We start from the raw sequence: 55,279 nt of genomic DNA on the forward strand, positions 1-55,279 counted from the left end.
TGCCCATGGCCCGCGGCGCGGTCCTCACCGGCCGCACCCTCGCCGACCTGGTGCAGACGGCACTGACCTTGGTGGTCCTCGCGGTCGTCGCCGTCCTCGTCGGCTGGCGCACGCACGAGAACTTCGGCAAGGTACTGGTCGGATTCGGCCTGCTGCTCCTGCTCGGCTACGCGTTCTCGTGGATCGGCGCGCTGATCGGCCTGTCCGTACGCACGCCCGAGGCGGCCACCTCCGGCGGCCTGATCTGGCTGTTCCCGCTGACATTCATCTCGAATGCGTTCGTGCCGTCGGAGAACATGCCTTCGTTCCTGCAGACGATCGCGAACTGGAACCCGTTCAGCGCCACCGTGCAGGCATGCCGCCAGCTCTTCGGCAACTTCCCGGCGGGATATCCGGTGCCGGACGCCTGGCCCATGCAGCACCCGGTGTGGGCATCGTTGCTGTGGTCCGTGCTGATTGTCGTGGTGTTCCGCACTCTGGCGGTGCGCAAGTACCGCTCGGCCACGGCCTGAGCGCGGGCGACGGCGAGCCGGCCCTCCGATAGTCCGGACATGACGAAGCCCCCGGTGCTCACGCGGAGCGCCGGGGGCTTCGCCGGAAGGCGGTGCGGTGCGGGACTCAGCCGCTGTACGGCTCGGCCTTGAGGATCTTCACCGAGGCGATCTTGCCGTTCGGCAGCTCGTACTCCGCGTCCTCGCCGACCTTGTGGCCCATCACGCCGGAGCCCAGCGGGGACTGCGGCGAGTAGGTCTCGATCTCGGCGCTCGCATACTCCCGCGAGGCCAGCAGGAAGCTCAGGGTGTCGTCCTCGTCGCCGTCGAAGGCGATCGTGACGACCATGCCCGGCGCGACCGCACCGTCCGCGGCCGGCGGCTCGCCGACCTGGGCGCTCTCCAGGAGCTGGGTCAGCTGGCGCACGCGGAGCTCCTGCTTGCCCTGCTCCTCCTTGGCCGCGTGGTACCCGCCGTTCTCGCGCAGGTCGCCCTCCTCGCGCGCGGCCGCGATCTTGGCGGCGATCTCCGTGCGCGCAGGACCAGTAAGGTGCGCAAGCTCGTCCTTGAGCTTGTTGTACGCCTCCTGGGTCAGCCAGGTGACGTTCTCGCTGGTCTGGGTCACAGGTGCTCCTCGTCGGTACTGGGAATACAAAGCATCGCCCTACCCAGAAGAATGTTCCCTCATGGGTGGGCGAAACCACGAGCCTAACAATTCAGGGCTCAAAGGGGGAGGACATAAGCCGTCAGACCTACGTCAACGCAGGTCAGCGACCGCGTATTCCGGTCGGCGCCGACGCGTCACCCGCTGCTGCAGCCCAGCAGCTCGGCCGTCGTGCCCCGGGCCGTCGTCCGCAGGGTGAGCACCTTGTCGACCTGCGAGGCGTGCTCGTCGAAGCGGAAGTCCGCCCGCCCGACCTCGGAGCCGTCGGCCGCCTGCGAGCGCAGAGTGCAGTAGCCGCGGGCGCCGGCGTCCTTGTGGACCTCCAGATGGACCCGCACCGAGTCGTCCGACGTCTGGAAGGCGATGACCTGCGCACTGATCTCGTTCTGGCCGACGTAGTGGTAGGCGAAGTAACCGATCAGGGCGAGCAGGGCCGCGCCCAGGACGGCACCGGCGATTTTGAGCTTGTGGTCGGCGCGCCCGTCCGGGGAGCGGCCGTAGCGGCCCTCGGGCAGCCGGGTGCTCGCCGTGCTCATGATCGTCCTCTCGGCCGGTGCGGGACGGGCGTCCCGCGGGGGGCTTCCGGAGCCGGACCCCGGAATTATTCGCCCCCCGATTCGGTCACTATAGAAGCCCCCGCCCGACCGACCGACCGCCACCCCGGACCGATCTCCCCGCGGGACGGCACCCCGTTGACTGCCCGCCGAGCCGGGCACCGACTTGACCTGAGGACTGAGCCTTGACTGACCAGCTGCGACTGATGGCCGTGCACGCGCACCCCGACGACGAGTCGAGCAAGGGCGCGGCCACCATGGCCAAGTACGTTTCCGAGGGGGTGGACGTGCTGGTGGTGACCTGCACGGGCGGAGAGCGCGGCTCCATCCTCAACCCCAAGCTCCAGGGCGACAAGTACATCGAGGAGAACATCCACGAGGTGCGCCGCAAGGAGATGGAGGAGGCCCGCGAGATCCTCGGGGTGAGCCAGGACTGGCTCGGCTTCGTCGACTCCGGCCTGCCCGAGGGCGACCCGCTGCCCCCGCTGCCCGAGGGCTGCTTCGCCCTGGAGGACCTCGACAAGGCGGCCGGCGAGCTGGTCCGCCGGATCCGCTCCTTCCGCCCCCAGGTGATCACCACCTACGACGAGAACGGCGGCTACCCGCACCCCGACCACATCATGACCCACAAGATCTCGATGGTGGCCTTCGAGGGCGCCGCGGACGCCGAGAAGTACCCGGAGGCGGAGTACGGCCCGGCCTACCAGCCGCTGAAGCTGTACTACAACCAGGGCTTCAACCGCCTGCGTACCGAGGCGCTGCACCAGGCCCTGCTCGACCGCGGCCTGGAGTCCCCCTACGGCGAGTGGCTCAAGCGCTGGGAGGACTCGGGCCACAAGGAGCGCACGCTCACCACGCACGTCCCCTGCGCCGACTTCTTCGAGATCCGCGACAAGGCGCTGATCGCCCACGCCACGCAGATCGACCCCGACGGCGGCTGGTTCCGGGTGCCGATGGAGATCCAGAAGGAGGTCTGGCCGACGGAGGAGTACGAGCTCGCGAAGTCGCTCGTCGACACCTCGCTCCCGGAGGACGACCTCTTTGCGGGCGTCCGGCAGCTGTGAGGGACAATGCCTGACATGAGTGCAAGCGTGAGCCTGGCAATGACGCACCTGGTAACCCTCGCCGAGTTCGACAAGAACAAGGTCACCCCCGGCGTCCTCGGCTTCGTCGTCTTCGCGGTGATGGCCCTCGCGGTGTGGGGCCTGATGAAGTCCATGAACCGCCACATGGGCAGGGTCGACTTCAAGGAGGCCCCGGACCCCGCCGCGCGGCCCGGTGCCGCCTCCGGCGACGCCAAGGCCGAGCGGGGCTGACACCCGGGCGGGCGGTGCCGCTCTCAGCTCTCGCCGTCCGGCACCGCCACCCCCATCACCTCCCGCGCGTGCCGCTCGGGCACCATGCCCAGGCGCCAGGCCTGCCAGCCCGCCTCCAGGCTCACGCCGCGCTCCAGGAGAAGCTGGTAGGCCTCGACGTAGTCGTTCAGCTTCCCGTCGCGCAGCGGATGGCCGCCGCGGGCGAGCTGGGCCAGTTCCTCCTGGGCCACCGCCGTGCCGACCTCCGTACCGCCGGGGGCCGCGTACGGCAGCAGGGTGCAGCGCAGGAACCTGGCCCAGTCCTCACCGCGACGGTCGCCGTAGGAGGCGAACAGGGCCAGCGCCTCGTCACACAGGGACAGCGCCTGCTGGGTGCGCGCGTTCCCGGCGTCCACGACGGCCAGCTCCAGACACGTCCACGCCTCGCCGTGCGCGACACCGATGCGCTGGAAGTCGGCGCGGGCGTCGACGAGGAGCTGGCGGGCGAAACCGGAGTTGCGCAGTGACCCGGTCTGCGCCGCCCGCTGGTCCCGGGTGACCCGGGCCGAGTGATGCCGGGCGCAGGCCAGCCCGTACACGTCCCGCATCCGGGAGAACATGGTGCGGGCGCGCTCCAGCTCGCGCACCGCCTGGTCGAGGCCGCCGGTCTCCTCCAGCGCCTGACCGAGGTAGTACAGCGTCCACGCCTCGCCGCGCGCGTCCTCGTTGTCCCGGTGCCGTGCCGCCGCCTGCCGCAGCTCCTCCACGGCCTCGGCCGTGTCGCCGGCCATCAGCCGGGCCCGGGCCAGCTGGGTGAGGGCCCAGGCCTCGCCGCGGGCGTCCTGGGTGCGGCGGTTGCGGTCCAGTGCCTGGCGCAGGTCCGCCTCGGCGCGCTCCACGTCGCCCCTGCGCAGCGCGAGCTGGCCCAGCTGGAAGTGGGCCCACGCCTCGCCGTGCACCGACCCGCCCTCCCGGTGCAGCACCAGCGACCGGGTCAGCAGCTCCAGCGCCTCCGCCAGGTGCGCCCGGTCCCGCTCCACCGCCGCCAGCGCGTGCATCGTCCAGGCGCGGTCGGTCGCCAGCTCGGGCGCCGACTGAAGGTCGAGAGCCTCGCGCAGCCGGGCCGCCGCCTCCGTCAGGTTGCCCTGGTGGTGCAGCGTGATGCCGAGGGAGTTCAGCGCGCGGGCCGCGCCCGCGTCGTGGTGGGCCTCCCGGTAGAGGTCGACGACCGAGGCCAGCGTGGTACGCGCCTTGTCCAGCTCGCCGAGCTGGCGAGCCGCGATACCGGTACGCCACTGCACCGACCGGACCAGCAGCCCCTGGTCGACGGCCTCGGTCAGCTCGCTGATCTCCCCCAGCCGGTACAGGTCGCCGCGCAGCAGGCAGTAGTCGCACAGGGCGCCGAGCAGGTTCAGCACGGTTCCCTGGTTCACGCCCTCCGCGTGCCGGAGGGCCGCCGTGATGAAGCTCGACTCGTCGTCCAACCAGCGCAGCGCCTCGTCCAGGGAGGTGAAGCCGTGCGGGCTGAAGCGGTCCGAGCGGGTCGACATGTTCCCGTCGACCAGGCGCAGCACCGAGTCGGCCAGCTCGGCGTAGTTCTCGATCAGCCGCTCCTGCGCCGCCGTCCGCTCGGCGGGGTTCTCCTCGTCCAGCAGACGCGCGTGAGCGAAGGCCCGCACCAGGTCGTGCAGCCGGTAGCGGTTGCCCCGCACGTGGTCGATCAGGCCCGCCCGGGCGAGGGCCGCCAGGTGCCGGTTCGCCTCCGCCTCGTCCGCGGCCAGCAGCGCGGCCGCCGCCGCGCCGCCCATCGAGGCGCGACCGGCCAGCGCGAGCCGCCTCAGCAGCCGGCGGGCCTGCTCCGACTGGTCGGTGTAGCGCAGCCACAGTGCCCGCTCCACCGGTTCCACCGGGCCGTACGCGCCCAGATCCGTGGCCAGTTGACGCGGTGAGCGCGGACCGAGACAGGAGCCCGCGATCCGCAGCGCCAGCGGCAGCCCGCCGCACAACCGCCCGATCCGGTCGGTGGACTCCGCGTCGTAGGGCCCCGAGCTGTCCTGTGCGGCGGCGGTCAGCAGCTCCTCCGCGCCGACCGCGTCCAATGCCTGGACGGGCAGCTGGTGCACCCAGGCCGGCAGGTCTGCGGGCAGCCGGAGCGGCTCGCGGGCGGTCACCAGGACGAGGCTGTCGGACCGCTCGGGGACCAGGGCGCGGACCTGCTCGGCGTCCGAGGCGTCGTCCAGCACGATCGTGACCGGCAGCCCCGTCAGATGCTGGTGGTACAGCTCGCCCAGCCGTTTGAGCTGCTGCTCAGGGGAGGAGCGTTCGCGGAACAGCAGTTGCTCGCGGGGCGCGCCGAGCCGGTTCAGCAGGTGCAGCAGGGCGTCGCGGGTGGGCAGCGGCGGCTCGTCCTGGCTGCCGCCGCGCAGGTCGACCACGACCGCGCCCCGGAACTGGTCCCTCAGATCGTGGGCCGCGCGCACCGCCAGCGTGCTGCGGCCGGAGCCCGGCGCTCCGTGCAGGACCACGACGGTCGGCCGGGTCTGGGTGGACGCGCGGGCCGCCTGCACCCACTGCCGGATCCGTGCCATCTCCTCCCGTCGCCCCGCGAACACGTCCTCCGAGTCGGGCAGTTGACCGAACGACTGCTCAAGGACACTGCGTCTGCGGGCCGCCGCGCTCTTGTCCGTGCCGCGCAGCCGGGGCGCCGCCTTCTTCGGCGTGGTGGACGCGCTCAGCACGCGCTGCTGGTCGAGGAACGGGCGGATGCCGCGCACCTCCAGCGCGGTCAGCCACTGCAACCGCAGCTGCTCCGGACCGCCGGGCTGGCCGGCCGCCCCGGCCCGGCGATGGGCGGCGGGCAGATGGGTGGCGGTCACCTTCACGACGGTGGCGGCGGCGCCCACCACTCCGACAGTGACGCCCGCGCCGACGGCGGTGCCGCCGTCGGTGCCCAGCGCCAGGTCGGCCACGATGGCGGCCAGTCCCGCGACTCCCGCGACGAGCAGGGAAGTTCCGCCGCCCTCACGGGCGTAGCGCTGGCCGAACGTGAGCTGCCCGGCCCCCGACTCGTCCAGCGCCCGCGTGTAGGCCTCGTACTCCTCCGCCGCGGTCTCGGCCATGGTGTCCAGCGCGCCGCGCGCCCGGGACAGCAGCACACTTCCGTCCACCCGGCCGCCCGAGCGGCGAACCTCCTCCTCCACGGCCCGATTCAGCAGCCGCTCGGCGTCCGCCCGATGGCCATCCCGCATGTCCCGTCCCCCTCCGGCGCCAACTCCCTGTCCTACGAGTGTCCTTCGGGTCGGCCGGGAGCGCGAGGGGGGCGGCGATCACTGATGGCCGCGATCGTGGGCCGACCGCCCGGAGAAGAAGTCGGGGCCACACGAGGAGTCGCGGGACGATCACCATCCGCGTCCGGCGGGGCCGGGTGAGGCAGGATGGAGGTATGCCGAACCGACTGGCCCACGAGACGTCCCCGTACCTGCTCCAGCACGCCGACAACCCGGTCGACTGGTGGCCGTGGTCGGCGGAGGCCTTCGAGGAGGCCCGGCGGCGCGATGTCCCCGTGCTGCTGAGCGTCGGGTACAGCAGCTGCCACTGGTGCCATGTCATGGCGCACGAATCCTTCGAGGACCCGGCCACCGCCGCCTTCCTCGACGAGCACTTCGTCAGCGTCAAGGTGGACCGCGAGGAGCGCCCCGACGTCGACGCCGTGTACATGGAGGCCGTGCAGGCCGCCACCGGGCAGGGCGGGTGGCCGATGACCGTGTTCCTCACGCCCGACGCCGAGCCGTTCTACTTCGGCACCTACTTCCCGCCGGAGTCCCGGCACGGCATGCCCTCCTTCGGGCAGGTCCTGGAAGGGGTGCGGCAGGCCTGGCAGACCCGGCGGGAGGAAGTCGCCGACGTCGCCGGGAAGATCGTGCGGGACCTCGCGCAGCGGGAGATCGACTACGGCGCCGCGCGACCCCCCGGCGAGGAGGACCTGGCGCAGGCGCTGCTCGCGCTGACCCGGGAGTACGACGCGAAGCGCGGCGGGTTCGGCGGGGCGCCGAAGTTCCCGCCGTCGATGGTGATCGAGTTCCTGCTGCGGCACCACGCCCGCACCGGCTCCGAGGGCGCCCTCCAGATGGCGGCGGACACCTGCGAGCGGATGGCCCGCGGGGGCATCCACGACCAGCTCGGCGGCGGCTTCGCCCGGTACTCCGTCGACCGCGACTGGGTGGTGCCGCACTTCGAGAAGATGCTGTACGACAACGCCCTGCTGTGCCGGGTCTACGCTCACCTGTGGCGGGCCACCGGCTCCGATTTCGCCCGCCGGGTCGCCCTCGCGACCGCCGACTTCATGGTGCGCGAACTGCGCACCGCGGAAGGCGGGTTCGCCTCGGCACTGGACGCCGACAGCGACGACGGCTCGGGCCGGCACGTCGAGGGTGCCTACTACGTCTGGACCCCCGCCCAGCTGCGTGAGGCCCTCGGCGCCGAGGACGCCGAACTCGCCGCCCGCTGTTTCGGCGTGACCGAGGAGGGCACCTTCGAACACGGCTCTTCCGTCCTGCAACTCCCCGTGCGGGAGGGCGTTTTCGACGCCGGCCGGGTCGAGTCCGTCCGGCGCCGGTTGCTGGCGAAGCGGGCCGGGCGCCCGGCGCCCGGCCGGGACGACAAGGTCGTCGCCGCCTGGAACGGGCTGGCGATCGCCGCCCTCGCCGAGACCGGTGCCTACTTCGACCGCCCGGACCTGGTCGAGGCCGCCGTCGGCGCCGCCGACCTCCTGGTCCGGCTGCACATGGACGAGCACGCGGGGCTGCGCCGTACCAGCAAGGACGGCCGGGCCGGAGCCAACGCCGGGGTGCTGGAGGACTACGCCGACGTCGCCGAGGGCTTCCTCGCCCTCGCCTCCGTGACCGGCGAGGGCGTCTGGCTGGAGTTCGCCGGGCTGCTCCTCGGGCATGTGCTCACCCGGTTCGCCGACCCGGAGTCGGGAGCCCTCTACGACACGGCCGCCGACGCCGCGAAGCTGATCCGCCGCCCCCAGGACCCCACCGACAACGCGACGCCCTCCGGCTGGACCGCCGCCGCGGGCGCCCTGCTCGGCTACGCGGCCCACACCGGGTCGCACACCCACCGCACCGCGGCCGAGAAGGCGCTGGGTGTCGTCCAGGCACTCGGTCCACGCGTCCCGCGCTTCATCGGCTGGGGGCTGGCCGTCGCCGAGGCCGCGCTCGACGGGCCGCGGGAGGTCGCCGTCGTTGGGCCGTCGCTCGACGACCCGGCCGCACGTCGGCTGCACCGTACGGCACTTCTCGGCACCGCCCCCGGCGCGGTCGTCGCGTACGGCACCCCGGAGAGCGAGGAGTTCCCGCTGCTCGCCGACCGCCCCCTCGTGGACGGCGAGCCGGCCGCCTACGTCTGCCGCGCCTTCACCTGCGACGCCCCGACGACCGACCCGGAGTGGCTGCGCGCGGCGCTCGGCGGGTGAGTCGCGCGGCGTCAGGCCCGGTCACCGGGGTCGAGGCCGCCGGCCAAGTGGTGGAGACGCTGCCGGGTGCGGATGCGCGGTCCCAAGCCCGCCGAACGGGCGAAAAGTGTCGCACTCGTGCACGACACCCCCAGTCCGAAGCGGCACCACCGCTAGGGTTCCCGTGGTCCGAAGCATCGGCGCGATCCGTCTTGAACAGGGCTTTCGCGTGCCAGTTGCGCTGCTCCACGTCCGGCCTCCGCTGACGCGGACCCGGCGCCTCGCCTCATCACACGGGCGCGCCCGTTCGCAGCGCATGGTCTGAGGCGCGGTCCGACGTGCGTCGCCCGACGAGGTGCCGCCGAACGAGGCCGTGGCACGAGGGAAAGGAGTCTCATGATCGGCAACGCACTGGACCGGGGGCGACCTGCGGGACCGCTCTTCGAGTGGGGGATCAGCAGGCTGTTGATGCTGATGCTGGTCTTCGGCCTGGTCCCCCTGCCGATCGTGGACGGGAACGACGACGAAGTCTCCATTTACCAGCACTGGCTGTCGAGCTTTCAGTTCGGGAGTTTTCCCGTTGGTGACGACACCTGGCAGTACCCCCCAGGCATGTCTTTGGCGGTTGTCGCACCCGTGCTGTTGTTCGTGCTCACCTACAAGATGGCTTTCTTCGTGGCCGCCTTCCTGGTCGACGCCGCCGTGTTCGCCGGGCTGGTGCGCACCGGTCGCCGGCCGGAGCGCAGCATGGTGGGCGCCTGGGTCTGGACGCTCGGCGTCCCGCTGCTCGGGTCGATGCCCTACGCGCGTCTGGACATGATGGTCACGGGTGTCTGCGTGGCAGCTCTCCTCTGGTTGCCGTCCCGCGCCGGAACCGGGAGTGCCCTGGTCGGTGTCGGGGCAACCATGAAGCTCTGGCCTGTGCTGGTACTGCTGGGCATCGGGTCGAAAGAGGCCGCGCGCTCGGCCTGGAAGCGTGCCCTGGCAGTCGCGGCCGGTATCTGCCTGACGCTCGGAGCCGTCATGCCCGGGGTGTGGTCCTTCGCCATCGGGCAGCGCAATCGCGGCCTTCAGATCGAGTCGTTCGGGGCGCTGCCCTTCCACGTGGCCCGCCACTTCGGCTGGCCCGGACAGGTACAGCTGGCCTATGGCGCGATGCAGTTCACAGGGCCGTACGTGGAATCCGTGGCACGCGCACTCCTGATCCTCAACGTCCTGGCACTGGCCTGGCTGCTGTGGTTGAGGCTGCGGCTTCCGGCGAGCTTCTTCACGGACGCCGCTCCCTCGTTCCTGGGACTCACCGCAGTCCTGCTCTGCATCTTCACCAGCCGGGTGTTCAGTCCTCAGTTCATGCTCTGGACGGTCGGGCTCGTCGCCGTCGGCACCAGCTGGCGCACCTCCGCGATGCGGGCCCCGGCCCGCCTGATCCTCGCAGCGTGTGGCTTCACCCTGGTCATCTATCCGTTCACCTACTGGAACCTCATCAACGGCACCTGGTCCGCCGTCGCCACCCTGGCAGTACGTGACGGGCTACTGCTGGCCGCCGCGGTGCTCCTCCTGCGCCGGCTCCACTCCGCGACCACCGCGGCCAGGACCCGGCCGGTTCGGACAGGGGCCTTGGTGCCACGGCCACACACCGCCGATGAGGTCGCGCCCACGGGCTGAACAAAACCCCTAGGATCGGCTCGTGAACTCGGCCAGCGCCCGCTGCACGATCGCCTCCAGCTGGTCGTGGTGGGCGCCCTTCCAGTAGGCGCGGCCGCAGTCGCCGCAGCGGGCGAAGACGTCGTACGTGCGGTGCGTGCCGTGCTCGAGCTGGTCGGCCACCTCGTCCTTCGTGGCGTCCCGCAGCAGGCCGTTGCAGGCGGTGCAGCGGGTCCAGGGGCGCAGCTCGGGGCGGAAGCGGTCGAGGACGTCGTGGAGTTGGTCATCGGGGCGGGTGCTGTAGACGTAGGCGCCCGCCCACAGTTCACGACGGCGCAGCAGGCCGCGGTCGCGGCTGAGCATGACCCGCTTCTCGGCGGCCGAGCGGGCGGCGAGTGCCGGGTCGCCGATGTCGGTGGACTCGTAGGCCGTGTCGACGCCCAGCAGGCGCAGTCGGCGGGCGAGGGTGCCCAGGTGCACGTCGAGGAGGAAGCGCAGGGGAGCGCCGGGGACGTGCTGGGGCCGGGCGACGGCGCGCACCTGGACCGTCTCGTCCTCCCGCGGCACGTGCGACACCGGCACCTCACGGCCGTCCACCACCAGCGCGCCGACCTCGGTGAGTGGCACGCCCAGGGACTCCACGACGTGGCCGAGCGTCGAGACGCCGTCCGTGACGACCGCGGTGGCGCCGCGGCGCCGGGCGTGCGGGACGAACAGGTGCAGGCCGGGGGCGAACCCGACGTGGATCTCGGGACCGTTCACCCGGTCAGGATGGCACGGACGCGGGGTCGCGGGCTCACGGATTTTTGGTGGGGAGGCCGTGTTCCAGGACGTCCATGGCCTGGTCCATGAGGTCGCTCAGCTCACCCTTGCATCCGTTCTCGGCCCAGTACAGGGAGACCTCCATCAGGCCGCCCATGAGGGACATGGCGAAGACCCGCACCTCCAGGCTGTCCTGGTCCAGGCCGGTGCGGGCCGCGATGGCCTGGCGGATGAGCAGGCCGGCTTCCGACATGCTCTCCATCATCCGGGCGCGGACCGCGGGAACCTCGACGCCCAGCCGGGCGCGCAGCCGGGACACCTCGGGCTCGTCGGTCATTCCCAGCGCAAGGGCCTTGTGCATCACATGCCGGAGGGAGTCCATCCACGGCTCGTCAACGGGCCGGGCCCGCAGCTCCTCCAGCATGATCTCGTCGTACTCGTCCGTGAGGACGATGTCCTCCTTGGTCGGGAAGTATCGGAAGACGGTCGACGGCGACACCTCGGCGCGGTCGGCGATCTGCTCGATCGTCGTGGCGTCGTACCCCTGCTCCTCGATCAGCGCGTACGTCGCCGTACGGATCGCCTGCCGGGTCTTGAGCTTCTTGCGTTCCCTCAGCCCCATCGGGGGGCGGTCGGCTGGGGTCGTGGTACGTGCGGCCGTCATGAAGGTCATTGTCCGGCATCGGGTCAGGGTCGGGCCATGGCCGGGTGCTCCTCCGGATCGGCCCGTACGGCGCCCTGGGCGGTGCCCGGCAGGAACGCGGCCGCCAGCAGCGCCGCCACCACCGAGGCGATCCCGCCCACCAGCAGCACCAGGCCCATGCCGTGCACGTACGCCGCGTTCGCGGAGGCCGCCAGGTGCGCCGAGCCCGTCCTCCCGGCGACCAGGTGGGCCGCGACCACGGACTGCCCGGCGGTGTGCGCTGTCTCGGCGGGCAGCCCGGTGACGTCGAGCCGGTGCCGGAAGGCGCTCGCCAGGAGGCTGCCGAGCAGGGCGATGCCGACCGCGCCGCCGACCTGGCGCAGCGTCATCAGCAGACCGGATCCGCTGCCCGCCCGGTCGGCGGGCAGGGCGGCCAGTGCTCCGTCCATGGCCGGGACGACGGAGAAACCGAAGCCGACACCGGCGATCGACAGCCACAGGGCGGTGAAGCCGTAGCCGGACTCCACGGTCGTACGGCTGCCCAGCAGCGCGGCGAAGGCGAGCACCACCAGTCCCGCGGCGACCACGGCCCGCGGTCCGAACCGGGCGACGACCGGCTGCGCGCCCTTCGCGGCGACCAGCAGCCCGCCCATCATGGGCAGCAGCCGCACACCGGTGCCGAGCGCGTCGTGGCCGAGCACGGCCTGGAGGTAGGGCGGCAGCACGAACATCAGGCCACTGAGCACGAACATCACCAGGGTCGCGGCGATCACGTTGAACAGGAAGCCGCGTCGGGCGAGCAGCGTCATGTCGAGCATGGGGCGGGCCTCGCGGCGCTCGCGCAGCACGAGCCCGGCCAGGAGGACGGCGGCCGCCGTGAACGCGGCGAGCACCAGCGGGTCGCCCCAGCCGCGGTCGGGCGCCTCGATGATCGCGTAGACGAGCGCGCCGAGACCGGTCGCGGTGAACGCCGTGGACAGCGCGCCGACCTTCGGGGAGGCCGGATCGCGGGTCTCGGGGAGCAGCAGGAGGCAGGCCGCGACGCCGAGGCCGGCCATGGGCACGTTGATGAGGAAGACCGAGCCCCACCAGAAGTGGTTCAGCAGCCAGCCGCCGATGATCGGGCCGAGCGGCAGGCCGAGCGCCGAGGCGGCCGAGATGACGCCGACGGCCTTGGCGCGCTCCTCGGGCCCGAACATCGAGGGCAGCACGGACAGCGCCAGCGGCATGACGAGTGCCGAGCCGACGCCCATGACCGCACGGGCGGCGATCACCCCGCCGACGTCGCCGGTCAGGGCGCCCACCACGGAACCGGCGAGGAAGACCGCGAGCCCGGCGATCAGCATCAGCCGCCGTCCGAACCGGTCGCCGAGGAGTCCGGCGGGGAGCATCAGCGCGGCGAAGACGACGACGTACGCGTCCGCCATCCACTGCTGCTGCCCGGTCGAGGCGCCGAGTTCCCTCGCCATGGTCGGCAGGGCGACGTTGAGGATCGTCATGTCGAAGCCGAGCACCAGCATGCTCGCGACCAGGGCCGCGAGGGCCCACCAGCGGCGGGGATCGCGCCGTACGTCTTCGGCGTGGGTGAGAGTAGCCATGAAATGAGAGTAGCTCTCAAAATCAATGCTCTGTCAATCGGTATCGACTGTCGAATACGTTCCGGGCCTCCTTCCGGCGGTGTCCGGGCTCCTCCGGGGTTTTCGGGCACACGGAAACGGCCACGGCTCGTGTGAGTCGTGGCCGGGTGGGGGAGGGGTGTGAGGCGTTACGCGTGCTGGTAGGCCACCAGCGAGATGCCCACGTAGTGCACCACGAAGGCGGCCAGCGTGAAGCTGTGGAAGACCTCGTGGAAGCCGAACCAGCGCGGTGACGGGTTCGGCCGCTTGATGCCGTAGACGACGCCGCCCGCGCTGTAGAGGAGCCCGCCGACGACGACCAGGACCAGGACGGCGATGCCACCGGTGCGCAGGAAGTCCGGCAGGAAGAAGACGGCCGCCCAGCCCATCGCGATGTAGCAGGGGGTGTAGAGCCAGCGCGGGGCGCCGACCCAGAAGACGCGGAAGGCGATGCCGGCGGCAGCCGCGCCCCATATGCCCCACAGCAGCCACTGCCCCTTGGTGCTGGGCAGGAGCAGCAGGGTGAGCGGTGTGTACGTGCCCGCGATGATCAGGAAGATGTTCGCGTGGTCGAGCCTGCGCAGCACGCCGCCCATGCGCGGCCCCCAGTTGCCCCGGTGGTACAGCGCGCTCACGCCGAAGAGCAGGCAGGCGGTGAGGACGTAGATCCCGCAGGCGATGCGTCCGCGGGTGGAGCCGGCCAGCGCGGTGAGTGCGAGCCCTGCGACGAGTACGGCCGGGAACATGCCGAGATGCAGCCAGCCGCGCAGCTTCGGCTTGACCTGGTGCGGCAGGGAGGGCGCGACGGGACCGCGGCCGGCGACCGGCGTGTCCAGGGGCGCGTCGGAGGCGGACGCAGTCATGCGCGCATCGTACCTACGACACCGTAAGTCGTGAATCAGCGCCGGACCGTGAGCACCGGCGAACGGGCCGAACGCAAAAAGACCTTCAGTCGAATCCAACGTGGACGCAAAGAATCGCGGGCATCGTGGCATTACTCACGTCGCTCACCTGTGACGCCCCCTGGACAGATGGGCACTCTCGTCGGATGATCAAATGAGTGCGGTCGGCACCGGATGAGCGGCTACGAAGCATCCGGGTCGCAGCCCCCACGGGGCGACAAGACAAAAACCCCTCATTTAGGAGCGATCGTGGCGCGCGACATCGCGGCTCCCCCCGTCATCCCCACCCACCACAAGGAACTGATCTCGTGGGTCAATGAGATCGCCGAACTGACGCAGCCGGACAGCGTGGTCTGGTGTGACGGATCCGAGGCCGAGTACGAGCGACTGTGCGAGGAGCTCGTCCAGAAGGGCACCTTCCGGAAACTCGACCCGATCAAGCGCCCCAACTCCTACTACGCGGCGTCGGACCCGTCCGACGTGGCCCGCGTGGAGGACCGGACGTTCATCTGTTCCGAGAAGGACGAGGACGCAGGTCCGACCAACCACTGGAAGGCGCCCGCCGAGATGCGGGAGATCTTCCAGGGGGCGGACGGCAAGGGAGGGATCTTCCGCGGCTCGATGAAGGGCCGGACGATGTACGTCGTCCCGTTCTGCATGGGCCCGCTGGGCTCGCCGCTGTCCGCGGTCGGCGTCGAGATCACCGACTCCGCCTATGTCGCGGTGTCCATGCGCACCATGACCCGCATGGGACAGCCGGTGCTGGACGAGCTCGGCGACGACGGCTTCTTCGTCAAGGCCGTCCACACCCTGGGCGCCCCGCTGGAGCCGGGCCAGGAGGACGTCCCGTGGCCGTGCAACTCCACCAAGTACATCTCGCACTTCCCCGAGACCCGCGAGATCTGGTCCTACGGCTCGGGCTACGGCGGCAACGCGCTGCTCGGCAAGAAGTGCTACGCCCTGCGCATCGCCTCCGTCATGGCGCGCGACGAGGGCTGGCTGGCCGAGCACATGCTGATCCTCAAGCTCACCCCGCCCACCGGTGAGGCCAAGTACGTCGCCGCCGCCTTCCCGAGCGCCTGCGGCAAGACCAACCTCGCCATGCTGGAGCCGACGATCTCCGGCTGGACCGTCGAGACCATCGGTGACGACATCGCGTGGATGCGGTTCGGCGAGGACGGCCGGCTGTACGCGATCAACCCCGAGGCCGGCTTCTTCGGCGTCGCGCCCGGCACGGGTGAGCACACCAACGCCAACGCCATGAAGACGCTGTGGGGCAACTCGGTCTTCACCAACGTCGCCCTCACCGACGACGGCGACGTGTGGTGGGAGGGCATGACGGAGGAGACCCCGGCGCACCTCACCGACTGGAAGGGCAACTCCTGGACCCCCGCGTCCGAGGCGCCCGCCGCCCACCCCAACGCCCGCTTCACCACGCCCGCCGCGCAGTGCCCGATCATCGCGCCGGAGTGGGAGGACCCCAAGGGTGTGCCGATCTCGGCGATCCTCTTCGGCGGCCGCCGCGCCTCCGCGGTGCCGCTGGTGACGGAGTCCTTCGACTGGAACCACGGCGTCTTCCTCGGCGCCAACGTCGCCTCCGAGAAGACGGCCGCCGCCGAGGGCAAGGTCGGCGAGCTGCGCCGCGACCCGTTCGCCATGCTGCCGTTCTGCGGCTACAACATGGGCGACTACATGGGCCACTGGATAGAGGTCGGCAAGGCCGCCGAGCAGCGTGACGGCGACCAGTCCAAGCTGCCGAAGATCTACTACGTCAACTGGTTCCGCAAGAACGACGAGGGCAAGTTCGTCTGGCCCGGCTTCGGCGAGAACAGCCGCGTCCTGAAGTGGATCGTGGAGCGCCTGGACGGCACGGCCGAGGGCGTCGAGACCCCGATCGGCGTCCTGCCGACCAAGGGGGGCCTGGACACCGACGGCCTGGACCTGTCGGACTCCGACCTGGACTTCCTGCTCACCGTCGACAAGGACGTGTGGCGCGAGGAGGCCGCTCTGGTCCCCGAACACCTGAACACCTTCGGTGACCACACGCCCAAGGAGCTGTGGGACCAGTACCGCGCGCTCGTCGAGCGCCTGGGCTGACAGGGGCCCCCAACCCCCCCCCCCCCCAACCCCGGGGCCGCGGGTCCGTCTGGCCCTCACCGGCGACGCCCCCCGCCCGGGGGGGGGGGCCCCCCCGGGGGGGGGGGGCCCCCCCGGGGGGGCCCCCCCGGCCTCTCCGGCGTGTGGGGCCGTGAACGCCTCCAGATGTGCCTGTTGTTCGGGCGACAAATCATGTGAAGCCGTGTGCAAAAGCCGCATTCGGGCGCAACTCCCCTATGGTGAGGCCATGCGTGGAATCCTGTTGGCCGGGGGCACCGGCTCGCGACTGTGGCCATTGACCCGATCGGTCTCGAAACAATTGCTTCCCGTATTCGACAAGCCGATGGTCTACTACCCGCTTTCCACACTCGTGATGGCCGGAATCCGGGAGATTCTGATCATCACTACCCCCGAAGACCAGCACCAGTTCCGTCGGTTGCTCGGGGACGGCGGAAAACTCGGCCTTCGGCTGGAGTACGTGGCACAGGAGCGCCCAGAGGGCATTGCCCAGGCCTTTCTGCTGGGCGCCGACTTCATCGGGGACGGCCCGGTCGCCCTCATTCTGGGCGACAACATCTTCCATGGCACCGGACTCGGCACACAGCTGGCAGGCCACGAGGGGCTGACGGGCGGCAAGGTGTTCGCCTACCAGGTGGCCAACCCCTCGGCGTACGGTGTGGTGGAGTTCGACGAGCGGGGCCGCGCTCTGTCCATCGAGGAGAAACCGACCCGGCCCAAGTCCCGGTACGCGGTGCCCGGACTCTACTTCTACGACAGTCACGTTGTGGAACTCGCCCGCGGTCTACGGCCCAGCGCCAGGGGCGAGTTGGAGATCACCGACCTCAACCGCGGCTATCTGGAAGCCGGCGCCCTGCACGTCACACGGCTCGACCGGGGCACGGCGTGGCTCGACACCGGCACCTTCACCTCCATGGTCCAGGCCGCGGAGTTCGTCCGGGTCATCGAGGACCGGCAGGGGCTCAAGGTCGGCTGCCTCGAGGAGGCGGTCTGGCGGGCCGGCCTGATCGACGACGACGGGCTCCGCGAGCTGGCCCGGCCGCTGCTCAAGAGCGGATACGGCCACTACCTGCTGGGGCTGCTGGACGACTTGCGGCCCGTCCTTGCGCCTCCGAGGGGCGACGGATCGCGTCCTGTGCGGCAAAAGGAGGCAATCAAGTGAAACCGCTGGGCATCGAAGGCGCCTGGGTGCACACGCCCACGGTGTTAACGGACAACCGGGGCCGATTCCACGAGTGGTTCAGAAGTGACAGGTTCCATGATGCCGTCGGGCAAGGCCTCCGGCTCGCACAGGCCAACTGCTCCCGTTCGGTGCGCGGCACGCTCCGCGGAATCCACTACGCGTCGGTCCCGCCGGGCCAGGCCAAGTATGTGACCTGTGTCAGTGGTGCTGTCCTGGACGTCGTGGTCGACATCCGCACCGGATCCCCGACATTCGGGAAATGGGAGGCGATTCGGCTCGACGACGTGACGCACAACTGCGTCTACCTCTCGGAAGGGCTGGGCCACGCCTTCATGGCGCTGGACGACAACTCCACCGTCGTCTATCTGTGTTCTCAGGAATATGCACCTCAGCGCGAGTACGGAATCCATCCCCTCGACCCTTCTCTGGACATCGACTGGCCCGAGGATGTCGAGGTGCGGCTTTCCGGCAAGGATGCCGCGGCGCCCACCCTGGACGAAGCGGAGCGGCAGGGTCTGCTGCCTTCCTTCGAGGCCTGCGCGGAATTGAGGCCGCACGGGTGATCCTCAGCATGTCACGGAATCAAGTCGTAATAATCCGGTCGCAACGAGTCAACACTTGTTCTGTCCGTGGCCAAGTGCGACGTGACGGGCATGGAGAAAGCACCTCCGCGCGTGCGTATGCCCTTGGGTCCTTTCAAGTTCTGGGGAAGCTCTCTTGAACCGAAGAACAATTCGACGTTCGCGTCTGAAGCGTGCCGCGCTGGTGTCGACGGGGGCGCTCGCTGTTGCGCTCAACGTTGTTCCGAACACGACGGCCATCGCCGACGCGATCCAGAGGTCCAACGCCAACAGGGTCACCGCGCGACTCGAACCGAGTGACGCTGTGAGCGAAGATGGCGGGCGCGGCCATGACCGAGGTCATGACCATGGTAAGCGCGGCCATCAGGGCAAGCGTGGCCCTCAGGGTCCGCAGGGCCCACAGGGCAAGCAGGGCCCGCAGGGCAAGCAAGGCCCACAGGGCAAGCAGGGCCCACAGGGCAAGCAGGGTCCGCAGGGCCCACAGGGTAAGCAGGGCGCGCAGGGTAACCAGGGCCCACAGGGTAGGCAAGGCCCACAGGGTCCGCAGGGTCGTCAGGGTGCGCAGGGCAACCAGGGTCCGCAGGGTCGTCAGGGTGCGCAGGGCAACCAGGGTCCGCAGGGTCGTCAGGGTGCGCAGGGCAACCAGGGTCCGCAGGGTCGTCAGGGTGCGCAGGGCAACCAGGGTCCGCAGGGTCGTCAGGGTGCGCAGGGCAACCAGGGTCCGCAGGGTCGTCAGGGCGCGCAGGGCTTCCAGGGCAACCAGGGAGCTCAGGGCGCACAGGGTACGGTCGGCACCACCTACGTCGTGAGTGAAACGGGTACGCGTTCGGTGACCGCGTCCTGCCACACCGGTGACTTCGCCACCGGCGGCGGTGCCCTGGCCGAGAACGGCGACCTCATCGAGACCTTCCCATTGGGCACCAACCCGCCCACCGGCTGGCAGGCCACCACCACCGCGAACAACACGGGCGACATCGTCGCGTACGTGGTCTGCGTCCACCCGACGTAACCCCCGGGCGATCGCCGGTGCCGTAGCGGCCGCCGGCTTCACCCGCGAATGAGTGACAGTGCCCCGGGGCCTCGGCTCCGGGGCGCCGTCCGCGTTGTGCCCGCGCACGCGACTCCGGAACCGGCAGGAGACCCCGGTGCCGAAGTCGCGGGCAGCAAGAAAATCGGAGAATGATGCGCATCCTCGTAACCGGCGGTGCCGGATTCATCGGTTCGGAGTACGTCCGGCGGCGGCTGGACCCGGATCCGACGGCGCGGATCACCGTCCTCGACAAACTCACCTACTCCGGCGTCGAGGCGAACCTGGCACCGGTGGCGGAACACCCGGGCTACGCCTTCGTTCGGGGCGACATCTGCGATCCGGACGTGGTCGACCAGGTGATGGCGGGCCACGACGCGGTGGTGCACTTCGCTGCCGAGTCGCACGTGGACCGGTCGATCGACGGGGCCGGTCCGTTCGTCCGCACCAATGTGATGGGCACCCAAGTGCTCCTCGACGCGGCCCACCGGCACGGCGTCGGCCGATTCGTCCATGTGTCCACCGACGAGGTGTACGGCTCGGTCAGCGAAGGCTCGTGGACCGAGGGGTGGCCACTGGCACCGAACTCCCCTTACTCCGCCTCGAAGGCTGGCTCCGACCTGCTGGCTCTCGCCTACCACCGCACCCACGGTCTGGACGTGGTCGTCACCCGGTGCACGAACAACTACGGGCCCCGCCAGTTCCCCGAGAAGGTCATCCCGCTCTTCATCACCAACCTGCTTGACGGGAAAACGGTCCCCCTGTACGGCGACGGCAGCAACGTCCGCGACTGGCTGCACGTCTCCGACCACTGCCGGGGCATCGACCTGGTCCTGCGCGGCGGCCGGGCCGGAGAGGTCTACAACATTGGCGGCGGAACCGAGTTGACCAACCACAAGCTCACCGGGCTGCTGCTGGACGCGGTCGGCGCGGGCTGGGACCGGGTCGAGTACGTGGCCGACCGCAAGGGCCATGACCTGCGCTACTCGCTGGACGACGGCAAGATCCGCGAGCAACTGGGCTACACCCCGCAGGTGTCCTTCACGGACGGCCTGGCCGCCACGGTCGACTGGTACCGCACGCATCGCTCCTGGTGGGAGCCGCTGAAGGAGAGGGCCGCGCTGCGATGAGCACGACCTGGCTGGTGACCGGTGCACACGGGCTCCTCGGCCAGGACGTGCTGGCCGAACTCGCCGCCGATCCGGACACCGTGGTGACGGGACTGAGGCGGGAGCAGCTCGACATCACCGACCCGACCGCCGTACGCGCAGCCGTCACAGGTCACCGAGTCGTCGTCAACTGCGCTGCCTGGACGGACGTCGACGGCGCCGAGCGGTCCGAGACCGCGGCAACAGCCGTGAACGGCACGGGCGTCCGCCACCTCGCACACGCCTGCGCGGACAGCGGCGCAATCCTGCTGCACATCTCCACGGATTACGTGTTTCCGGGCGACGCCCGTCGGCCGTACCCCGAAGAGGCGCCGACGGGGCCGGTGAACGCGTACGGGCGAAGCAAACTGGCGGGGGAACGGGCAGTCGTCGAACTCCTCCCGCACACCGGCTACATCGTGCGCACCGCCTGGCTCTACGGCGCGCATGGCCCGAACTTCGTGGCCACCATGCTCGAACTCGCCGCCCGGCGCGAGACGCTGGACGTGGTGGCCGACCAGCACGGCCAGCCGACCTGGTCCCGGGCGCTCGCCCGGCAGCTGGCCGCCCTCGGCCGCGCCGCATTGACCGGACGGGCACCGGCCGGCATCTATCACGGCACGGCGGCCGGCCGCACCACGTGGTGCGGCCTGGCGCGGGAGATCTTCCGGCTCGGCGGGCTCGACCCCGAGCGGATCCGCCCGGTCGGCTCGGACAAGTTCCCACGGCCGGCCGCCCGCCCGGCTTTCGGTGTCCTCGGTCACGGCAACTGGCTGCGGGCCGGCCTCGTCCCCCTCGCTCCGTGGGACGACCAGTTGTCGGCGGCGCTGAAGGAGCCCGAGTTCGCCGCCCGGGCCGCGGCGGCGCGTACGAGCACCCGACGCACGTAGCAGGCGCCCGGCGGAACCTCAGGGTCCGCCGGGCGCCTGCGGAGTCGCCGGGCAATCATCGGCTCGCGGCGTCCCGCAACTCTTCCGGCACTTGGGAGAGGAGCTTGTGATCGACCGCGACCGCACGACGGAACGCGTCCCCGGCCTCGCCCTTGCGGCCCTTCGCCGCCAGGAGCTGACCCAGTTGCAGATGGACCGCGGCTGCCTTCGGATCGACGGCAGCGGCACGCCCGAGCAGCTCAATGGCCCGGTCGGGGTCACTCGATCTCAGCATGTACGCCTCGCTGTAGAGAGCGGACATGAAGTGCGGATCGATTTCGAGAGCCTTCTCGAAGTTTGTGCGGGCATCCGCCATCCTGCCGTACTGCTGATCGATGACCCCGAGGCCGTACCAGGCGTTCTTGTTCCTGGGGTCCATTTCCAGGACGCGCCGGTAGTCCTGGGCAGCCCCAAGGGGATCCCGGCTGACCTGGCGCTGAAGGGCGGACCGCAGAAGCGAGTCTGCCGACTTGGCGTTCCCGGCCACTGAACCGGCCCTGGATTCCGACGGCCCTGCCGACGGGGAGTGAATCGCCCAGACGGCCACCCCGGTGGCAACCGTCGTGGCCGCGGCGAGTCCTGCCCACAATCTCGTACGTTTCACTGTGTCACTTTTCGTGGAGGGTGGCGGACGGATGGAGTTGGCCTGTCATAGGTGGTCGGCACCGACGTTACGAGGCCGTCCCGATCGTGGAGCGATTCGGCAGGCGCCCGGGCCGTTCAGACCACTCGGATGCACGAGCCGTGAGAATGGTTTCGGCCCAGCCTCTTTGCGTGGCTTTCAGCGGCTGGATTGGATGGGACCCGTGAAGTCAACGGTCTGTTTGAACATGATCGTCAAGGACGAAGCTGCGGTGATCCGGCGTTGTCTCGAATCCGTACGGCCCTTGATCGACACTTGGGTCATCGTGGACACCGGCTCCACCGACGGCACGCAGGACATCATCCGCGACGCCTACAGCGACCTGCCCGGCGAACTGCATGAACGGCCCTGGAAGGGGTTCGACGGCAGCCGTACCGAGGCGATCGAACTCGCCCGCGCCGCTGCGGACTACCTGCTCTTCATGGACGCCGACGACGTGATGGACGTGGCGCCCGGCCCTCGAATGCCGGAGCTGACGCGCGACGCCTACTGGGTCGGCGTCAGCAGCGGGCGCATCAGATACCGGCGCCGCGCCCTGGTCTCGACCAAGTTGCCGTGGCGCTACGTCGGCGTCCTGCACGAGTACCTCGACTGCGGTTCGCAGTACACCCAGGGGAATCTGGAAGGCGCCACCATCGTCATCGTGGGCGGAGGGGGACGCAGCAGGGGTAAAAGCCCGCGGGAGAAGTACCTGGGAGACGCAGAGATCCTCCAGCAGGGCCTGATCAAGGAGCCTGACAACGAGCGTTATGTGTTCTACCTGGCCCAGACCTGGCGCAGCGCCGGTGAGCTCGAGAAGGCGATCGAAGCCTATGACCGCCGGGCGGGCATGGGCGGCTGGGACGAGGAGGTCTTCTGCTCCCGTCTGTACGCGGCGTTGTTCGCCGAAGAGCTGGGGCGGCCGCCGGCCGAGGTGATGGACCGCTACCTCGGTGCGCACGAGAGCCGCCCCAAACGCGCCGAAGCGCTCGGCGAACTCGCGCGCTGGTGCCGCCTCAACGGGCAGCGCTGGCCACTCGCCCACCTGTTCGCGCGAGAGGCGGCACGCCTCCCGTATCCGAGCGACGACCACCTGTTCGTCGCGTCCGACTGGTACGAGTGGCGCGCACTCGACGAACTCGCGGTGTCCGCCTACTGGGTCGGGGAGTACCAGGAAGCGGAGGAATGCTGTGAACGCCTGCTGGCAGGCGGCAAGCTGCCCCCCGAGCACCGCGAGCGTGTGATCGAGAATCTCGACTTCGCACGACGCCACCTGCGCTCAAGGGAATTCGTCGGGGTCTGAGGCGGCAGGAGTCGGGCCCCAGGATGTCAGAGGCGCCCGGTGGAACCTCATGGTCCACCGGGCGCCTGTTGTTCCGCGGGTCCTAGACCAGCAGCAGTCCGCCGCACCGGGCGGCGCCTTCCTTCATCGCGATCAGGTTGGCGACCACGTAGGAGATGTTGTTCTTCGAGTGCCACTCGGTCGGGAAGTAGGTGACCAGGCGGGAGGACTGGAACCGGGCCTCGAGTTCGGGCACCATCGAGCGGTACTGGTCGTCGGTGTAGTACCAGAAGGAGTTCTCGTTGTAGTGGGCGACGTGCGACGGGTCCTGGTACGCGCCGCGGCCGTCGGAGCTGGGCGTCAGGCTGAGGAGCATGCCGCCGGGTGCCAGCACCCGGTACAGCTCGTTGATCAACGGCACCTTCGAGGGCACGTGCGGGAGGAAGTCGACCGCCCGCACCAGGCCGACGGAGCCGTCGGCCAGGTCCAGCTTCCCCGGCAGGGACGCGACGATGTCCACGTTCTTCCCCGGGGCCGGGCCCACGCCCATATAGCCGGGCGGCCTGCGGCCGCCCGTTTGGAAGTCCAGCGCCAGCAGCCCGCGCCGCTGGGTCCATGCGAGGGCGTTGGCCTCGATGTACTTGTCGTACAAGTTGACCGTCTCACTCTGGATGTGTGCGTTGATCTCCGGATCGCGCTGGGTGTTCGCCGGGTGCACCCGCTGGAGGTACAGGCAGCGCTTGATGTGGTGGAAGTCGCCGACGTGGAACAACCGGCACATCAGGTCCTGGTCGTCCAGGACCGCTCGGGCGGCGTCGTACCCGCCGGCCTTCTCGTAGCTCTTCCTGCGGAACGCCCGCACGTGGTTGGGCGCGTACCAGATGTAGGCGATGTTGTGCGGCGTCGGCGCCAGGGAAATGGCCTGCAAGTACTTGCGGCCGTCGACCTTCACCTCCTGGTACTCCCAGCCGAACCTCGCGTCGAAGCGATCGTCGTCCCGCTTGCCGTTCTCGGTGATCTGCGCGGTGTCGCTGTAGACGAAGACGGCCTCGGGGTGGGCGTCGAACGCCTTGCCGAGCTCGGCCAGACACGCCTTCGCCAGCAGGTCGTCGTGGTCGAGTTCCACGAGGATCTCGCCCCGCGCCAGTTCACAGGCCCGGCGCTTCGTCGCTCCGACCCCCTGGACGTCGTCCGCGATCTCCACGCGGACCCGGTCGTCGGGGCGCTCGGGTCGCCACCGGGCACCGTTGTTGAGCAGGACGATCCACTCCCAGTCCGGACAGGTCTGCGCCTGCAGCGACGCGAGACACTCATCGAGGAAACGGGGCCGGTGGCTGGGGGTGAAGACGGAGAACCTGGGTGTCGCGGTCGACGTCATCTGGTCTTCCCTGCGTGGCTCGATGTCGGTGCGGGGCGTACGGAGTTGCGGAGGCGTTCCGGTGCCTGGGGAGGCAGCGTGGGATCGGCTGCGACGGCACGGCCGAATTGCATTCCGGCCTCGCCGTCGCAGCCCTTGGAAACCGCTGCCGTACCGGCGGGCGCTGCCCACAATCGCCTGCGTTTCACGTTGTCACATCTCGTGGAATGGAAAGGACGGACGGATGTGGTTGATCTCAACCGGCCGTATTTCCCCCGACGTTACGAGGCCGTATTGACAACGTCGCCATTTGGCAGGCATGTGGGGCGTGCAGACCACTCGAATGTACGCAAGAAGGACGGCGGGACGCGAGCTTTCTCAGGGTGTGGCTCTTCGAGACGTCTTCGCGCAGGGTCATGTCGCGTAGGCGGTGCAAGGGCTTCCACGCCCCAGTGCTCGCGAGTGCGTTCATCGAGTTGGGCCACTGACTTGACGTACTGTCAGGTCACTCGGAGCGTAGACCCGTTCGACGGTGAACGTTCGAACCCTGGCCTGGATGGCACTTGCGCCGATGTGGGTAATTATGCGGTGAAATCCAGCATTTGCGAGGAACTGCCCCGTAATCTTCGAGCGTCAGTCAGGGTGCGGCGAAGAAGGTGTGACCATGCCATTCAATCCGGGGGAGCAGGTCAACTTCGGCGGTGAGGTCGCCGTCGTGCTGGAGGACCACGGTGACGGTGGCTACCTGATCTCCAGTGGCGCGGCGCAGCTACCGATCGTGGTTCCCGCCGACACCCTTGAGGGCGCGCAGCGCAAGCCCGCCGCCAAGCGGCTGTTCACCCCCACCCCACCGCACCTGCTCTCCGTGGACGACTTCCTCGACGACCCGGACGAGGTGCGCAAGATCGCGCTCAGCGCCGGATACCACGCCGAACCGCACTACTACAAAGGTCTGCGCAGCGACCACCGGTTCCTCTGGCCCGGCCTGCGCGAGGAGTTCTCGCGGCTGCTCGGCACTCCGGTCACCGAATGGCTCAGCCACAACGCCAATGGCGTCTTCCAGCAGACCGCGCACGACGACCCGCTGGTCTGGCACCACGACGCGCAAAGCTACGCCGCCGCGATCTACCTCAACCCGAACCCGCCTGCCGGTGCCGGCACCAGTTTCTGGCGCGACAAGACCCACGGCTGCCGGCGTGCGCCCACCCACCCGATGGAAGCGGCGCGCCTCGGCAGCCCCGAGGCCGTCGAGGCCGCACGCTCGGTCGTCTACGACCCGTACAACCTCGAGCACGAGGACAACTGGGAGCTGGTCGAGTCGATCTCCGGCCAGTACAACCGGCTGGTGATCTGGGACGCGAAACTCATGCACTCAGCCACGTCGTACGAGCACTTCGCCGGGGAGCACGGCACCCACCGCCTGGTGCAGCTCTTCTTCTTCGACATCAACATCTGAGCTTGACGTCTGACCGCAATCTGGGCTCGGGCGTTGCCGGATGGCGAGGCGTCACGTTACTGACTTTGGAAGCGTGATGTCGTTGGGGGCTGTCGGGGTGTGACCGTCGCGGTATGCCGTTTGTATGAGGTATCCGCAGGGTGGTGGGCTGACGCCTGAACGACAGACGTTTCGTGAGCGGATCCGGATGGAGGCTGCCGAACGGTTCGGCGCCGGTGCCTCCAACGCGGAGGTCGCCAAGGACTTACGGGTGAGCGTGCGTTCGGTTCAGCGGTGGCGCCGGGCCTGGCAGGACGTCGGCACGGACGGTCTTCGGTCGGTGGGGCCGGTGTCGCTGCCCAGGCTGAGCGAGAAGCTTTTTGCGGTACTGGAGCAGGAGTTGGCCAAGGGCCCGGTCGCGCACGGCTGGCCGGACCAGACCTGGACACTGGCCCGGATCAAGACCTTGATCGGGCGGCGGTTCCACAAGTCGTTCACGCTCTCGGGTATCTCCCAGATGCTGGGTCGTCACGGCTGGAGTCACCAGGTCCCGGCCCGGCGAGCAGTCGAGCGGGATGACGTGGCCGTGGCCGGGTGGGTGAAGGAGACCTTCCCGCACGTGGAAGCAGCGCGGCGGCGCACGATGCCTACCTCGTCTTCGAGGACGAGGCCGGCTTTTCGATGACGCCGCCGACCGCCCGCACCTGGTCCCGTCGTGGCGACACCCCGGTCATCACGGTGAGGGGACGTTCCCAGCGCCGGATCTCGATCGCGGCCCTGGCCTGCTACAAACCCGGCGCGCGCTCGCGGCTCATCTACCGGCCCATGGTCCACCCGGACCACAAGGCGGGCGGGCGACGCAGCTTCGCGTGGACGGACTACCGCAACCTGCTCATCAGGGCCCACCAGCAGCTCGGCAAGCCGATCGTCCTGGTCTGGGACATTCTCAATGTCCACCGCGACCGTCGCTTACGCGCGTTCATCGACGCCCAGGACTGGGTCACTGTCTACTACCTGCCTCCGTACGCGCTGCAGCTCAACCCGGTCGAGGGCATCTGGTCCCTGCTCCGCAGGCGCTGCCAGGCCGACACCGCCTTCACCGGCCCCGCCCACCTGATGCGCGCCCTCCGGCGGGGACTGCGCCAGGTCCAGTACCAGCCCGACCTCATCGACGGATGCCTTACCGGCACCGGACTCACCCTGACGCCACCACACCCACAACGTCAGTAATGCCGACCCCGGCCCATACCTTGCGGCTGGTGTCCGAGATGGGAGAACCGGGCCGGGGGAGAGTGGCCGGGGTGCGCGGCTTACGTGGCGGGCGCGCTGCCGACTGTGGCGGGCGCCGTACTCCCGCCGTCGCGGCCGCGAGCGCGCGAGGGGACCGCACCGCCGGCCGTGGCCGAGGGCGAGCAACTGCTTCGAAGACGAGTGGGACGCCATCCTTGCGGCCGCCCTTCCGGCGACCGCCAAGACACCCTTTGGCGAGCGGCCCCCGGCGCTCAGCGACGGCGCGCGACCACGAGGTACTGGTAGGCGCTGAGGCGACGGTGTGTCTCAACCCGCTCCGCCCCGAGACCGACGGCGACGTCCACCAGTGGCTCAAGGCTGGCGGGCAGCGGCACCTCGTGGCACGCCACGCTCACTGGCTCGAAGCCGGTGGCGGTCAGCATCTGGTCGAACTCGTGCCGCGTGAAGAAGTGAATGTGGGTGCGATCGAGCAGCCCCTGATCCTCGTAGTGCCAGCGGTCCTGGACCAGTAGCGGCGCAAGCACCGTCCAGTGCTTGACGTTGGGGATTGAGCAGATGATCACGCCCTGGGGGGCGAGGTGGCGGCGAACGACTGACAGCAGTCGGGCCGGATCACGCAGATGCTCGAGCACATCGCCGAAGAGGGCGGCATCGAGATTGTCAGGTAGGTCCGAGACGGTATCGAGATCGGCGACGATCAGCTCGTCGAGACGCCCCGCCGCGATCTCAGCCGCCTGCGGGAAGAGCTCAACCCCGGCGACCCACGCCCCCAACTCCGTCTTAAGCGCGGCGCCGAGGGAACCAGTTCCGCAGCCGACATCGAGAATTCGACGCGCTGTCTGGGGCACGAGCGCTCGGAGGTCTGGCCGGTCCCCCTCGTAGTACACGCCCAACTCCTCGACGCGATGGGCCCGTGTGCCCGCGGCCTGCTCTGCCCCCGCGATCCACTTCGCGCGAAACGCGCGGTCAGCAGCCAAGAATGCGGCCGGATCTCCGTAGCCGCCCTTGGTGTGGTGAATCACCTCGAGATCGTCGACAACGACGCGCATCCCAGCACGGCGCGCCTGGAAACAGATGTCAGCGTCGTAGCCGTGAAACCCGGTAAACGCCTGTTCGTCAAAGCGTAGCTGCTGCACGGCGCGCGGCGAGAGCACCATGATCAAGCCATCGACCATGTCGACATCGCAGCCGCCATCCTGGAAGTCGATCAGGCCCCTCGTCTCGACCACATGCCCCGCGGGGTGATAGTCCCACCACGACAGGCTCCTCACCCCTCGCCCCCCGACCACCCCGATCACGCCGACATCAGGCTCGTCGAGCCGCGCTCGGATCTTCTTGACGAAACCGTCATCCACGATCTCGGTGTCCTCATGCAGCAGCACGAGTGCTTCCAGGTCCTTCCGGCCCCGCGCTTCGTCGAGCACCTTGTTGTACGCCTCGAAGATCGATGTCTCCGAGGAGCACTCGATCATGACGCTATCCGGTTCGCAGATGCGCTGCAGTCCGGGCAATGCGAATCGCTGAAACTTCTCGGCCGAGCCGACGCACGCGCCAAAACAGATCATGTATTAGGTGATCGTCCTGGAGCCGTCACGCTTGAGCCTGGATCTGCCATTTGAGGGACTCATTAACGAATGTGTCGTCATGCCACATTCGTTAATGACGTTGTAGGTGTGGTGTCGGCAGGGTGAGTCCGGTGCCGGTAAGGCATCCGTCGATGAGGTCGGGCTGGTGCTGGACCTGGCGCAGTCCCTGCCGGAGGGCGCAGTTCCTGCTCCAGTACCGCAAACAGCTTCTCGCTCAGCCTGGGCAGGGACACCGGCCCCACCGACCGAAGACCGTCCGTGCTGACGTCCTGCCGCGACGATCACACCCCGTCAGCTCCCAACGACTTCACGCTTCCAAAGTCAGTAGTGGCGGAGTAGGTGTGGTGTCGGCTTGACGGCGTTGGTGAAACGAGACGCGGCCTCGGATGATCAAGGCGTTTGAAGGCCGTTGATCACAACCGAAGCCGCGTCCGTGTGCCATCCTCCTTGATCTCCGCCGCCCCTCGTCGCCACGACCGCCACGCGCCATGGCCGGCCTGTACAACAAGGCCCTCGCCGAACTCGCCGGCTGGCGCAACCACGCCGCTGCAGTCGATCACTACCGGTCACATCCCGACCACGCACTCGACCTGATCAAGCTCACACCGTGAGAAAGGTCGGGCCCTGGGGGAGACGGTGTTCACCGTGACTGGTGCCGTGGACCCCCTGCCGCAGCCTGTCGGTTCGCCGCGGCTGTGCTGTTACCCCGCGGCGGAGAAGGCCGGCTCCGGTGTCATGGCGCCCGGTCTGCGTGTCGCTGCGGGTGCACGCGGACCGGGGCCGATCAGGAAGCCCTCGGTGGAGGGCTAATGGGCCGCGCCGCTGAACTTCTGCGGTTCACTCTGCGCGGCAGCGGCATGGGCGTCCATCCGCTCGGCCGCCAGGATCGCCGCCACGGTGTCCGCCCGGGAGGCGGCGACGACGAGCGCGCGGCCGGCGAGCGCGTGCGCCCGCTGGTGCAGCGCCGACGGCTCGCGGACGGCGGCCACCGACGCGCGGGCCGGAGCATGGCCTCCCCCCAGCCGGGCCACCTGCTCGGCGAGCCGCTCGGCCGCGGTGTCCAGATCCGTGGAGGGGGTCAGTGTGCGCAGCTCGTCCGTGACGGCGAGCAGCGCCGCCAGATGGCCCGCGAGCTGGATGTCCAGCTCCTCCTCGCGGGAGCGGTGGGGGAAGTCCGAGGTGGTGCCGGCCATCGGGCCGTGGACGGACCTGCCGGGGGGCCCGGTGCGGATCGGTTCGTACATGGGATGGCCTCCTGTGCTCTGACAGAAGACATCCTAGCTTAGAACGCGTCTAAAGTTGAGGCCGTTCGCGGAACCGGTCCGTAGGGGTACCGAACGTGAGCGTCAGGATTGGCTGTAGCCGTCCAGGAAGGTGCCGATCCGGCCCACCGCGTCCCGCAGGTCGCCGACCGAGGGCAGCGTGACGACCCGGAAGTGATCCGGCTCGGGCCAGTTGAAGCCCGTGCCCTGGACGACCATGATCTTCTCGCGGCGCAGCAGGTCCAGGACCATCCGCCGGTCGTCCTTGATCTTGAAGACCGCGGGGTCCAGGCGTGGGAAGAGGTACAGCGCGCCCTTCGGGCGTACGCATGTCACGCCCGGGATCTGCGTGAGCAGCTCGTAGGCGACGTCCATCTGCTCCTTCAGCCGCCCACCCGGCAGGACCAGCTCGTTGATGCTCTGCCGCCCGCTGAGCGCGGCCACCACGCCGTGCTGGCCCGGCATGTTCGCGCACAGGCGCATGTTCGCCAGGATCGTCAGGCCCTCGAGGTAGGACTCGGCGTGCGCGCGGGGGCCGGAGACGGACATCCAGCCCACCCGGTAGCCGGCCACCCGGTACGCCTTGGACATGCCGTTGAACGTCAGGGTCAGCAGGTCCGGCGCGACCGACGCGGTCGGGGTGTGCGTGGCGCCGTCGTAGAGGATCTTGTCGTAGATCTCGTCGGAGCAGACCAGCAGGTTGTGCCGGCGGGCGATGTCGGTCAGCCCCTTGAGCACGGCCGGGTCGTAGACCGCGCCGGTGGGGTTGTTGGGGTTGATGATGACGATCGCTTTGGTGCGGTCGGTGACCTTGCGCTCCACGTCGGCGAGGTCGGGCATCCAGTCGGACTGCTCGTCGCAGCGGTAGTGGACGGCGGTGCCGCCGGACAGGGAGACCGCGGCCGTCCACAGGGGGTAGTCCGGCGCCGGCACGAGGACCTCGTCGCCGTCGTCCAGCAGTCCCTGCATGGCCATCACGATCAGCTCGGAGACGCCGTTGCCGATGAAGACGTGCTCGACGTCCGTCTCGATCCCGAGGGTCTGGTTGTGCATGACGACCGCGCGCCGGGCGGCCAGCAGCCCCTTGGCGTCGCCGTAGCCGTGGGCCGTCGAGACGTTGCGGAGGATGTCCTCCAGGATCTCCGGCGGGCACTCGAAGCCGAACGCCGCCGGGTTGCCCGTGTTCAGCTTCAGGATGCGGTGACCGGCCGCCTCCAGCCGCATCGCCTCCTCGAGTACGGGGCCCCGGATCTCGTAGCAGACGTTGGCGAGCTTCGTGGACTGGATCACCTGCATGTCCGCGAGCTTACGGCCACGTGGCACCGATTGTGGGGAGTTTTCCATCACGTGAGACGGAGGATTTGATCACTTTTGGCATTACTGGCGCTGCTCGTCGGATCTCGTTGCGTTTCGGCCGGTATGCGGGCGTGGTCGTCTCAGTCGCGGTGGTGCAGCAGTGCGAAGCCGTCCTGCAGTTCCACCAGCTCGTATCCTCTCTGGCGGTCGGCCGTCAGGTGCTGCTGTTCGGCTTCGGCGCTCAGCGGGGCGCCCAGCCACCCTCGTGCCTCGGCCGGAGCCCAGGTGTCCACCATGATCCACTGAGGGTTGGGGCGGTTGCCTTCGGCGCCGTAGATGCTGACGCTCGTGCGGTTGGTCAGCTGGGGCACCAGATGGTCGGACGCCTGGACCGTGGCGCCGTCGGGGATGAAGTTCATCAGACGACGGGCGACGGCGACACGGGGATCGGTCCGCCAGGTGTCCGGCTGGAACAGCTGGAACAACGCGAAGCTCGGAAGGATCGCGAGGGTGATCGCGGCGGAGCCGGCGAGGTAACGCCGCAGACTGGGCCCGCTCGTCCCGCGCCGCACCAGGGCGTCGATGAACGCCGCGAACACGATCGGCATCAGGATGAGCGAGTAGTGGAAGCCGGTCCCCCAGTGCAGGCCGTTGTTGGACGCGAAGCGCCACACCAGGGTCGGCACGGCGACCCACAGCAGGGGGGACCGCAGCGCCAGGAACAGGGTGGGAGCCAGCACCAGGAGGAGGGTCGTCACCTTGGTCAGCGGGGTGACGAGACCGATCGTGCCCCGGTGGAGGAGGTCCAGCAGACCGCCCGCACCGCTTCCGGCCGTGGCGTCGGAGGAGCCCTGCAACAGGGACCAGTAGGCGAAGGCCCCGTTCGGGCTGAACGCCGGCAGAATCACGAAGAGCGCGAGTGCCGCCCCGGCGAGACCGATCGCGGCCGCGAACAGTCCGAGCCTGCGGTTGCCGCGCCGGGCGATGACGAGACCGATGGCGAGAACCGTGAGCCCGAGGTCTTCCTTCACGAGCAGGAGGGGCAGGGCCCAGCACCCCGCGGCGACGAGCCGGTCGTTGCCCAGGGCGGTGAGCGAGAGGGTCAGGAGCGGTACGGCGAAGGCGACTTCGTGGAAGTCGTAGCCGACCGCGCTGGCGATTCCCCAGGACAGTCCGTAGCAGGCGCCGATCACGGCGGCGGCCGGAATGCCAAGGGTTCGACGTACCCAGAGGGCCAGCGGGACCACGCTCACGGCGATCAGAGCGGCCTGCACGACGAGAAGCGTTTCCGCTCCCTGCCACACCCAGTACAAAGGCGCCATCAGCGCAAGGATGGGAGAGAAGTGATCCCCCAGGACGGGAAAGCCCTGGCCCTTCACTTCGGAGACCGGCAAGTGCCCTTCCGCGTAGGAGCGGACGACCTGATCAAAGATTCCCAGGTCATAGCTGCTGGTGATCATCCGATGGTGGAGGTGCAGCGACAGCGTCGCGTACATCACGAAAAGCGTTCCCGCCATGGCCCAGATCCACCAGATGCCGGCGAAGCGGCCTGAGTACGGTGATTCGGCCGCCTCCCATTTCTTGGACGACGACTGTGTGGGGACCGCTGCGCTTTTGGTGGACTGTGCTTGCATTGAGAGCCCTTCGGGGAACCGGAATTGGCAGCCATCAAGATGCCAGCCGTATGCGGTATTCGACTGTGACGCGGCGTCAATCAAACTCCCGTGTGGTCAGAATCCGCCGAATGGCCGCACGAGAGGGCGGTGCGGTGCCCTCGCCGGCCCCGCCGACGCTCAGCGCGCTCCATCTTCCGCCGACCGCCCCCGACTTCTTGTGGCCGACCCCTCGTGCCATCACAATGCACATGACAAGACAGCGGGACCGGAAGATCTCCGGTCCCTCACGTCTGAAGAGGGGACCCCCACAGATGAACAAGCCTCTCCTTGCCGCGCTCGCGACCCTGGTGATCACCGGGGCGGGCATGGCACCCGCGGCCGCCGCCACCCCGACCAGCGGCGCGGCGTCCGCCCCTGCGAAGGGGACGGCCGACGCGAGTCCCGCGCTGGCGGCCGTCGACTTCGCCGGCACCGTCGCGCTGAGCAACTGCTCCGGTTCGGTCGTCCGTCTCCCCGGCTCCGCGGACGGCGACCCGGCGCTCGTGCTCAGCAACGGCCACTGCCTGGAGACCGGCTTCCCGTCGCCCGGCCAGGTCATCGTGGGCCAGACATCCAGCCGCACCTTCGGCCTGCTCAACTCGGCCGGCACCCAGGTCGGGACGCTCCGGGCGAACAAGGTCGTCTACTCGACCATGACCGACACGGACGTCACGATCTACCAGCTCACCAGCACCTACGCGCAGATCAAGAGCTCCTACGGCATCAACGCGCTGCCCCTGAGCGACACCCACCCCGTCGCCGGCACCGCCATCAAGGTGGTCTCCGGCTACTGGAAGCGGATCTACAGCTGCAACATCGACGGCTTCGTCTACCGCCTGAAGGAGGGGAACTGGACCTGGAAGGACTCCGTCCGCTACACCTCCGCCTGCGACACGATCGGCGGCACGTCCGGCTCGCCCGTCATCGACACCGCCACCGGCAAGGTCGTCGCCGTCAACAACACCGGCAACGAGAGCGGCGGCCGCTGCACCGTGAACAACCCGTGCGAGGTCGACGCGAGCGGCACCATCACCGTCCGGCAGGGCATCAACTACGCCGAGCAGACCTACCAGATCCCCGCCTGCTTCGGCGCCGGCAACAAGCTCGACCTGACCAGGAGCGGCTGCACCCTGCCCAAGCCCTGACCGGCAAACCACAGGGCGGGGCGGGCGGGAATTTGACGACAGGGCCTAGGTCCGGCGGACCGCCCGCCCCGCCAGTACGTCGGTGCGCCGTCCGTCCTCGATCACGAACCGGCCGTCGATCAGGACGTAGGGGATCCCCGTCGGCAGCGCGCGCGGCCGCTCGAAGGTCGAGCCCGGCGCGACCGTGGCCGGGTCGAACAGGACCAGGTCGGCCCGGTACCCCTCGCGGACCACACCCCGGTCCGGCAGCCGCAGCCGGGCCGCCGGGCGCCCGGTGAGGTGCGCGACGCACTCCTCCAGCGACAGCACGCCCAACTCCCGTACGTACCGGCCGAGGTACCGCGGGAAGGTGCCGTAGGCCCGCGGATGCGGCTTGGTGCCCCGCAGGATGCCGTCGGATCCGCCCGTGTGGGCGCGGTGGCGCATGATCGCCCGGACGTTCTCCTCGTGGCCGACGTGCTGGAGGACCGTCGTGCCCAGCCGGTCCTCCACCAGCAGCCGCCGGGCGGTGGTCCAGGGCTCCTCGCCGCGCAGGGCCGCCGCCTCCCGGACCGTCAGGCCGACGTACTGCGCGAGCGCGGGGACGGTGACCCCGGAGATCTCGATCGTCTCCCACTCCACCGGGACCCCGTGGCAGCCGTCCGAGCCGGTCACCTCCAGGTGGTGGCGGATCCGCTCCGCGGTGTCCTCGTCGGCCAGCCGCCCGAGGACCGCCTCCGGGCCGCCCTCGCCCGCCCAGCTCGGCAGCAGGGCCACCAGGGTGGTGCAGCCGGGGGTGTAGGGGTAGGTGTCCAGGGTGATGTCGGCGCCGGCGGCGAGTGCCTCGTCGAGGAGGGCCAGCAGTTCGCCGGCGCGGCCCTTGTTCGGGCCGAAGTTCATGGTGGCGTGCGCCAGATGCAGCGGGCAGCCCGCCTCGCGCGCGAGCCGCACCGTCTCCGCGTACGCCTCGAGCGCTCCGGCGCCGTAACTGCGGTGGTGCGGACAGTAGTAGCCGCCGTGCGCCGCCACCACCCGGCACAGCTCCGTCAGTTCGGCGTCCCCCGCGTACATCCCGGGGGTGTAGGTGAGCCCGGCGGACATGCCGACCGCGCCCTGTTCCATGCCCTCGGCGACCAACCGCCGCATCCGGTCCAGCTCTTCGGGCGTGGCCGCGCGGTCCTCCCAGCCGACGGCGAGCGCGCGGACCGTGCCTTGCGGGACCAGATAGGCGGCGTTGACGGCGATGCCCTCGCCGTCGAAGCCGTGGTCGAGACGGTCCAGGTACTCGCCCACCGAACGCCAGGTGAAGTCGATGTCGTCGCCGTCGCCGTTCCAGCCGCTGATCGCCCGGCGCACCTCGGCGAGGGTGCGGTCGTCGACCGGCGCGTACGACAGCCCGTCCTGTCCGACGACCTCCAGCGTGACGCCCTGCGCCGCCTTCGCGCTGTGGTCGGGGTCGCGCAGCAGGGCGAGGTCGCTGTGGGCGTGCATGTCGATGAAGCCCGGGGCCAGCACCAGGCCCTCCGCGTCCAGCTCCCGCCGTGCCCGCGGGCGCTGGCAGCCGGCCGCCGCGGCCTCCTTGACGACGGAGACGATCCTGCCGTCCTTGACGGCCACGTCGGCGCGGTAGGAGGAGGCGCCGGTGCCGTCGGCCACGTCCGCGTCCCGGATGACGAGACCGGCGTAGTCGGCGAGCTCCACGGGGTCCATGGCGGCGCCTCCCGAAGCCCCTAGAAGAACGTACGGACGTATGCGACGACGGTACCGTCCGCCTCGGCCACCGGAATGAGCGGCCACTTGTCGAAGGACGTGCACGGGTGGGAGAGCCCCAGGCCGACCCAGTCGCCGACCTCCAGTTCCGCCCCGGAGGCGGTGCTCAGCCAGGCGTGCTGGTCGGACAGGCCGGTGACCTCGATCCCCGTCGCCGGGCGTTCGGCGCCGTCCCGGCGCACCACCTGGGCGAAGGGCAGGTCGAGGTCGTAGGCCGCGTCCCGCTTGCCCGCGTTGGCGAAGGCCTGTTCGGGGCTGGGGCGGGAGACCACCTGCGCCCAGAGGCGGAAGGCGGGCTCCAGGGCGCCCTCCTCGGGGACGCGGTTGAAGGGCGTGATCTTGCGGTAGTGCCCGTCGTCGTGCGAGACGTACGCGCCCGAACGCAGCAACTTCAGTACAGGCAGGGAGAGTTCGGGGATGTCGGCGAACATCTCGGCCACCGTGTCGAACCAGGCGCTGCCGCCCGCGCTCACCACGATCTCCTCTGCCCGTGCGAACTTCCCGGCCTTGTCGAGGTCCACGGCCAGGCCGACGAGCCGGATCAGCCACGCCCGCACCCGCTCGGGGTCGGCCTGCGGCACCTCGGCCTCGTAACCGGCGACCCCGACGAGACGCAGGGTGTCCGTGGCCGCCACCGCGTCGGCGACCGCCGCGCACTCGGCCTCCGTGCGCACACCGGTGCGCGCGCCCTCCCCGGCTCCCAGCTCGACGACCACGTCCACCGGGCGGGCGGCACCCTCCAGCGCCGCGTCCATCAGCTCCACCCCGTGCACGGAGTCGACGTAGCAGATGAAGCGGAAGGAGGGGTCGGCGGCCAGTTCCGCGGCGATCCAGCGCAGGGCCGCCGGGTCCACCAGCTCGTTGGCCAGGAAGACCCGGCTGATGCCGAACGCCCGGGCCACGCGCACCTGGTGCGGCACCGCGAGCGTGATGCCCCAGGCGCCGTGCTCCAGCTGGCGGTGGAAGAGCTGCGGGGCCATGGAGGTCTTGCCGTGCGGGGCGAAGGCGAGGCCGTGGCGGGCCGCGTAGGTCTCCATCAGCTTCAGGTTGTGCTCCAGGCGCTCGGCGGAGAGGGCGAGCACGGGCGTCGTGAAGCCGTCGGTGAAGAGGTTGCGGCGCTGGGCGGTCAGCTCGCCGACGGTCAGGCCGTCCGCGTCCGGCGGGAGGCCCTTGAAACGGTGGTCGACGCGTTCCTCGGCCAGCCGGGCGAGCGCTTCCGTGCTCATCGAGCCCCCTTCAGAATCGTTGCAATATGTGCAACGGTCATTGCGTGCAGTGCTTATCGGTGTCTAGCATCTCGCCGAAGTCGGGTCAATGTCCGCGGTCCGCCGGGTCTATGCCGGCGCCACGGAACCCGAAGGGAGTCACCATCGTCAACGCCGCCCACGGAACGCCCGGCGCACCCGCCGTCGTGGACGCTGTCACGCCCGGCGAGTCGATGGTCACGTTCCCGCCCTCCCGTCCGGGCCGCCCGGCCGACATGCCCTTCTTCGAGCGGGCCGCCGGCGGCGCCGAGTCCGATGTGGCCTGCGCCCTCGCCGGGCACCCTGACGCCGCGCTCACCGTCCCCGGCGACCTCGCCACGCCTCCCGCCCGGCGCCACGCCGACCGGCCGGCCGCCCTGGGTGAGGCTGCGTGGGCAAGACTGCGACTCGCCCCCGGCCGGACGGGCACCGCGCAAGGTGCCGAGGAGGCCGAGCAGGAGGTCCGTACGCCATGAGCCAGACCGTCGACCGGGCGCTGAGCATCCTGCCGCTGCTCGCCGAGGGCCCCGCCGACCTCGGGCGGGTCGCCGACCGCCTCGGCGTCCACAAGTCCACCGCGATGCGGCTGCTGCGCACCCTCCACCAGCACGGGCTCGTCCACCGCCAGTCCGACCAGCGCTACCGGCTCGGCGCCCGGCTCTTCGCCCTCGCCCAGGAGGCGATGGAGAGCCTCGACGTGCGCGAGATCGCCCATCCCCACCTGCTGAGCCTCGGCGAGCAGTGCGGGCACACCGTGCACCTGGCCGTCCACGAGGACGACGAGGTGCTCTACATCGACAAGGTGGACAGCCGCTACCCGGTGCGCATGTACTCCCGGATCGGCAAGCCCGTCGCCATCACCGTCGCGGCCGTGGCCAAGCTGCTGCTCGCCGACCTGACCGAGGCCGAGCGGCGCGCGATCGCCCAGAGGCTCGACTACCCCATGTACACGGCCCGTTCGACACCGAACGCCGCCGCTTTCCTGAAGGAGCTGGCGACGGTGCGCGAACAGGGCTGGGCCGCCGACCTCGGCGGTCACGAGGAGTCCATCAACTGCGTCGCCGCGCCCATCCGCGGCGCGGACGGCCGAGTGGTCGCCGCGATGTCGGTCTCCGCGCCGAACGTCGTCGTCACCGCCGACGATCTCCTCGCCCTGCTCCCGCTGGTGCGCCGTACCGCGGACGCCATCAGCGACGAGTTCTCCGGCAGAAACCCAGTGAAGGACCCCGTATGAGCGACACGACGGCCAAGATCGCCCTCACCCCCGCGACCCACACCACCCCGCCCGCGAAGTTCTCCCACGGGGTGCGGAAGGGCAACATCCTCCAGGTCGCCGGCCAGGTCGGCTTCCTGCCCGCCGAGGAGGGCGTGCCCCCCACGCCGGCCGGCCCGACCCTGCGCGAGCAGACCCTCCAGACCCTCGCCAACGTCAAGGCGATCCTGGAGGAGGGCGGCGCGACCTGGGACGACGTGATGATGATTCGCGTCTACCTCACGGACGTGGCCCACTTCGCGGAGATGAACGACCTCTACAACACGTACTTCGAGGAGCAGGGCCTCACCCAGCCGCCCGCCGCCCGCACCACCGTCTACGTCGGCCTGCCCGCGGGCCTGCTGATCGAGATCGACGCGCTCGCCGTGCTCGACTGACGCGTCTTGGCCATCTTCGTATAACGAAGTCGGGGCTGGCTGTGTCCGGCACAGGTTCGTCGACCATACTGCCCGCTGTGGAGCAGCGCATAGGTTCGAGCAGCCAGCCCCTGAAGGCCGAGCCCGTGAAGGGTGCCGGGTTCGACCCGGCCTACATCCCCGGGCTCACCGCACCCGCGACGGCGGAACCGGAGGACGCCCGGCCGCGGCAGGCCGAGCAGCCGCCGGCATCCGAGCCGTCGGCCGTGGAGGCGGTCGCGGACGATGCCGGACCCGCCGGGAAGGCGGAGCGGCAGGAGGCGGAGCGGCAGGAGGAGGAGCGGCCGGAGGAGGAGCGGCCGGAGGAACGACAGGAAGAGGCCGTCGACGGTCCCGTCTTCGAGGCCGCCGACCGCCGGGCCCGCATCGTCGCCGACCACAAGGGCGTACGCCTCTGCCTGGACGACCAGGAGTGCGAGTTCCGCTGGGACGAGATCGGCGCCGTCGAGACGGAGACCCCCCGTTTCGGCAAGCGGTTCACCATCACCGTCCACACCCCGGACCGGCGCTGGTACCCCATCGAGATCGAGGCCCCTGCCAGGGCACGCTTCGATGAATGGGAGACGCGACTGGACGCTGTCCTGGACGCGTACTTCGAGGACGGCACCGCCGATAAGGACGGCACCGCAGACAAGGACGCGGCGGCCGAGCCGCCCACCGACGACGCCTGACCCCGACGACTCCTGTCCGGACCGAGCGGCTGCCGCCGCGCCCACTCGGAGGGCGCCGCGGCAGCCGCGAAGGGTTTCCGGGGCGTTACGGCAGTGCGTGCACGTGCGGGCCCACCGTGTTCGACCAGGCGTTGCCCGCCGTCGCGTCCCAGTTGGTGGACCAGGTCATGGCGCCGCGCAGGGCCGGGTAGGTCTTCGAGGGCTTGAAGGAGCCGCAGTTGGTGCCCTTGGCCAGGCAGTCCAGGGCGTTGTTCACCACCGACGGCGAGACATAGCCGCTGCCTGCGCCCCTCGTGGAGGCGGGGACGCCCAGGCCGACCTGGGACGGGGCGAGGCCGCTCTCCAACTGGATGCAGGCGAGGGCGGTGAGGAAGTCGACCGAGCCCTGGCTGTAGACCTTGCCGTCGCAGCCCAGCATGGAACCGCTGTTGTAGTACTGGGTGTTGACGACCGTGAGGATGTCCTTGACGTTCAGCGCGGTCTGGAAGTAGCCGGCCGACGTGGACTGCATGTCGATGGTCTGCGGGGCCATCGTGAGGATCAGCGACGGGCCCGCCTTGCCGGACAGGGAGCGCAGGGCCTGGGTCATGTAGGTGGCGTTCAGGCCGTTCTCCAGGTCGATGTCGACGCCGTCGAAGCCGTACGTCTGCATCAGCGAGTAGACGGAGTTGGCGAAGTTGGTCGCGGAGGTCGAGTCGCTCACCGAGACGGTGCCCGTCTCACCGCCGACCGAGATGACGACCTTCTTGCCGGCGGCCTGCTTGGCCTTGATGTCCGACTTGAACTGGTCGACCGTGTAGCCGTTCAGGCCGGCCGAGTCGAGAGTGAAGTTCACCGCGCCCCGGGTGGCCGTCGCGTCGGCGAAGGCGACGGCGATGATGTCGTACTGCGACGGCACGTCCGAGATCCTCTGGACCGTGGCGCCGTTGTTGAAGTTCTGCCAGTAGCCGGTCACCGCGTGCTTCGGGAGGCCGGTGCCGCCCCCGCCCCCGCCGGAGGACGCCGTCGTACCCGTCACGGTCGCCGACCTCGCCGACTCGCCCGCCGCGTTCGTCGCCGTGACCTGGAAGGAGTACGAGGTGGCGGCCGCGAGGCCGGTCACCGTCGCCGTCGTGCCGCTCACCGCGGTCACCTTCGAGCCGTCGCGGTAGACGTTGTAGCCGGTGGCGCCCGAGACCGTGTTCCAGGACAGCGACACCGACGAGGACGTCGTGCCCGTCACTCCCAGGCCGCCCGGCGCGGACGGCACCGTCGGGGCCGGGTCACCGCCGCCGCCCCCGTCGGGGCCGAAGACGGAGACGTCGTCGGCGTAGTACGCCGCCTGCCCGTACCAGCCGTGCAGGTACACCGTCACCGAGGTCGTCGAGGAGCCGGTGGTGAAGGTGGTCGAGAGCTGCTTCCAGCTCGCCGAGTCCGGCGTCCAGGTGGAGACGTCCGTGGTGCCCGTGCCGGTCGCGCCCAGGTAGGTGTACCCGCCTTGCACCCATGCGCTCAGCGTGTACGTCGAGTTGGGCTTGACCGCGACCGTCTGGGTGCACTGGGCGTTGTCCAGCCCGGCCGGTGTGGCCTTCAGCGCGGCGGAGCCGCCGTGCACGGGGGAGGAGACGGTCGTACCGCTGCCGGCCGAGCAGGACCAGTTGTTCAGGCCCGACTCGAAGCCGGCGTTCTTGGCGTTGTTGACGTCAGCCGCCGACGCCTGGCCGGCCCCGGCGAAGGAGAGGGCGAGGGCGGCGGTGACGGCTCCCGACCACAGGCGCAGCCGTCGTGCTCTGGGTCTGGGCATGCCTGGTACGCGGTCCACTGGGGCCTCCGGTGGGGGAGAGGGGGGTGAAGGGGAGGGCAGGACAAACGGTGGCCATCGCTTGGTCGTACAAGTTGGTCCAGACCATTTGGCTTGTCAAGAGGTCCAGACCAAAGTCGCTTCCGGTTCAACAGCTTTGTCCGGCACTCCCGTTACGACTGCGCCTCCTCCTGCCACCGCTCCAGCAGCAGGCCCAGCGAGCACCCCGCCAGCAGCACCCCGGTCGACATCCACATCGCCGGGGACGACAGTCCCGCTCGCTCCCAGTGCAGCGACACCGTCAGCAGTTGCGCCGCCGCCGGCACCGCGCACGCCGCCACCGCGTGCCGCGCGGGGATCTCCCGCCACGGCGCCGGATGCACCCGCGCCGCGGTCCAGGTCGCCAGCACGACGCACACCAGGTTCGGCAGGTGGACCAGTGCCAGCGCGGCGCCGAACGAGCCCACGCCCCGCGGGCTGACCAGATTCCCGTACAGCAACGTCATCTGCACGTACTCGGTGACGACGAGCACCACCACGCCCACCGCCCAGGCCCGGACCAGCGGCATCACCGGAGCCGTGCCTCCGTCCCCACCACTAGTGCACCCGCACCGAGTCGACGATCCCGCGCAGGTCCGCGGAGGACAGCGCGCCCCGCGCCGCGTCGATCCGGATCGCGAAGGTCCGGTCGGTGGAGTCCAGGCCCGTCAGGATCACGCCCCGGATCGGCGTGCCCTTGGGCGGGTCGCCGTCCTCGCCGGTCGAGTCGAAGGTGAAGTCGATCCGCTTGGCCCGGTCCGTGCCGGTCAGCTTCACGTCCTTCTCGCCCTCCACCTTCGCTCCCATCCGGATCCCGGCCTCGGCGGCGATGGCGGCCTGCTCGGCGGAGTCGGCCCGGGTGAAGTCCAGTTGCACGGTGATGATCGAGACCGTCCGCCCCGACTCCTCGCGTACGGCCGCCGCCGCGTTGTACTTGCTGCGCTCGGCCGCGCTCTGCTCGACGTAGCCCCCGGAGCCCGCGGGATACGACACGGAGACGCCCTTCGTGCTCAGCGTGCCCCAGCCGTTCGGCACGGAGGCGGAGCCCGCGTCGCCCTTGCCGCAGCCCGTGAGGGCGGCCGCGGCAGCGATCAGGCCCGCGATCAGCAGTCGTGTCCTCATCGGCGTACCAGCCCTCCTGTCGGCGAGATCACGGGAAACGTCCGAGGACGCCTTCGGCTTCAGCCGGGGGACGAATTGGACTCCTGCGGAGCGGGGCAGGGAAGGGGGTTTCGTCCAAAAGGTGAAAGACCGCCCAGATGGTCGGGTAGGCTGAGCGCCGTGCGCTGCGAGAGCCAAGCACGCACAACTCCTTTGTCTTGAATGGGCAACCGGGCAGGTTCCGTCCCGGCTGGTGCTGAGAGCGTCAGACTCGTTCGCTCGCTGAGCGAATGAGCTGCTTGAGCCAGGAATCCCCCTGCTTCAGCTGAGGGAGGGTTCAATTGGCACAGTAGCTGTAGGGGACGTAGGACCGGCGGTCTCCGTTCGGAGCGCCGAGGAACCGGGCGTCCGTGAGGGTCTCCGCCTTCTGCTCGGTGCTGACCGACAGGCCGAGGCTGAGCCCGAGGTTCAATTCGAAGCCGTACTCGGCGGCGTTCACCTGGCCCGTGTACGTCATCCTGCTGGACGTGCCCCTGTCGAAGACCAGTTGGCCGAAGGGGTCGTCGGCGCCCGGCCGCCGGGTCGGCGCGTGGTCGTCGAACATGTACTGGAAGGGCGTCACCAGTTGCTCGTTGGTGCTGCTCAGCCACTGCTCGGCGACGGCTCTCTCCTGGTCTCCGGCGGGACCGGGGTCGAAGCTCAGGGAGGTGGTGACGACCTCGATGCCGGTGGAGCTGTCGGTGCCCTTCCCGCTCACCCCGCCGCTGCGCTCGTCCTTGCCCGACTTGCCGTTGCCCCCGCCGATTCTGGCGCTGTCCTTCTGGCCGCCCTGCTCGACGGTCCGGGTCATGTTGACGCCGACCAGCTTGCCGGTGGACTTGTCGTAGGTGACGGTGATGGTTCCGGTCTGGGTGGTGGAGGCCGAGGCGTCGCCCTTGATCGGGCCCGCCTCGTAACTCGCCTTGGTGCCGTACTCGATCGACGAGGAGTACGTGTACGACTTGGTGTTCTTGTAGGCGTTGTCGGTCCAGGTGATCTCGGGGGAGTACTTGAAGTTGCCGCCGAGCGCGGCGCTGAGCTTCTTGTCGTCGCCCGCCGAGATCTTCAGGCCGGCCGCCGCGGAGGCCTCCAGGCCCACCTTGCCGTAGGTGATCTTCCGGTTGTCGCCCAGCGCCTTCTTCACCCGGTTCTCCGTGTCCTCCTCGTCCTTGAGGGGACCGGTGCCGAAGAGGTAGAGGATGCTGTCGCCGAGGCTCGCGTCCGCACCGCCCGGCGACTGGCGCCGCATCTGGTACATCTGGAGCTTCTCGACGTCGTCGCGGAACCGGCGCGCCTCCTCGGGGCTCTCGAACACCCAGGTGTCGCCGTTGGTCACCTTGACCCCGGCGCCCAGCTCCACCTTGTCGGTGCCGACCTTCCCCATCTTCAGCCCGGGCTTGAAGTCCTTCTTGGCGCCGACGGACGCCGCGTCCGTGAAGGTGAGGTAGACCAGCTCGTCCTGGTCGTCGACCTTGCCGTCGTGGTTGACGTCCGTGTGTGCCCTGACGTGCTGCTCCTGGAAGCCGTACTCCTTGCCGATCTCCCAGAACAGGATCTTCGCCTTGGAGCCCGCCTTGTCGCTGACCGTCGAGACCTGGCACAGCGCCGGCTCGAAGTCGGCGTCGGTCAGGGCCCGGTCGTCCCCCTGCGAGCTTCCGCCGCCGCAGTCCGAGCCGCCGGTGACCTTGCAGATCTCGGCGGCGATCCCGTTGTACACGGCCTGGCCGATGCTGGTGGCGCCGATGCCGAGCACGACGGCGACGACGACCACGACCATGCCGAGGTACTCGGTGGCGGTCGCGCCCGAGTCGTCGTACCCGTACGTTCTCCGGCATGTCCGTCTGCCGCCCCCGCGAGCCATGCGGCACCCCTCCTCGCACACTGGCAAGCGCCATTCCGGTCGGCGAGCGTAGGTGCGGGCGGCTTCGGGCGGCGTGGGCCCGCGGGCCCAAACCCGGGCCCACAGTCAACGAGTTGCGGCCGGTCCATGCATGTGGGTCGGGTCGGGATGCTCAGCCTGCCCCGGTTTGAAATGACTTGTTCGAGGAGAGTTGCCGGCCAGGTACAGAATCGCTGTTCTCCGGTCACAGGGGCGTGGATACAGTGCTGAGGTAGTCACGCAGTGAAGTCAACTCGGTGTGCCGGACGACCGCCGGCGGGCCGACAGGCGTCTAACGGGGAGCTGCGCGTGTCCACTGCCATTGCTGTGACGAGTGCCGACATGGCGCTGCCCGCGCAGGACGAACGGACCGTGCCCGCCGTCGTCCTGAAGGACCTGGACCAGCAGCCGCTGGAGCAGACGCTTGACGCCATGAGGGCCCTGATCGACCACCACGGCCACGTCGTCGTGGTGTGCTCGGACGCCGTCCCCGGCGGTGTGGAACGGCGGCTGCACACCGTCCGCTCGCTGCTGGAGAGCGACCGCATCGCCCTGTTCCGGCCCGATCTGCCGCCGCTCGGACTCGCCGTCCTCGCCCGCCAGTTGCGCCAGCTTGCCTCCTGCGACCTCAGCCCCGGCGTGCTCGCCTCGGCCGGCCGGCTGCTCACCCACTACATCCACGCCGGCGCCGTCCTGGGCTCGGTCGCCCGCCTCGACCGCGTTCCCGTCGGTCTGAAGGCGCACGCCAAGTCCTGGGTTCCGGGCAGCCAGTTCGGCGTGATCGCCCACCCGGAACCGCAGCTCGTCCGGATCGGTCCCGAAGCGACCCTGACCGGGCCGGACTTCGGCAGCTGGATGCTGCTCGCCAAGGGCCAGCTCCAATCCGACTGGGTCGGCTCCACCCTCGCCCCCGCCTGGAACGCGCTGGGGCTGCGGGAGGCCGACCTGCCGACCGAGTCCGCCACCTGGTGGGGCACCGGCAAGCTGATCGAGTTCTGCACCTACCTGCCCGACCTTTCGGTGCTCTACCAACTGGTCACCTCGGTACGCCAGGGTGTGTGCCACTGGTGCGGCATCGACGTCATCGGAGACCGCTGCGTCTTCTGCTCGGCCACCCCACCCGTCCCCGAGAGCCGGACACCCACCGGATGAGTCCCTGAACCACCGGCACCACCGTCATTCGATTCCGCTCGACTTCGCCGACCGATATCCCAATGAGGTTGCACGGTTCATGAACTCCCGTCAGCGCCGCGGCGTGATACTCCTGATCCTGTCCGTCATCTGCGCCCTCGCCGCGTTCGCGGGCGTGCTCTCCGTCATCAGCGACGTCAAGTCCAAGGTCGGCCCCGAGGTCGCCGCCTACCAGATGCGCACCGACGTGGCGCCGTACACGACGTTGAGCACGGGCCAGTTCGAGAAGGTCAAGATGCCCAAGCGGTGGCTGTCGCCGAACGCCGTCACCGACCTCGGGCAGATCCAGGGCAAGATCGCGGTCACCACACTGCGCAAGGGCTCCCTGCTCCAGAGCGACATGATCGTGAACCAGCCCGCCCTGCAACCCGGGCAGCAGGAGGTCGCCATCATGATCGACGCGGCGACCGGCGTGGCCGGCAAGATCACACCGGGCTCCACGGTCAACGTCTACGCCACCTTCGGCGGACAGCGCCAGGGCGACCCCGCCCAGTCCAAGATCATCGTGACCAACGCCAAGGTCCTCGACGTCGGCAGGATCACCGCGCTCCAGCCGAACGCCGACAACCGGGCCCAGCAGCCCACCGACGCCGTCCCCATCACCTTCGCGCTGTCCACCATCGACGCCCAGCGCATCACCTACGCCGAGTCGTTCGCCCAGCGGGTCCGGCTCGCGCTGGTCGCTCCCGGCAGCGACACCAGCGTCCCGGCCAAGGACCGGACCTACGAACTCGCGAACGACAAGTGAGAGGCCGGCAGGCATGACCACCAGGATCCTCCCGGCCGTCGGCGACGCCGACGCGGCCCGGTCCATCACCACCCTGCTCAGCCAGCTCCCCGACGCCGAGCCGGTGGCCCCGGTCGCCGACTCCACCCAGCTCATCGACACCCTGGCGCGCCTGGCCGCCGAGTCCGTCGACGAACTGCCCGAGATCGTGGTGGTGCACGAGCGGATCGGCCCGGTCCCGGCCCTGGAACTGATCCGCGAAGTGGCCCTGCGCTTCCCGGCGGTCGGCGTCATCCTCATCACCTCCGACGCGAGCCCCGGCCTGTTCTCGGCCGCGATGGACTCGGGCGCCCGGGGACTGGTGGCCCTTCCCCTGAGCTACGAGGAACTGGTCAGCCGCGTACAGGCGGTTGCCCAGTGGTCGGTGGGCGTACGGCGTCATCTGGGCCACGGCGGGGACGTGTTCACCGGGGCCGGCGGCCGGGTGGTGACGGTCAGCGGGGCCAAGGGCGGGGTGGGCGCCACCCTCACGGCGATACAGCTCGCCCTCGCCGCCCAGGCCTCCGGTCGCGGCACGGCCCTGGTCGACATGGACCTCCAGTCCGGTGACGTCGCCTCCTTCCTGGACGTCCAGTTCCGCCGCTCGGTCGTCGACCTCGCCTCCATCACCGACATGTCCCCGCGCGTCCTGGCCGACGCCGTCTTCCGCCACGACAGCGGTCTTGCGCTGCTGCTCGCCCCCGGCGAGGGCGAGCGTGGCGAGGAGGTCACCGACCGGGCCGCCCGTCAGATCGTCAGCGCGCTGCGGTCCCGCTACGAGATCGTCGTCCTGGACTGCGGCGCCCAGATGAGCGGGGCGAGCGCGGCGGCCGTCGAGATGGCCGACACCGCGCTGCTCCTGACCACTCCGGACGTGGTCGCGGTGCGCGCGGCCAAGCGGACCGTACGGATGTGGGACCGGTTGCAGATCCGCAAGGCCGAGGAGACGACCGTCGTCGTCAACCGCCACACCCGGGGGACCGAGATCCAGCCGCCGCTCATCCAGAAGATCACCGGCACACCGGTGGCGGGCACGGCGATCCCCGCGGGCTTCAAGGAGCTCCAGGGCGCGGTGGACGCCGGCCGCATCCACGAACTGGAGAGCAAGAGCACGGTCAAACAGGCGCTGTGGGGGCTCGCCGGCGAACTGGGCCTCGTCAAGGCACCCGAGGGCGACCGCAAGGGCGGGCGGCTGCGGGGCGACCGGGGGTCGGTGAGTTTCCGGCGCCGCAGGGAGGCAGGGGGATGATCGTGCGGGCAGGCACAGGGAAGAGGCCGTCGGCCGGGCGGCTGCGCTCGGACAGCGGGCAGGTCGCCGTCGAGCTGCTCGGCATGACGCCCACGATCCTCATCACGCTGGTGCTGCTGTGGCAGTGCGTGCTGCTGGGGTACACGTACACGCTTGCGGGGAATGCTGCGGACGAGGCGGTACGGGCGGGGACGGCGGCCGATCGCGGCGCCAGGGACGCCGCCTGCCGACAGGCCGGCCTCGACAAGCTGTCGGCCGCGTGGCGAAGGGGGGCTGAGGTGGGCTGTGAGACGAGCAACGGCTACGTACGGGCGCACGTCGGCCTCAAGGTGCCCGTGCTCTTCCCCGGCACGATCGACTTCCCGTTCACGGTCACGGGGCACGCCGGCGCCGTCGAGGAGGTGACGAACTGACATGCCGTACGAGGGCGTACGCCGCGACCGCCGCCACGACCGTGGCCAAGTCGCCATCGAGTACCTGGGGTTCATCCCGATCCTGATGCTGCTCGCCATGGCCGTCATCCAGATCGGCCTGATCGCCTACACGGCCCAGCAGGCCGGCACGGCCGCCCGAGCGGGGGCGCGCGCGGCCTCGCTCCGGCAGGGAGCCGAGCAGGCCTGCGCGAACGCGGTCAGCGGCTGGCTGGCGGACGGCACCAGTTGCCCGGCCTCGTACGGCGGCAAGGAGGTCACCGTCACCGCAGGCGTCGACATCCCCTCGATCGTCCCCGGCTGGAACTTCGGCCGGGCCCACAAGACCGCCACCATGCCGCTCGACCACTGAGACCGCTGGACGACTGAGACCAAATGGACCAGTGAGACCGCTCGACCACTGAGACCGCTGGACCACCGACCAGGACCGGCCCGACAGCACCGACCAGGATTCGACTCGACCACCGACCAGGAGCGAGGAGCACCGGACCCATGAGCCTCCGCGCACGCATCAACTCCCCGGAGGAGAAAGGCAGCCGGGGCGAGGACGGCCACCTCGTCGCCTCCTACCGGGCCAAGCTCCTGGAGGAGATCGACCTCGCGGAGATGAGCTCGCTGGCCGCCGCCGAGCGCCGGGCGCGGCTGGAGCGGGTGCTCGGGCACATCATCAGCCGGGAGGGCCCGGTCCTGTCGACCGTGGAGCGCTCTCAGCTGATCCGCCGGGTCGTCGACGAGGCCCTGGGCCTGGGCATCCTCGAACCCCTCCTCGAGGACGCCTCCATCACCGAGATCATGGTGAACGGACCCGACGCGATCTTCGTCGAGCGCGGCGGACGGGTCGAACAGCTGCCCATCCGCTTCGCCTCCGACGACCAGCTGATGCAGACCATCGAGCGGATCGTCTCCACGGTCAACCGCCGCGTGGACGAGTCGAACCCGATGGTCGACGCCCGCCTGCCCTCCGGTGAGCGCGTCAACGTCATCATCCCGCCGCTCTCGCTCACCGGCCCCACGCTGACCATCCGCCGCTTCCCGCGCTCCTTCACCCTCCAGGAGCTGATCGGCTTCGGCTCGCTCGACGAGCACATGCTGTACCTGCTGGCCGGCCTGGTGCAGGCGAAGTTCAACGTCATCGTCTCCGGAGCCACCGGCACCGGGAAGACGACCCTCCTCAACGCCCTGTCCGGGCTGATCCCCGACGGCGAGCGCATCATCACCATCGAGGACTCCGCCGAACTCCAGCTCCAGCAGACGCACGTGATCCGGCTGGAGTCCCGGCCGCCGAACGTGGAGGGCCGCGGCCAGGTCACCATCCGCGACCTGGTGCGCAACTCGCTGCGCATGCGCCCCGACCGCATCGTCGTCGGTGAGGTCCGCGGCGGCGAGTCGCTCGACATGCTCCAGGCGATGTCGACCGGCCACGACGGCTCGCTCGCCACCGTGCACGCCAACAGCGCCGAGGACGCGCTGATGCGCCTGCAGACCCTCGCCTCCATGTCCGACGTGGAGATCCCCTTCGTCGCCCTGCACGACCAGATCAACAGCGCCGTCGACGTGATCGTCCAGCTCACCCGCTTCGCCGACGGGGCCCGCCGCGTGACCGAGATCGCCCTGCTCGACAGCCACGGCAGCGAGCCGTACCGGCTGGCCACCGTGGCCCGTTTCGCCGCGCAGCCGATGGCGGCCGACGGCCGGATCTACGGCGCCTTCGAGTACCACCCGCTGCCACGCCGCACCGCCGACCGCCTCTACATGGCGAGCCAGCCCATCCCCCAGGCCTTCGGCGTCGCCCAGTCCGCTGACCAGCTGGCCACCCGAGAAGCCAGGTAGGAACCGTCCCCATGGATCTGAGCACCCTCGTCACCTTCACCACCGGCGTCACCCTGCTGACCTGCGTCCTGGCCGTCGCCGGCCTGCACGCCTACACCTCCGGCAAGGCCCAGCGTGCGGCCCTCGTCGACCGGCTCTCCCAGACCGGTCAGATCCCGGTCGGCCGCCGGCGCCGCTTCCCCAACCTCGACCGCCGACTGCGCCGTACGAAACTCGGCCGCAGGCTGGAGCTGAGGCTCGCCGCGACCGGCCTGGACGTCACCCCGGGCGAGTTCTTCGTCTACATGCTCGCCACCGTGGCCGCCCTCTGGCTGATCGGCCAGGCCTCCCTGGCCCCCTTCTTCGGCCCGTTGGCCGGGCTGCTCGGCATCTGGGCGGCGGTGCAGTTCCTCAACTGGCAGCGTCAGAAGCGCATCGAGAAGTTCATCAACCAACTCCCCGAACTGGCCCGCATCCTGGCCAACGCCACGCAGGCGGGCCTGGCCCTGCGTACCGCGATCGGCATGGCGGCGGAGGAGCTGGAGGCCCCGGCGGGCGAGGAACTGGCCAAGGTGGCCCATCAGTTGGCCCTCGGCGCGTCGATGGACGACGCACTGGCGGAGCTCACGGACCGCCTGCCCTCACGGGAGCTGGTCGTCCTCGTCACCACCCTGGTCCTGTCCAACCGGGCCGGCGGCCAGGTGGTGAGCGCCCTGCGCAACCTCACCGAGACCCTGGAGGAGCGCAAGGAGACCCGCCGAGAGGTCCGCACCCAGCTCTCCCAGGTCAACATGACCTCCTACGCGGTCCCGGTGCTGGGCGTCGGCGCGCTGTTCCTCATGAACGGCGTCAAGGCCGGCGCCCTCGACCGCATGACCGCCTCCCCGATCGGCCAGGGCGCGGTGATCATCGCCTTCGCGCTCTACGCCGTCGGCTTCGTCCTCATCCGCCGCATGTCCCGCATCGACGTCTAGCCGGGTTCCCGGAAGGAGGGAAGAGGGATGGCACTGCTGCTCGCACTCGTGATGGGCCTCGGCGTCTGGGGCGTCTTCGCCGGCATCCGCATGTACCGCGCCGACGCCCGGCTGCCCGACGACCTGGCGCTGGCCCTGGAGGTGGGCTCCACCCGCACCGGCGCGGTGGACTCCCTCGTCGACCGCCTCGGCATGCGCTACGCCCCCGCCGTGCTGCGCCTGATGGGCCCCAAGAGGGTGGCCAGGTACCGCCGCAAGATCGACCTGGCGGGCAACCCCGGCGGCCTCACGATCGACCGCTACGCGGCCCGGCGCGCGGTCTACGGCTTCCTGGGGGGCCTCGGCGGACTGGTGTTCCTCATGCGCGGCCAGCTCTTCATGGCCCTGCTCCTGCTCGCCTTCGGCGCCTTCTGGACCGAGGTCGGCATCTGGTCGGCCATCCGCATCCGCAAGGACGTGATCGAGCGGACGCTGCCGGACTTCCTCGACGTGCTCGCGGTCGTGGTGAGCGCGGGCCTCGGCTTCCGCCAGGCCCTGGACCGCGTCGCCGACAAGTACGAGGGCCCCTGGGCGGACGAACTGCGCATCACCCTGCGCCAGATGGACCTCGGCATGAGCCGCCGTCAGGCCTTCGCGGAGCTGCGGCGCAGGAACGACTCCGAACAGGTCGCCATGTTCGTGACGGCGTTGCAGCAGGGCGAGGAACTGGGCGCCCCGATCGTCGACACCCTCGTCTCCCTGGCCAAGGACATGCGCCGCACCGACGCGCAGAACGCCCGCCGCAAGGCCGCCCGCGCGGTCCCCAAGGCCACCATGATGATCACCACGTTCATGGTCCCGGCCACGATGATCCTCCTCGGCGCGGGCCTGATCCTCGGCTCGGGCGTGGACTTCGGCTCCCTCACGGGTACGGGCGAGTAGGGGGGCGACGAGGACATGGCGACGACGGAGGAACGCACCGGGCTGCTGCGCCGCCGCCCGAGGATCCCCGAGATCACCACCCCTCCGGCGGGCACGGTCCTCCCGGCCCACGTCCGCACGGGCGCGCCGGACATCCCGGTGACGTCGGTGACGCCGGCGTTGCCGCCGGGGTGGGAGCCGGCGAAGCCGCCGGGTGGACGGATTGCACCCGACGGCGCAGGCCGCCCATCGGGGCCGCCTGCACCCGGCGGCGATGCCCGCACGAGTGGTGCAGGCGGGAACCACATACCGGTCGAAGGCGAAGCCGAGGCCGAAGTCCCCGCGCAGCTCCCGCAGGGATCCGCCCCGGAGCCGGAAAGACTGCAGATCAGCGCGCTGCAAGCGATGTGCCGCTATGTCTTCGCCTTCCGCCTCGCGATGATCGCCCTCTCCGCCCCGGTCGCCCTTCTCAACGCCGCCCCCGGCCTGGCCACCCGCCTGGTCAGCGCCGCGGTCGTCGTCACCTTCATGGGCTCGTACGTCCTGTTCCGGGACTGGGAACGCTTCGGCCCCCTGCTCCTGCGGCATCCCACTCTCCTCGCCCTGGACACCCTCTTCGGCGCCCTCCTCCTGATCGCGGCGGGCCCGGACAGCACGCTGGCCTACGTCAGCGTCTGCACCCCCCTGCTCGCCGGTCTCGTCTACGGCTGGCGCGGCGCTGGTCTGTTCGCCTCGCTCCAGTCGCTGATCCTGCTCGTCGTCTCCACCAGCTCCAAGGAACTGTCCCCGGACCTGGCCCAGGCCACCCTCCTCCCCGGCCTGTGCGTCATCGCGGGGGCCGCCGGAGTCACCCTGCGCAACCTGCTCCTCCGCTTCGGCGAGGCCACCCAGGCCCTGACCACGGTCCAGGCCCGCCTCGCGGTCACGGAGGCGGTCGGTGCCGAACGGGCCCGCCTGGCCCGTGAGATGCACGACTCGGTGGCGAAGACCCTGCACGGCGTGGCCATGGCCGCCGACGGCCTGGCAGGCTCGACGGGCGCCGACCGCATGGACCCGGCTCTGGTGAAGCAGCAGGCGGAACTGGTGGCCCGCTCGGCCCGCCGGGCGGCCGCCGAGGCCCGCGAACTGCTGACCGACCTGCGCCGCGAGAACGACCCGGACCACGGCACCGACGTACTCGTAGAACTCGCCGCCCGAACCCGGGACTTCGCGTCCCGGACCGGTCTGTCCGCCGCCTACCGCCCGATCGGCGAGCCCGGCGTGCCGCCGGTGCCGCCGGCCGTGGCCCGCCAGCTCCTGACCATCGCCTCGGAGGCGATGGAGAACGCCCACCGCCACGCGGAGCCCACCCACGTCGAGGTGCGCGCGGGCGTCCACGGCGACCTGCTGCGCATCAGCGTGTACGACGACGGCCGCGGACTGCCGCCCGGCACCAGCCTCGAACAACTGCGCCGCGCCGGCCACTTCGGCCTGGTCGGCATGGTCGAGCGGGCGGCCTCGGTCGGCGCCCGCATCCGTATCGGCCGCGGCGCCCACCCCAAGGGAACGGAGGTCCGCCTCGAACTGCCCCTGGGAGCCCTGACGACACCGACCGTATGACCGTCCGACCATCCATCCCTGCTCCACGAACCAGAGAGGAGGCCGCCGCCGTGCCGGACCAGACGACTCCCAACCCCTTCGAGGGTTTCCCACAGCCCGCACCTGCCGTGCCCCTGCGCGTCGTCGTGGCCGACGACAACCCCGTGGTCCGCGCCGGCCTGACGGCCCTGCTCTCCGGCCGCGCGGACATCACGGTGGTGGCCGAGGCCGCCGACGGCCGCGCCGCCTGGGAGGCCGCCCAGCAGCACCGTCCCGACGTCGTCCTGCTCGACGTCCGCATGCCCGGCGTGGACGGCCTCTCCGCGCTGCCGTACCTGGTCCGGATCGCCCCGGTCATGATGCTGACCTACAGCAGCGAGTCGGAGATCGTCCAGGAGGCCCTGCGCCGGGGTGCGGGCGGCTACCTGGTCCACGGCGAGTTCACGGCCGACCAACTCGTCACCGCCGTACGTGACATCAAGGAGGGCAGGCCCCACTTCACTCCTACGGCGGCGGGCGCCCTGGTGGCCCGACTGCGCCGGGACCAGCCGGTGGAGGGTGCGATTGCACACGATCACACCTTCCCAGCGTCCCATGAATCAGCCACTTCCACCCAGCATCTTTCGCAGTTGCAACCGGATGTGGGACAGTCTTCGTCTGGGTGGACAGGTGGCCGTCCGGCCGCCGTCGACAGGTCGAGGTTCCAACTCAGCGCGAGGGAGGCGGAGATCATGGACCTCATCGCGTCCGGCATGACCAACCAGCAGATCGCCGCCACCTGCTTCATCAGCGAGAAGACCGTCAAGAACCACATCAACCGCATCTTCGCCAAGCTGCACAGCACCAGCCGCTCCGAGGCCGCCGCCAAGTGGCTGGGGACGGCCCCGGGTTCGTCGCGAGGGCTGGGGTGAAGCGTGATGACGACGGTACGGGGGAAGCGGGGCTGGGTCTCTCTTTGGGCCCGGGATTGGGCCCGGGGACCCTCTGGCGGACGGGGTGTTCCGGCATACGTTTCCGGTGTCGCAAGCGGCACCGAGACCGAACCCGGAGGGGAACACCATGAGCGACCTGATGCTGAAGACCGCGGTCCGCGTGAACGGCTGGAAGAACACCACGGTCGAGGCGATGCAGCGCCGCGCCGGCGACAGGGGGCAGACCGCGGTCGAGTACCTGGGCATCATCGCGGTGGTGGTGGCGATCGTGCTGGCGATCACGGGGACCAGCATCGGCTCGACGATCCTCGAGAAGATCACCGGGCTGATCGACAAGGTCGGCAATTGACGCGACCTCGTCCGTACGGCGACGCAGGGCAGGCCTTCCCCATCTACATCACGGTGGTGGGGGGCCTGCTCTTTCTTGCTCTCGCTTATTTCGCGGTCGGTCAGGCAACGGTGAACCGGAGCGGTGCACAGACGGCGGCCGACGCGGCGGCACTCGCGGCGGCCCAGGACACCCGGGACCAACTCGCGGGCGAGTGGGCGAAGGATGTCCTCGACCCGGACAAGTGGCAGAACATTTTCGACGGCTACGGTCAGGGGCTCCAGCCGTCGTGTTGGCGGGCCTATCAACTGGCCCAGCAGAACCACGCCCATGTGCTGGACTGCGGGACGAGCAGTCTGCTGGCTTACACGGTCAGAGTCGAGACCAACAAGCCCATGGGGAAATCGGTCGTTCCCATCACCGCGAGCAAACACTCGAAGGCACGTGCCAGGGCTGTGATTGAGCCGCTCTGTACCTTCAAACCCTTGGCGGCAGACGCCGGGACCGATGTTTTGCCACGCCTCACCTGCAAGAACAACAGGTACTGGGATCTGGACCCGAAGCACCTCACCGACCTCCCGGAGCCCCGAGACCTTTTCAACGTCCATCTGGCCGACTGAAAAGCGAATGACGAGAGAAGAAGGAAGCAGAGCGATGAGCACTCGGTTCACTGCGAAGGCCCGCAGGGGGATGGTCGCGTTGGCTGTGGCGGCGGGGTTGGCCATCGGTGCGGCCGGTTGCGGCGGTGGTGACGACAAGAAGCCGGATGCGTCGGCGTCCGCATCCAAGGGCGGCGGATCCAAACCGAGTGCTCAGGAGGGGCAGTCAGAGACTCCCTTGGCGGAACTGAAGGGGCCGGACGGACTGCTCCTCCAGGTGGTTTCCGCGAACCGTGACTCCGGCGGTTTCGTCACCGTAAACGGAAACCTGAAGAACGACAGCGGCAAGACCGTTGTGGTTCCGGTTTCTGTCAGGGGGGACGAGACAGAGATCCTCAAGCACGGAACCTCGCTCGGTGGCGCCACACTGG

The 55,279-nt window shown here is 69.9% G+C and carries 53 protein-coding genes and 1 pseudogene (2 of these 54 only partly in view); 34 read left to right on the plus strand and 20 right to left on the minus strand.

Annotation, left to right across the window (positions count from 1 at the left end; genetic code table 11):
- Nucleotides 1-512: the 3' portion of an ABC transporter permease gene (locus tag ACIQFZ_RS01190; protein WP_365425638.1), read on the plus strand. Its footprint begins 343 nt before the window's first position; 512 of the gene's 855 nt are visible here — the last part of the coding sequence; its start codon lies off the left edge, out of view; the stop codon is at nt 510-512.
- 106 nt (nt 513-618) lie between these two features.
- Here ACIQFZ_RS01190 and greA read toward each other — a convergent pair whose 3' ends face one another.
- A complete protein-coding gene (gene greA, locus ACIQFZ_RS01195) occupies nt 619-1,116 on the minus strand; it encodes a transcription elongation factor GreA (RefSeq protein ID WP_365425636.1) in 498 nt (165 codons plus the stop codon).
- Between the two features lie 176 nt (nt 1,117-1,292).
- Nucleotides 1,293-1,691, minus strand: coding sequence for a DUF4307 domain-containing protein (locus tag ACIQFZ_RS01200; RefSeq protein ID WP_365425635.1), 399 nt, complete (start codon nt 1,689-1,691; stop codon nt 1,293-1,295).
- Nucleotides 1,692-1,894: 203 nt separating this feature from the next.
- Between ACIQFZ_RS01200 and mca the strand changes: the two genes are divergently transcribed.
- Together mca and ACIQFZ_RS01210 are read left to right on the plus strand one after the other, a co-directional pair.
- Nucleotides 1,895-2,773: a mycothiol conjugate amidase Mca gene (mca, locus tag ACIQFZ_RS01205; RefSeq protein ID WP_365425633.1), complete on the plus strand. Its 879-nt coding sequence runs from the start codon at nt 1,895-1,897 to the stop codon at nt 2,771-2,773.
- Nucleotides 2,774-2,779: 6 nt separating this feature from the next.
- A complete protein-coding gene (locus tag ACIQFZ_RS01210; RefSeq protein WP_376651228.1) occupies nt 2,780-3,025 on the plus strand; it encodes a hypothetical protein in 246 nt (81 codons plus the stop codon).
- Between the two features lie 23 nt (nt 3,026-3,048).
- Here the strand turns inward: ACIQFZ_RS01210 and ACIQFZ_RS01215 are convergent, their stop codons facing one another.
- Complete coding sequence (locus tag ACIQFZ_RS01215) at nt 3,049-6,252, minus strand: tetratricopeptide repeat protein (protein ID WP_402690338.1); 3,204 nt, start codon at nt 6,250-6,252, stop codon at nt 3,049-3,051.
- A 194-nt stretch (nt 6,253-6,446) separates the two neighbouring features.
- Between ACIQFZ_RS01215 and ACIQFZ_RS01220 the strand changes: the two genes are divergently transcribed.
- Together ACIQFZ_RS01220 and ACIQFZ_RS01225 are read left to right on the plus strand one after the other, a co-directional pair.
- A complete protein-coding gene (locus ACIQFZ_RS01220; protein ID WP_402690339.1) occupies nt 6,447-8,480 on the plus strand; it encodes a thioredoxin domain-containing protein in 2,034 nt (677 codons plus the stop codon).
- Nucleotides 8,481-8,855: 375 nt separating this feature from the next.
- Nucleotides 8,856-10,124: a glycosyltransferase family 87 protein gene (locus ACIQFZ_RS01225; protein WP_402690340.1), complete on the plus strand. Its 1,269-nt coding sequence runs from the start codon at nt 8,856-8,858 to the stop codon at nt 10,122-10,124.
- 9 nt (nt 10,125-10,133) lie between these two features.
- Here ACIQFZ_RS01225 and ACIQFZ_RS01230 read toward each other — a convergent pair whose 3' ends face one another.
- The 4 genes from ACIQFZ_RS01230 to ACIQFZ_RS01245 form a co-directional block, all read right to left on the minus strand.
- A complete protein-coding gene (locus ACIQFZ_RS01230) occupies nt 10,134-10,865 on the minus strand; it encodes a Mut7-C RNAse domain-containing protein (protein WP_402690341.1) in 732 nt (243 codons plus the stop codon).
- 34 nt (nt 10,866-10,899) lie between these two features.
- Nucleotides 10,900-11,538, minus strand: a complete 639-nt coding sequence (locus ACIQFZ_RS01235; protein ID WP_383061681.1) for a TetR/AcrR family transcriptional regulator — start codon at nt 11,536-11,538, stop codon at nt 10,900-10,902.
- Nucleotides 11,539-11,552: 14 nt separating this feature from the next.
- Complete coding sequence (locus ACIQFZ_RS01240; protein ID WP_402690342.1) at nt 11,553-13,106, minus strand: MFS transporter; 1,554 nt, start codon at nt 13,104-13,106, stop codon at nt 11,553-11,555.
- Between the two features lie 167 nt (nt 13,107-13,273).
- Nucleotides 13,274-13,987: a hemolysin III family protein gene (locus tag ACIQFZ_RS01245; RefSeq protein WP_376651235.1), complete on the minus strand. Its 714-nt coding sequence runs from the start codon at nt 13,985-13,987 to the stop codon at nt 13,274-13,276.
- 288 nt (nt 13,988-14,275) lie between these two features.
- Between ACIQFZ_RS01245 and ACIQFZ_RS01250 the strand changes: the two genes are divergently transcribed.
- From ACIQFZ_RS01250 to ACIQFZ_RS01260, 3 genes are all read left to right on the plus strand, one after another.
- On the plus strand, nt 14,276-16,123 hold the full coding sequence (locus ACIQFZ_RS01250) for a phosphoenolpyruvate carboxykinase (GTP) (RefSeq protein WP_402690343.1): 1,848 nt from the start codon (nt 14,276-14,278) through the stop codon (nt 16,121-16,123).
- Nucleotides 16,124-16,370: 247 nt separating this feature from the next.
- The gene (gene rfbA / locus ACIQFZ_RS01255) at nt 16,371-17,303 is read left to right on the plus strand and encodes a glucose-1-phosphate thymidylyltransferase RfbA (protein WP_402690344.1); all 933 of its coding nucleotides are present in this window, start codon (nt 16,371-16,373) and stop codon (nt 17,301-17,303) included.
- Entirely contained in the window at nt 17,300-17,887 is a 588-nt protein-coding gene (locus ACIQFZ_RS01260) for a dTDP-4-dehydrorhamnose 3,5-epimerase family protein (RefSeq protein WP_402690345.1), read from the plus strand. The genes rfbA and ACIQFZ_RS01260 overlap by 4 nt, the downstream gene beginning before the upstream one ends.
- Before the next feature lie 133 nt (nt 17,888-18,020).
- On the opposite strand, the gene ACIQFZ_RS01265 is transcribed toward ACIQFZ_RS01260, so the two are convergent.
- Nucleotides 18,021-18,752, minus strand: coding sequence for a hypothetical protein (locus ACIQFZ_RS01265; protein ID WP_402690346.1), 732 nt, complete (start codon nt 18,750-18,752; stop codon nt 18,021-18,023).
- Between ACIQFZ_RS01265 and ACIQFZ_RS01270 the strand changes: the two genes are divergently transcribed.
- The 3 genes from ACIQFZ_RS01270 (at nt 18,735) to rfbD (ending at nt 20,970) form a co-directional block, all read left to right on the plus strand.
- On the plus strand, nt 18,735-18,914 hold the full coding sequence (locus ACIQFZ_RS01270) for a hypothetical protein (RefSeq protein ID WP_402690347.1): 180 nt from the start codon (nt 18,735-18,737) through the stop codon (nt 18,912-18,914). The two genes, ACIQFZ_RS01265 and ACIQFZ_RS01270, sit on opposite strands and share 18 nt — an antisense overlap.
- Before the next feature lie 173 nt (nt 18,915-19,087).
- The gene (gene rfbB, locus ACIQFZ_RS01275; protein ID WP_376398671.1) at nt 19,088-20,062 is read left to right on the plus strand and encodes a dTDP-glucose 4,6-dehydratase; all 975 of its coding nucleotides are present in this window, start codon (nt 19,088-19,090) and stop codon (nt 20,060-20,062) included.
- Complete coding sequence (gene rfbD, locus ACIQFZ_RS01280; protein ID WP_402690348.1) at nt 20,059-20,970, plus strand: dTDP-4-dehydrorhamnose reductase; 912 nt, start codon at nt 20,059-20,061, stop codon at nt 20,968-20,970. The genes rfbB and rfbD overlap by 4 nt, the downstream gene beginning before the upstream one ends.
- Before the next feature lie 55 nt (nt 20,971-21,025).
- Here rfbD and ACIQFZ_RS01285 read toward each other — a convergent pair whose 3' ends face one another.
- Nucleotides 21,026-21,496, minus strand: coding sequence for a tetratricopeptide repeat protein (locus tag ACIQFZ_RS01285; protein WP_402690349.1), 471 nt, complete (start codon nt 21,494-21,496; stop codon nt 21,026-21,028).
- A gap of 343 nt (nt 21,497-21,839) precedes the next feature.
- Between ACIQFZ_RS01285 and ACIQFZ_RS01290 the strand changes: the two genes are divergently transcribed.
- A complete protein-coding gene (locus ACIQFZ_RS01290) occupies nt 21,840-22,934 on the plus strand; it encodes a glycosyltransferase (RefSeq protein WP_402690452.1) in 1,095 nt (364 codons plus the stop codon).
- Between the two features lie 82 nt (nt 22,935-23,016).
- On the opposite strand, the gene ACIQFZ_RS01295 is transcribed toward ACIQFZ_RS01290, so the two are convergent.
- On the minus strand, nt 23,017-24,291 hold the full coding sequence (locus ACIQFZ_RS01295) for a glycosyltransferase (protein WP_365773988.1): 1,275 nt from the start codon (nt 24,289-24,291) through the stop codon (nt 23,017-23,019).
- 643 nt (nt 24,292-24,934) lie between these two features.
- Between ACIQFZ_RS01295 and ACIQFZ_RS01300 the strand changes: the two genes are divergently transcribed.
- The 3 genes from ACIQFZ_RS01300 to ACIQFZ_RS01310 all read left to right on the plus strand — a co-directional run bounded on the left by ACIQFZ_RS01300 (nt 24,935) and on the right by ACIQFZ_RS01310 (nt 26,935).
- The gene (locus ACIQFZ_RS01300; RefSeq protein ID WP_402690350.1) at nt 24,935-25,726 is read left to right on the plus strand and encodes a DUF6445 family protein; all 792 of its coding nucleotides are present in this window, start codon (nt 24,935-24,937) and stop codon (nt 25,724-25,726) included.
- Nucleotides 25,727-25,850: 124 nt separating this feature from the next.
- Nucleotides 25,851-26,390 carry a winged helix-turn-helix domain-containing protein gene (locus ACIQFZ_RS01305; RefSeq protein WP_365436199.1) on the plus strand — a complete coding sequence of 180 codons (540 nt, stop codon included), beginning with the start codon at nt 25,851-25,853 and terminating at the stop codon, nt 26,388-26,390.
- Nucleotides 26,387-26,935, plus strand: coding sequence for a transposase (locus ACIQFZ_RS01310; protein ID WP_402690351.1), 549 nt, complete (start codon nt 26,387-26,389; stop codon nt 26,933-26,935). The genes ACIQFZ_RS01305 and ACIQFZ_RS01310 overlap by 4 nt, the downstream gene beginning before the upstream one ends.
- Nucleotides 26,936-27,207: 272 nt before the next feature.
- Here the strand turns inward: ACIQFZ_RS01310 and ACIQFZ_RS01315 are convergent, their stop codons facing one another.
- On the minus strand, nt 27,208-28,521 hold the full coding sequence (locus tag ACIQFZ_RS01315) for a methyltransferase domain-containing protein (RefSeq protein WP_402690352.1): 1,314 nt from the start codon (nt 28,519-28,521) through the stop codon (nt 27,208-27,210).
- A gap of 509 nt (nt 28,522-29,030) precedes the next feature.
- On the opposite strand from ACIQFZ_RS01315, the gene ACIQFZ_RS01320 reads away from it, so the two are divergent.
- The gene (locus ACIQFZ_RS01320; protein WP_365432718.1) at nt 29,031-29,153 is read left to right on the plus strand and encodes a hypothetical protein; all 123 of its coding nucleotides are present in this window, start codon (nt 29,031-29,033) and stop codon (nt 29,151-29,153) included.
- A gap of 195 nt (nt 29,154-29,348) precedes the next feature.
- On the opposite strand, the gene ACIQFZ_RS01325 is transcribed toward ACIQFZ_RS01320, so the two are convergent.
- The 3 genes from ACIQFZ_RS01325 to ACIQFZ_RS01335 form a co-directional block, all read right to left on the minus strand.
- Entirely contained in the window at nt 29,349-29,786 is a 438-nt protein-coding gene (locus tag ACIQFZ_RS01325) for a hypothetical protein (protein ID WP_365432721.1), read from the minus strand.
- 102 nt (nt 29,787-29,888) lie between these two features.
- Nucleotides 29,889-31,100 (minus strand): pyridoxal phosphate-dependent aminotransferase, encoded by a 1,212-nt coding sequence (locus tag ACIQFZ_RS01330; RefSeq protein ID WP_376651248.1) that lies wholly within the window; start codon nt 31,098-31,100, stop codon nt 29,889-29,891.
- A gap of 140 nt (nt 31,101-31,240) precedes the next feature.
- On the minus strand, nt 31,241-32,617 hold the full coding sequence (locus tag ACIQFZ_RS01335; protein ID WP_402690353.1) for a DUF2079 domain-containing protein: 1,377 nt from the start codon (nt 32,615-32,617) through the stop codon (nt 31,241-31,243).
- Nucleotides 32,618-33,027: 410 nt separating this feature from the next.
- On the opposite strand from ACIQFZ_RS01335, the gene ACIQFZ_RS01340 reads away from it, so the two are divergent.
- A complete protein-coding gene (locus tag ACIQFZ_RS01340) occupies nt 33,028-33,900 on the plus strand; it encodes a serine protease (protein WP_402690354.1) in 873 nt (290 codons plus the stop codon).
- A 45-nt stretch (nt 33,901-33,945) separates the two neighbouring features.
- Here ACIQFZ_RS01340 and ACIQFZ_RS01345 read toward each other — a convergent pair whose 3' ends face one another.
- Together ACIQFZ_RS01345 and ACIQFZ_RS01350 are read right to left on the minus strand one after the other, a co-directional pair.
- Nucleotides 33,946-35,589, minus strand: coding sequence for an amidohydrolase family protein (locus ACIQFZ_RS01345; RefSeq protein WP_402690355.1), 1,644 nt, complete (start codon nt 35,587-35,589; stop codon nt 33,946-33,948).
- A 20-nt stretch (nt 35,590-35,609) separates the two neighbouring features.
- Nucleotides 35,610-36,875, minus strand: coding sequence for an amino acid deaminase (locus ACIQFZ_RS01350; RefSeq protein WP_402690356.1), 1,266 nt, complete (start codon nt 36,873-36,875; stop codon nt 35,610-35,612).
- 110 nt (nt 36,876-36,985) lie between these two features.
- Between ACIQFZ_RS01350 and ACIQFZ_RS01355 the strand changes: the two are divergent.
- The 4 genes and pseudogenes from ACIQFZ_RS01355 to ACIQFZ_RS01370 all read left to right on the plus strand — a co-directional run.
- Nucleotides 36,986-37,195, plus strand: a pseudogene (locus tag ACIQFZ_RS01355) (sugar kinase); the annotation flags it as partial.
- 170 nt (nt 37,196-37,365) lie between these two features.
- Nucleotides 37,366-38,127, plus strand: a complete 762-nt coding sequence (locus ACIQFZ_RS01360) for an IclR family transcriptional regulator (RefSeq protein ID WP_376651253.1) — start codon at nt 37,366-37,368, stop codon at nt 38,125-38,127.
- Entirely contained in the window at nt 38,124-38,543 is a 420-nt protein-coding gene (locus ACIQFZ_RS01365; RefSeq protein WP_376651254.1) for a RidA family protein, read from the plus strand. The genes ACIQFZ_RS01360 and ACIQFZ_RS01365 overlap by 4 nt, the downstream gene beginning before the upstream one ends.
- A 77-nt stretch (nt 38,544-38,620) precedes the next feature.
- Nucleotides 38,621-39,253: a hypothetical protein gene (locus ACIQFZ_RS01370; protein ID WP_402690357.1), complete on the plus strand. Its 633-nt coding sequence runs from the start codon at nt 38,621-38,623 to the stop codon at nt 39,251-39,253.
- Between the two features lie 85 nt (nt 39,254-39,338).
- Here the strand turns inward: ACIQFZ_RS01370 and ACIQFZ_RS01375 are convergent, their stop codons facing one another.
- The 4 genes from ACIQFZ_RS01375 to ACIQFZ_RS01390 form a co-directional block, all read right to left on the minus strand.
- Nucleotides 39,339-41,036, minus strand: a complete 1,698-nt coding sequence (locus ACIQFZ_RS01375; RefSeq protein WP_402690358.1) for a chitinase — start codon at nt 41,034-41,036, stop codon at nt 39,339-39,341.
- 170 nt (nt 41,037-41,206) lie between these two features.
- On the minus strand, nt 41,207-41,602 hold the full coding sequence (locus ACIQFZ_RS01380; RefSeq protein WP_402690453.1) for a hypothetical protein: 396 nt from the start codon (nt 41,600-41,602) through the stop codon (nt 41,207-41,209).
- Nucleotides 41,603-41,630: 28 nt separating this feature from the next.
- Nucleotides 41,631-42,194 (minus strand): hypothetical protein, encoded by a 564-nt coding sequence (locus ACIQFZ_RS01385; RefSeq protein ID WP_365434995.1) that lies wholly within the window; start codon nt 42,192-42,194, stop codon nt 41,631-41,633.
- A gap of 316 nt (nt 42,195-42,510) precedes the next feature.
- Entirely contained in the window at nt 42,511-44,073 is a 1,563-nt protein-coding gene (locus ACIQFZ_RS01390) for a hypothetical protein (protein WP_402690359.1), read from the minus strand.
- A gap of 360 nt (nt 44,074-44,433) precedes the next feature.
- Between ACIQFZ_RS01390 and ACIQFZ_RS01395 the strand changes: the two genes are divergently transcribed.
- The 13 genes from ACIQFZ_RS01395 to ACIQFZ_RS01455 form a co-directional block, all read left to right on the plus strand.
- Nucleotides 44,434-45,243, plus strand: coding sequence for a hypothetical protein (locus ACIQFZ_RS01395; RefSeq protein ID WP_402690454.1), 810 nt, complete (start codon nt 44,434-44,436; stop codon nt 45,241-45,243).
- A gap of 79 nt (nt 45,244-45,322) precedes the next feature.
- Nucleotides 45,323-46,030, plus strand: coding sequence for a Flp pilus assembly protein CpaB (cpaB, locus tag ACIQFZ_RS01400; RefSeq protein WP_402690360.1), 708 nt, complete (start codon nt 45,323-45,325; stop codon nt 46,028-46,030).
- 13 nt (nt 46,031-46,043) lie between these two features.
- Nucleotides 46,044-47,297: a CpaE family protein gene (locus tag ACIQFZ_RS01405; protein WP_402690361.1), complete on the plus strand. Its 1,254-nt coding sequence runs from the start codon at nt 46,044-46,046 to the stop codon at nt 47,295-47,297.
- The gene (locus ACIQFZ_RS01410) at nt 47,294-47,710 is read left to right on the plus strand and encodes a pilus assembly protein (RefSeq protein ID WP_402690362.1); all 417 of its coding nucleotides are present in this window, start codon (nt 47,294-47,296) and stop codon (nt 47,708-47,710) included. Before ACIQFZ_RS01405 ends, ACIQFZ_RS01410 begins: the two co-directional genes overlap by 4 nt.
- 1 nt (nt 47,711) lies before the next feature.
- On the plus strand, nt 47,712-48,080 hold the full coding sequence (locus ACIQFZ_RS01415) for a TadE family protein (RefSeq protein WP_365418155.1): 369 nt from the start codon (nt 47,712-47,714) through the stop codon (nt 48,078-48,080).
- Between the two features lie 140 nt (nt 48,081-48,220).
- Nucleotides 48,221-49,558, plus strand: a complete 1,338-nt coding sequence (locus ACIQFZ_RS01420; RefSeq protein WP_365418158.1) for a CpaF family protein — start codon at nt 48,221-48,223, stop codon at nt 49,556-49,558.
- Between the two features lie 11 nt (nt 49,559-49,569).
- Nucleotides 49,570-50,511, plus strand: coding sequence for a type II secretion system F family protein (locus ACIQFZ_RS01425; protein WP_402690363.1), 942 nt, complete (start codon nt 49,570-49,572; stop codon nt 50,509-50,511).
- 27 nt (nt 50,512-50,538) lie between these two features.
- The gene (locus ACIQFZ_RS01430) at nt 50,539-51,432 is read left to right on the plus strand and encodes a DUF5936 domain-containing protein (RefSeq protein WP_365418163.1); all 894 of its coding nucleotides are present in this window, start codon (nt 50,539-50,541) and stop codon (nt 51,430-51,432) included.
- Between the two features lie 15 nt (nt 51,433-51,447).
- The gene (locus ACIQFZ_RS01435; protein ID WP_402690364.1) at nt 51,448-53,010 is read left to right on the plus strand and encodes a histidine kinase; all 1,563 of its coding nucleotides are present in this window, start codon (nt 51,448-51,450) and stop codon (nt 53,008-53,010) included.
- A 50-nt stretch (nt 53,011-53,060) separates the two neighbouring features.
- Nucleotides 53,061-53,900: a response regulator gene (locus ACIQFZ_RS01440; RefSeq protein WP_402690365.1), complete on the plus strand. Its 840-nt coding sequence runs from the start codon at nt 53,061-53,063 to the stop codon at nt 53,898-53,900.
- A gap of 148 nt (nt 53,901-54,048) precedes the next feature.
- Entirely contained in the window at nt 54,049-54,270 is a 222-nt protein-coding gene (locus ACIQFZ_RS01445; protein ID WP_384090927.1) for a Flp family type IVb pilin, read from the plus strand.
- On the plus strand, nt 54,267-54,869 hold the full coding sequence (locus ACIQFZ_RS01450) for a pilus assembly protein TadG-related protein (RefSeq protein WP_402690366.1): 603 nt from the start codon (nt 54,267-54,269) through the stop codon (nt 54,867-54,869). Before ACIQFZ_RS01445 ends, ACIQFZ_RS01450 begins: the two co-directional genes overlap by 4 nt.
- Before the next feature lie 34 nt (nt 54,870-54,903).
- Nucleotides 54,904-55,279: the 5' portion of a hypothetical protein gene (locus ACIQFZ_RS01455; RefSeq protein ID WP_402690367.1), read on the plus strand. The gene runs 200 nt beyond the window's last position; the window shows 376 of its 576 coding nt (coding positions 1-376); it begins with the start codon at nt 54,904-54,906; the stop codon falls past the right edge of the window.

It is taken from the genome of Streptomyces sp. NPDC093064, assembly GCF_044754605.1.
GTDB lineage: Bacteria > Actinomycetota > Actinomycetes > Streptomycetales > Streptomycetaceae > Streptomyces.

Bases quoted from the DNA above. Each gene is read 5' to 3' on its own strand.
- ACIQFZ_RS01200 (WP_365425635.1), bottom strand. From the start codon at position 1,691: ATGAGCACGGCGAGCACCCGGCTGCCCGAGGGCCGCTACGGCCGCTCC.
- ACIQFZ_RS01210 (WP_376651228.1), top strand. From the start codon at position 2,780: ATGCCTGACATGAGTGCAAGCGTGAGCCTGGCAATGACGCACCTGGTA.
- ACIQFZ_RS01215 (WP_402690338.1), bottom strand. From the start codon at position 6,252: ATGCGGGATGGCCATCGGGCGGACGCCGAGCGGCTGCTGAATCGGGCC.
- ACIQFZ_RS01220 (WP_402690339.1), top strand. From the start codon at position 6,447: ATGCCGAACCGACTGGCCCACGAGACGTCCCCGTACCTGCTCCAGCAC.
- ACIQFZ_RS01225 (WP_402690340.1), top strand. From the start codon at position 8,856: ATGATCGGCAACGCACTGGACCGGGGGCGACCTGCGGGACCGCTCTTC.
- ACIQFZ_RS01235 (WP_383061681.1), bottom strand. From the start codon at position 11,538: ATGACCTTCATGACGGCCGCACGTACCACGACCCCAGCCGACCGCCCC.
- ACIQFZ_RS01240 (WP_402690342.1), bottom strand. From the start codon at position 13,106: ATGGCTACTCTCACCCACGCCGAAGACGTACGGCGCGATCCCCGCCGC.
- ACIQFZ_RS01245 (WP_376651235.1), bottom strand. From the start codon at position 13,987: ATGACTGCGTCCGCCTCCGACGCGCCCCTGGACACGCCGGTCGCCGGC.
- rfbA (WP_402690344.1), top strand. From the start codon at position 16,371: ATGCGTGGAATCCTGTTGGCCGGGGGCACCGGCTCGCGACTGTGGCCA.
- rfbB (WP_376398671.1), top strand. From the start codon at position 19,088: ATGCGCATCCTCGTAACCGGCGGTGCCGGATTCATCGGTTCGGAGTAC.
- rfbD (WP_402690348.1), top strand. From the start codon at position 20,059: ATGAGCACGACCTGGCTGGTGACCGGTGCACACGGGCTCCTCGGCCAG.
- ACIQFZ_RS01290 (WP_402690452.1), top strand. From the start codon at position 21,840: ATGATCGTCAAGGACGAAGCTGCGGTGATCCGGCGTTGTCTCGAATCC.
- ACIQFZ_RS01295 (WP_365773988.1), bottom strand. From the start codon at position 24,291: ATGACGTCGACCGCGACACCCAGGTTCTCCGTCTTCACCCCCAGCCAC.
- ACIQFZ_RS01300 (WP_402690350.1), top strand. From the start codon at position 24,935: ATGCCATTCAATCCGGGGGAGCAGGTCAACTTCGGCGGTGAGGTCGCC.
- ACIQFZ_RS01305 (WP_365436199.1), top strand. From the start codon at position 25,851: ATGAGGTATCCGCAGGGTGGTGGGCTGACGCCTGAACGACAGACGTTT.
- ACIQFZ_RS01310 (WP_402690351.1), top strand. From the start codon at position 26,387: ATGACGCCGCCGACCGCCCGCACCTGGTCCCGTCGTGGCGACACCCCG.
- ACIQFZ_RS01315 (WP_402690352.1), bottom strand. From the start codon at position 28,521: ATGATCTGTTTTGGCGCGTGCGTCGGCTCGGCCGAGAAGTTTCAGCGA.
- ACIQFZ_RS01320 (WP_365432718.1), top strand. From the start codon at position 29,031: ATGGCCGGCCTGTACAACAAGGCCCTCGCCGAACTCGCCGGCTGGCGC.
- ACIQFZ_RS01325 (WP_365432721.1), bottom strand. From the start codon at position 29,786: ATGTACGAACCGATCCGCACCGGGCCCCCCGGCAGGTCCGTCCACGGC.
- ACIQFZ_RS01330 (WP_376651248.1), bottom strand. From the start codon at position 31,100: ATGCAGGTGATCCAGTCCACGAAGCTCGCCAACGTCTGCTACGAGATC.
- ACIQFZ_RS01335 (WP_402690353.1), bottom strand. From the start codon at position 32,617: ATGGCGGGAACGCTTTTCGTGATGTACGCGACGCTGTCGCTGCACCTC.
- ACIQFZ_RS01340 (WP_402690354.1), top strand. From the start codon at position 33,028: ATGAACAAGCCTCTCCTTGCCGCGCTCGCGACCCTGGTGATCACCGGG.
- ACIQFZ_RS01345 (WP_402690355.1), bottom strand. From the start codon at position 35,589: ATGGACCCCGTGGAGCTCGCCGACTACGCCGGTCTCGTCATCCGGGAC.
- ACIQFZ_RS01350 (WP_402690356.1), bottom strand. From the start codon at position 36,875: ATGAGCACGGAAGCGCTCGCCCGGCTGGCCGAGGAACGCGTCGACCAC.
- ACIQFZ_RS01360 (WP_376651253.1), top strand. From the start codon at position 37,366: ATGAGCCAGACCGTCGACCGGGCGCTGAGCATCCTGCCGCTGCTCGCC.
- ACIQFZ_RS01365 (WP_376651254.1), top strand. From the start codon at position 38,124: ATGAGCGACACGACGGCCAAGATCGCCCTCACCCCCGCGACCCACACC.
- ACIQFZ_RS01375 (WP_402690358.1), bottom strand. From the start codon at position 41,036: ATGCCCAGACCCAGAGCACGACGGCTGCGCCTGTGGTCGGGAGCCGTC.
- ACIQFZ_RS01380 (WP_402690453.1), bottom strand. From the start codon at position 41,602: ATGCCGCTGGTCCGGGCCTGGGCGGTGGGCGTGGTGGTGCTCGTCGTC.
- ACIQFZ_RS01385 (WP_365434995.1), bottom strand. From the start codon at position 42,194: ATGAGGACACGACTGCTGATCGCGGGCCTGATCGCTGCCGCGGCCGCC.
- ACIQFZ_RS01390 (WP_402690359.1), bottom strand. From the start codon at position 44,073: ATGGCTCGCGGGGGCGGCAGACGGACATGCCGGAGAACGTACGGGTAC.
- ACIQFZ_RS01395 (WP_402690454.1), top strand. From the start codon at position 44,434: ATGGCGCTGCCCGCGCAGGACGAACGGACCGTGCCCGCCGTCGTCCTG.
- cpaB (WP_402690360.1), top strand. From the start codon at position 45,323: ATGAACTCCCGTCAGCGCCGCGGCGTGATACTCCTGATCCTGTCCGTC.
- ACIQFZ_RS01405 (WP_402690361.1), top strand. From the start codon at position 46,044: ATGACCACCAGGATCCTCCCGGCCGTCGGCGACGCCGACGCGGCCCGG.
- ACIQFZ_RS01410 (WP_402690362.1), top strand. From the start codon at position 47,294: ATGATCGTGCGGGCAGGCACAGGGAAGAGGCCGTCGGCCGGGCGGCTG.
- ACIQFZ_RS01415 (WP_365418155.1), top strand. From the start codon at position 47,712: ATGCCGTACGAGGGCGTACGCCGCGACCGCCGCCACGACCGTGGCCAA.
- ACIQFZ_RS01420 (WP_365418158.1), top strand. From the start codon at position 48,221: ATGAGCCTCCGCGCACGCATCAACTCCCCGGAGGAGAAAGGCAGCCGG.
- ACIQFZ_RS01425 (WP_402690363.1), top strand. From the start codon at position 49,570: ATGGATCTGAGCACCCTCGTCACCTTCACCACCGGCGTCACCCTGCTG.
- ACIQFZ_RS01430 (WP_365418163.1), top strand. From the start codon at position 50,539: ATGGCACTGCTGCTCGCACTCGTGATGGGCCTCGGCGTCTGGGGCGTC.
- ACIQFZ_RS01435 (WP_402690364.1), top strand. From the start codon at position 51,448: ATGGCGACGACGGAGGAACGCACCGGGCTGCTGCGCCGCCGCCCGAGG.
- ACIQFZ_RS01445 (WP_384090927.1), top strand. From the start codon at position 54,049: ATGAGCGACCTGATGCTGAAGACCGCGGTCCGCGTGAACGGCTGGAAG.